The organism is Aeromonas piscicola, from assembly GCF_000820005.1.
Taxonomy (GTDB): domain Bacteria; phylum Pseudomonadota; class Gammaproteobacteria; order Enterobacterales; family Aeromonadaceae; genus Aeromonas; species Aeromonas piscicola.
This window is the reverse complement of record NZ_CDBL01000055.1, coordinates 1-48,649: the sequence shown is the minus strand read 5'-3', so window position 1 is coordinate 48,649 and position 48,649 is coordinate 1. Positions and strand designations below refer to the sequence as shown.

The 48,649-nt window shown below is 60.8% G+C and carries 37 protein-coding genes and 1 pseudogene; 18 read left to right on the top strand and 20 right to left on the bottom strand.

Going from position 1 to position 48,649, the window contains the following annotated elements:
- The 6 genes and pseudogenes from BN1128_RS25905 to gloA form a co-directional block, all read left to right on the top strand.
- Positions 1–414: pseudogene (locus BN1128_RS25905) on the top strand (electron transport complex subunit RsxC); the annotation flags it as partial.
- A gap of 3 nt (positions 415–417) precedes the next feature.
- Complete coding sequence (gene rsxD / locus BN1128_RS13540) at positions 418–1,470, top strand: electron transport complex subunit RsxD (protein WP_042869633.1); 1,053 nt, start codon at positions 418–420, stop codon at positions 1,468–1,470.
- A 34-nt stretch (positions 1,471–1,504) separates the two neighbouring features.
- Entirely contained in the window at positions 1,505–2,137 is a 633-nt protein-coding gene (rsxG, locus tag BN1128_RS13535; protein WP_042869631.1) for an electron transport complex subunit RsxG, read from the top strand.
- Positions 2,138–2,153: 16 nt separating this feature from the next.
- Complete coding sequence (locus BN1128_RS13530) at positions 2,154–2,912, top strand: electron transport complex subunit E (protein ID WP_042869629.1); 759 nt, start codon at positions 2,154–2,156, stop codon at positions 2,910–2,912.
- 14 nt (positions 2,913–2,926) lie between these two features.
- The gene (nth, locus tag BN1128_RS13525) at positions 2,927–3,568 is read left to right on the top strand and encodes an endonuclease III (protein WP_042869627.1); all 642 of its coding nucleotides are present in this window, start codon (positions 2,927–2,929) and stop codon (positions 3,566–3,568) included.
- A 106-nt stretch (positions 3,569–3,674) separates the two neighbouring features.
- Entirely contained in the window at positions 3,675–4,088 is a 414-nt protein-coding gene (gene gloA / locus BN1128_RS13520; protein ID WP_042869625.1) for a lactoylglutathione lyase, read from the top strand.
- Between the two features lie 72 nt (positions 4,089–4,160).
- On the opposite strand, the gene BN1128_RS13515 is transcribed toward gloA, so the two are convergent.
- The gene (locus BN1128_RS13515; protein ID WP_209428571.1) at positions 4,161–5,036 is read right to left on the bottom strand and encodes a flagellar protein MotY; all 876 of its coding nucleotides are present in this window, start codon (positions 5,034–5,036) and stop codon (positions 4,161–4,163) included.
- 68 nt (positions 5,037–5,104) lie between these two features.
- Positions 5,105–5,248, bottom strand: coding sequence for a hypothetical protein (locus BN1128_RS25435; RefSeq protein WP_156140333.1), 144 nt, complete (start codon positions 5,246–5,248; stop codon positions 5,105–5,107).
- A 179-nt stretch (positions 5,249–5,427) separates the two neighbouring features.
- On the opposite strand from BN1128_RS25435, the gene rnt reads away from it, so the two are divergent.
- Both rnt and BN1128_RS13505 read left to right on the top strand, forming a co-directional pair.
- Positions 5,428–6,090, top strand: coding sequence for a ribonuclease T (gene rnt, locus BN1128_RS13510; RefSeq protein WP_042869621.1), 663 nt, complete (start codon positions 5,428–5,430; stop codon positions 6,088–6,090).
- Between the two features lie 262 nt (positions 6,091–6,352).
- Positions 6,353–7,675, top strand: a complete 1,323-nt coding sequence (locus BN1128_RS13505; protein ID WP_042869619.1) for a Na+/H+ antiporter family protein — start codon at positions 6,353–6,355, stop codon at positions 7,673–7,675.
- A 417-nt stretch (positions 7,676–8,092) separates the two neighbouring features.
- On the opposite strand, the gene BN1128_RS13500 is transcribed toward BN1128_RS13505, so the two are convergent.
- The 4 genes from BN1128_RS13500 to ydiJ all read right to left on the bottom strand — a co-directional run bounded on the left by BN1128_RS13500 (position 8,093) and on the right by ydiJ (position 14,304).
- The gene (locus BN1128_RS13500; protein WP_042869617.1) at positions 8,093–9,973 is read right to left on the bottom strand and encodes a DEAD/DEAH box helicase; all 1,881 of its coding nucleotides are present in this window, start codon (positions 9,971–9,973) and stop codon (positions 8,093–8,095) included.
- A 181-nt stretch (positions 9,974–10,154) separates the two neighbouring features.
- The gene (locus tag BN1128_RS13495) at positions 10,155–10,616 is read right to left on the bottom strand and encodes a hotdog fold thioesterase (RefSeq protein ID WP_042869615.1); all 462 of its coding nucleotides are present in this window, start codon (positions 10,614–10,616) and stop codon (positions 10,155–10,157) included.
- Between the two features lie 122 nt (positions 10,617–10,738).
- A complete protein-coding gene (locus BN1128_RS13490) occupies positions 10,739–11,227 on the bottom strand; it encodes a hypothetical protein (RefSeq protein ID WP_042869613.1) in 489 nt (162 codons plus the stop codon).
- Complete coding sequence (gene ydiJ / locus BN1128_RS13485; protein WP_042869611.1) at positions 11,227–14,304, bottom strand: D-2-hydroxyglutarate dehydrogenase YdiJ; 3,078 nt, start codon at positions 14,302–14,304, stop codon at positions 11,227–11,229. Before ydiJ ends, BN1128_RS13490 begins: the two co-directional genes overlap by 1 nt.
- Before the next feature lie 169 nt (positions 14,305–14,473).
- Between ydiJ and BN1128_RS13480 the strand changes: the two genes are divergently transcribed.
- The 3 genes from BN1128_RS13480 to BN1128_RS13470 all read left to right on the top strand — a co-directional run bounded on the left by BN1128_RS13480 (position 14,474) and on the right by BN1128_RS13470 (position 18,593).
- Positions 14,474–15,400, top strand: coding sequence for a cation diffusion facilitator family transporter (locus BN1128_RS13480; RefSeq protein ID WP_042869609.1), 927 nt, complete (start codon positions 14,474–14,476; stop codon positions 15,398–15,400).
- A 288-nt stretch (positions 15,401–15,688) separates the two neighbouring features.
- Entirely contained in the window at positions 15,689–17,224 is a 1,536-nt protein-coding gene (locus BN1128_RS13475; protein ID WP_042869607.1) for a TerC family protein, read from the top strand.
- A 247-nt stretch (positions 17,225–17,471) separates the two neighbouring features.
- Complete coding sequence (locus tag BN1128_RS13470) at positions 17,472–18,593, top strand: alkene reductase (protein ID WP_042869605.1); 1,122 nt, start codon at positions 17,472–17,474, stop codon at positions 18,591–18,593.
- Between the two features lie 108 nt (positions 18,594–18,701).
- On the opposite strand, the gene BN1128_RS13465 is transcribed toward BN1128_RS13470, so the two are convergent.
- The gene (locus tag BN1128_RS13465; RefSeq protein ID WP_042869602.1) at positions 18,702–19,721 is read right to left on the bottom strand and encodes an adenosine deaminase; all 1,020 of its coding nucleotides are present in this window, start codon (positions 19,719–19,721) and stop codon (positions 18,702–18,704) included.
- Positions 19,722–19,935: 214 nt separating this feature from the next.
- Between BN1128_RS13465 and BN1128_RS13460 the strand changes: the two genes are divergently transcribed.
- From BN1128_RS13460 to asnB, 4 genes are all read left to right on the top strand, one after another.
- Positions 19,936–20,685 (top strand): HAD-IIA family hydrolase, encoded by a 750-nt coding sequence (locus BN1128_RS13460; RefSeq protein ID WP_042869600.1) that lies wholly within the window; start codon positions 19,936–19,938, stop codon positions 20,683–20,685.
- A gap of 91 nt (positions 20,686–20,776) precedes the next feature.
- On the top strand, positions 20,777–22,351 hold the full coding sequence (locus tag BN1128_RS13455) for a cation:proton antiporter family protein (RefSeq protein WP_042869598.1): 1,575 nt from the start codon (positions 20,777–20,779) through the stop codon (positions 22,349–22,351).
- 114 nt (positions 22,352–22,465) lie between these two features.
- Complete coding sequence (locus tag BN1128_RS13450; RefSeq protein WP_042869596.1) at positions 22,466–22,834, top strand: cupin domain-containing protein; 369 nt, start codon at positions 22,466–22,468, stop codon at positions 22,832–22,834.
- 193 nt (positions 22,835–23,027) lie between these two features.
- The gene (asnB, locus tag BN1128_RS13445) at positions 23,028–24,692 is read left to right on the top strand and encodes an asparagine synthase B (RefSeq protein ID WP_042869594.1); all 1,665 of its coding nucleotides are present in this window, start codon (positions 23,028–23,030) and stop codon (positions 24,690–24,692) included.
- 128 nt (positions 24,693–24,820) lie between these two features.
- Here the strand turns inward: asnB and BN1128_RS13440 are convergent, their stop codons facing one another.
- The gene (locus tag BN1128_RS13440; protein ID WP_042869593.1) at positions 24,821–26,317 is read right to left on the bottom strand and encodes a C69 family dipeptidase; all 1,497 of its coding nucleotides are present in this window, start codon (positions 26,315–26,317) and stop codon (positions 24,821–24,823) included.
- A gap of 876 nt (positions 26,318–27,193) precedes the next feature.
- On the opposite strand from BN1128_RS13440, the gene BN1128_RS13435 reads away from it, so the two are divergent.
- On the top strand, positions 27,194–27,694 hold the full coding sequence (locus BN1128_RS13435) for a thioredoxin family protein (RefSeq protein ID WP_042869591.1): 501 nt from the start codon (positions 27,194–27,196) through the stop codon (positions 27,692–27,694).
- A 98-nt stretch (positions 27,695–27,792) separates the two neighbouring features.
- Here the strand turns inward: BN1128_RS13435 and maiA are convergent, their stop codons facing one another.
- From maiA to BN1128_RS13405, 6 genes are all read right to left on the bottom strand, one after another.
- Entirely contained in the window at positions 27,793–28,431 is a 639-nt protein-coding gene (gene maiA, locus BN1128_RS13430; protein ID WP_042869589.1) for a maleylacetoacetate isomerase, read from the bottom strand.
- 73 nt (positions 28,432–28,504) lie between these two features.
- A complete protein-coding gene (locus tag BN1128_RS13425) occupies positions 28,505–29,503 on the bottom strand; it encodes a fumarylacetoacetate hydrolase family protein (protein WP_042869587.1) in 999 nt (332 codons plus the stop codon).
- Between the two features lie 8 nt (positions 29,504–29,511).
- Positions 29,512–30,669, bottom strand: coding sequence for a homogentisate 1,2-dioxygenase (locus tag BN1128_RS13420; RefSeq protein WP_042869585.1), 1,158 nt, complete (start codon positions 30,667–30,669; stop codon positions 29,512–29,514).
- A complete protein-coding gene (hppD, locus tag BN1128_RS13415) occupies positions 30,662–31,774 on the bottom strand; it encodes a 4-hydroxyphenylpyruvate dioxygenase (RefSeq protein ID WP_042869583.1) in 1,113 nt (370 codons plus the stop codon). Before hppD ends, BN1128_RS13420 begins: the two co-directional genes overlap by 8 nt.
- 258 nt (positions 31,775–32,032) lie before the next feature.
- On the bottom strand, positions 32,033–32,701 hold the full coding sequence (locus BN1128_RS13410) for an HAD family hydrolase (RefSeq protein WP_042869581.1): 669 nt from the start codon (positions 32,699–32,701) through the stop codon (positions 32,033–32,035).
- A complete protein-coding gene (locus tag BN1128_RS13405; RefSeq protein WP_042869579.1) occupies positions 32,698–33,357 on the bottom strand; it encodes a TIGR01621 family pseudouridine synthase in 660 nt (219 codons plus the stop codon). Before BN1128_RS13405 ends, BN1128_RS13410 begins: the two co-directional genes overlap by 4 nt.
- An 89-nt stretch (positions 33,358–33,446) precedes the next feature.
- Here BN1128_RS13405 and BN1128_RS13400 point away from each other — a divergent pair, with 89 nt between their 5' ends.
- Entirely contained in the window at positions 33,447–35,045 is a 1,599-nt protein-coding gene (locus BN1128_RS13400) for a GGDEF domain-containing protein (RefSeq protein WP_042869577.1), read from the top strand.
- A 79-nt stretch (positions 35,046–35,124) separates the two neighbouring features.
- Here the strand turns inward: BN1128_RS13400 and BN1128_RS13395 are convergent, their stop codons facing one another.
- The 4 genes from BN1128_RS13395 to BN1128_RS13380 form a co-directional block, all read right to left on the bottom strand.
- Entirely contained in the window at positions 35,125–36,678 is a 1,554-nt protein-coding gene (locus tag BN1128_RS13395; protein ID WP_042869575.1) for a methyl-accepting chemotaxis protein, read from the bottom strand.
- Between the two features lie 157 nt (positions 36,679–36,835).
- Positions 36,836–37,522, bottom strand: coding sequence for an AcvB/VirJ family lysyl-phosphatidylglycerol hydrolase (locus tag BN1128_RS13390; protein WP_042869574.1), 687 nt, complete (start codon positions 37,520–37,522; stop codon positions 36,836–36,838).
- Between the two features lie 9 nt (positions 37,523–37,531).
- Entirely contained in the window at positions 37,532–40,081 is a 2,550-nt protein-coding gene (mprF, locus tag BN1128_RS13385; protein ID WP_042869566.1) for a bifunctional lysylphosphatidylglycerol flippase/synthetase MprF, read from the bottom strand.
- A gap of 436 nt (positions 40,082–40,517) precedes the next feature.
- Positions 40,518–42,143 carry an MCR-3-related phosphoethanolamine--lipid A transferase gene (locus tag BN1128_RS13380; protein ID WP_042869564.1) on the bottom strand — a complete coding sequence of 542 codons (1,626 nt, stop codon included), beginning with the start codon at positions 42,141–42,143 and terminating at the stop codon, positions 40,518–40,520.
- 403 nt (positions 42,144–42,546) lie between these two features.
- On the opposite strand from BN1128_RS13380, the gene BN1128_RS13375 reads away from it, so the two are divergent.
- Positions 42,547–43,326, top strand: coding sequence for a COG4705 family protein (locus BN1128_RS13375; RefSeq protein ID WP_042869563.1), 780 nt, complete (start codon positions 42,547–42,549; stop codon positions 43,324–43,326).
- A gap of 293 nt (positions 43,327–43,619) precedes the next feature.
- Here BN1128_RS13375 and BN1128_RS24135 read toward each other — a convergent pair whose 3' ends face one another.
- Positions 43,620–47,654: an ATP-binding protein gene (locus BN1128_RS24135; protein ID WP_052445523.1), complete on the bottom strand. Its 4,035-nt coding sequence runs from the start codon at positions 47,652–47,654 to the stop codon at positions 43,620–43,622.
- Positions 47,651–48,649 (bottom strand): HD domain-containing phosphohydrolase (locus tag BN1128_RS13365; RefSeq protein WP_042869561.1); only part of this gene is annotated, 999 nt, incomplete at its 5' end. The genes BN1128_RS13365 and BN1128_RS24135, both read right to left, overlap by 4 nt.

Genomic DNA, 48,649 nt, shown 5'->3' with positions numbered 1-48,649 from the left:
GCAGCCATTGCCGCCGCCATCGCCCGTGCCAAGGCCAAAAAGGCCGCTCACGCTGCGGATGACAAAGCCGCCGAGCCCGAGACTACCGCTGTCAAAGCCGAGCCGGCCATAGGATCCGCCCCGGCTGCCGCCGAAGTCGATCCCAAAAAGGCAGCCATTGCCGCCGCCATTGCCCGGGCCAAGGCCAAAAAGGCGGCGCAAGCAACAGCGGATGAAAACGTCGCCGAACCTGATGCCAGTGTCATCGCTGACACGGATGCCCGGCAGAGCACAGAACCTGTACAAGTCGTTGCCGACGCCGACCCCAAGAAAGCAGCCATTGCCGCCGCCGTAGCCCGCGCCAAGGCCCGGAAACTGGCGGCCGAGGCGGCTGCCCAGGCTTTCCCCTCTCCATCGACTGACAAGAGCCACTGATCCATGTTCAATATCGCGAGTGCGCCGTTTGCCCATAACCGCAAACAGACCCAGACCCTGATGTTGCTGGTGATCCTGGCTTGCCTGCCCGGCCTGCTAGCCCAGACCTGGTTCTTCGGCTGGGGTTCCTTTATCCAGATCATGCTGGCGCTGGTGACGGCGCTGGGTGCAGAGGCCTTGGTACTCAAGTTGCGCCACCGTCCCATCAAGCCCGCCCTGATGGATGGCAGCGCGGCGCTGACCGCCGTGCTGATCGGCCTCTCCCTGCCTCCCCTGCTGCCCTGGTGGATGCTGGTGCTCGGCACCGCCTTTGCCATCATCATCGCCAAGCACCTCTACGGCGGGCTGGGCCAGAACTTGTTCAACCCGGCCATGGTGGCCTATGTGCTGCTGCTGGTCTCCTTCCCGGTACAGATGACCAGCTGGCTGCCGCCGTCAAGCATAGCCGCCTATGACATCGGCTTCGGCGATGCGGTGTCCGTCATCTTCACCGGCTTCAGCCTGGACGGCTACAGCATGGCGCAGCTCAAGCAGGGGGTGGATGGCCTCACCATGGCCACCCCGCTCGATACCCTGAAGACTGGGCTGACCCAGGGCCTCACCGCTGGCGAGGTGATGACCCACGCCGTGTTCGAGGGCTGGGGTGGTATCGGCTGGAGCTGGGTCAACCTCGGCTACCTGCTGGGCGGCCTGTTCATGCTGCAACAGAAGGTGATCAACTGGCGCATTCCGGGAGCCATCCTGGGCTCCTTGCTGCTGGCGGCAACCCTGGGTTATCTGATGACGCCGGATGCCACCGCCACCCCCATGTTCCATCTGTTCAGCGGTGCCACCATGCTGGGGGCCTTCTTCATCGCCACCGATCCGGTGAGCGCCAGCACCACCCCCCGTGGCCGTCTGGTCTATGGCGTGCTTATCGGCGTGCTGGTCTACCTCATCCGCCGCTTTGGCGGCTACCCGGACGCCTTCGCCTTCGCCGTGCTGCTGGCCAACTTGTGTGTGCCGCTGATCGACAGCCTGACACGTCCCAAGGTCTATGGAGCACGCCGCAAATGACCCCGGCGCAAACCTCACTCTCAGGAAAGATCCAATGTTAAAGAGCATGCGCAAAAACGGCGTCACCCTGGCGCTGTTTGCCCTGGCCTGCACCGCAGTGGTGGTGCTGACCAACGAGCTTACCCGCGACAGAATCGCCCATCAGCAGCAGCTGGAGAAGCTGCGCACCCTCTCGGCCCTGTTGCCGGAGGGGAGCTATGACAATGATCTGGTGGCCAGCTGCAAGCGAGTGCAGAGCAAGACCTATCTGGGCAGCGATCAGGCAATGCCACTCTACACCGCAACCCTGCAGGGCGAGACCACCGGCTATGCGCTGGAAACCGTGGCCCCCGACGGCTACAGTGGGGCCATCCGCCTCATCGTCGGCACAGATGCCAAGGGCAACGTCAGTGCGGTGCGGGTGCTGGCCCACAATGAGACACCGGGCCTCGGTGACAAGATAGAATTGAAGAAATCGAGCTGGATCAACAGTTTTGTCGGCAAGTTCCTCAACCACGACAACGAGGCCAGCTGGGCGGTGAAGAAGGACGGCGGTGAATTCGATGCCTTCACCGGCGCCACCATCACCCCCCGCGCAGTGGTCAAGGCGGTGAAGAACCTGCTGCTGTTGCAGCAGGAGCACCCTGAATTGCTGCGGGATGCCCCCTCCTGTGACGCCACCCCATAACGCCGGAGCACAAGCCATGGAACAAGTTGATGTGATTGACGGGCAGAGCCCGGTCAGCGAGGGCAATGGCCGTCGTGAAGAGCTCAAGGAGCTGATGCTGCAAGGGCTGTGGAAGAACAACCCCTCCCTGGTGCAGGTGCTGGGGCTCTGCCCCACCCTGGCGGTCTCCTCCACCTTTACCAATGCGCTGGGGCTGGGATTGGCTACGATGGCGGTGCTGGTCAGCTCCAACCTCGCCATCTCCCTGGTGCGCAACCTGGTGCCCAAGGATATCCGCATCCCCGTCTACGTGATGATCATCGCCGCCCTGGTGACCAGCGTGCAGCTGTTGATGAACGCCTACACCTATGGCCTCTATCAGGCGCTCGGCATCTTCATCGCCCTGATCGTCACCAACTGCGTCATCATAGGCCGGGCCGAGGCGTATGCCTCCAAGAACCCACCCCTGCTGGCGGCCCTCGACGGCTTCATGATGGGGCTGGGCTTTACCCTGGTGCTGCTGGTGCTGGGGGGGCTGCGGGAGATCATCGGTATGGGTACCCTGTTCGACGGCGCCGACCTGCTGCTGGGGGACTGGGCCAAGTCCCTGCGCATCGAGCTGTTCCACGCCGACGCCAGCCTGCTGCTGGCGATCCTGCCTCCCGGCGGCTTCATCGGCCTGGGTCTGATGATCGCCGGCAAGAACGCCATCAACGACTGGCTGGGCCGCAAGCAGAGCGCCGAGAAGGCCCACTGCAGCGTGCCGGCGGCGGGCGCCCGCGCGACCCAGCTCTGAGACAAGAGGGAGCCATGAACAACCAGAAACGCAGGCAGATCCTGGAGCGGCTGCGGGACGACAACCCCCACCCGACCACAGAGCTCAACTTCCACTCGCCATTCGAGCTGCTGATCGCCGTACTGTTGTCGGCCCAGGCCACCGACGTGAGCGTCAACAAGGCCACCGACAAGCTCTATCCGGTGGCCAATACCCCGGCCGCCATGCTGGCGCTCGGGGTGGACGGGGTGAAGCAGTACATCAAGACCATAGGCCTGTTCAACACCAAAGCCGAGAACGTCATCAAAACCTGCGCCATCTTGCTGGAGCGCCACGGTGGCGAGGTACCGGAGAATCGCGAGGCGCTCGAAGCCCTGCCGGGTGTCGGCCGCAAGACCGCCAACGTGGTGCTCAACACCGCCTTTGGCTGGCCTACCATAGCCGTCGACACCCACATCTTTCGGGTGTCGAATCGCACCGGCTTCGCGGTGGGCAAGAATGTGGATCAGGTGGAAGAGAAACTGCTGAAAGTGGTGCCCGCCGAGTTCAAGCTGGACGTGCACCACTGGTTGATCCTGCACGGTCGTTACACCTGTCTGGCTCGCAAACCGCGCTGTGGTTCCTGTATCATCGAGGACCTTTGCGAGTACAAAGAGAAGGTCTACCCGGAGAGCTAAGCGATGAGGCTCCTGCACTAGTGAGTCACATCCGCCTCCTTGCCGCGCCGCCCTTGTCGAAGGGCGGAACGAATACGAACAGAACCACTACCCGGAGAATTGAGCAATGAGAATCCTGCATACGATGTTGCGCGTCGGCGATCTGCAACGCTCCATCGACTTCTACACCCGCGTGCTGGGGATGAAACTGTTGCGCAAGAGCGAGAACAGCGAATACAAGTACACCCTGGCCTTCGTCGGTTACGGCGACGAGAAGGATGAGGCCGTCATCGAGCTCACCTACAACTGGGGTGTGAGCGAGTATGAGCTTGGGTCGGCCTACGGCCATATCGCGCTGGAAGCGGACGACATCTACGGCACCTGCGATGCGCTGCGTGCCGCCGGCGCCAAGATCACCCGCGAGCCGGGCCCGGTCAAGGGTGGCAAGACGGTCATCGCCTTCGTGGAAGATCCGGATGGTTACAAGATTGAACTGATTGCCAAGAAAGATGCAGGCACAGGCCTGGGTGACAGCTTCTAAGGCATGGTCCAGAGAAAATCCCCATAAAAAAGAGCGCCACGGCGCTCTTTTTCATTGAATGATAACCGCCCATCAGATGGCACCATTGCGGCCCATGTTGATCACCACACGCCGGTTCTTGGCTCGGCCATCTTCGGTTTCGTTGGAGGCGACGTGCTGCTTCTCGCCATGCCCCTCGACCGAGACCTTGCCGGGTTCGATACCCAAGTCCACGAACACCTTCTTGATGGCATCGGCCCGTTTCTCGGAGAGTTTCTGGTTCGGCCAGCGACCACCATAGCTGTCGCTGTAGGCGTCGATCACCACCACATCGATACTCTTGTCGACCTTCACATACTCGCCGATCATCGCCAGCCGCCGTTTGGAGGCGAGCGACAGCTCGTCGCTGTTCTTGTCATAGGTGAGCACGCTGAAGGCGATGTCGTTGAAGCTGTATGGCAGCAGGCCATTCAGGCAATCCACGAAAGCCTGATACTTGACCCGGAAGTTGACCGAGGAGAGCGATACCCGCACCGGCCGGTTCTGGCGATACCAGTCGCGGTACTGGAAGGTCGGCATGCGTCCCCCTTCCAGCTCGTCCAGCATGGTCCAGGCAGTCTGCCCCTCCACCAGACCATCGAACTGCTGGTAGAAATGCAGCTGGCTCACTTCCCGTCCGGCGATGCCGGGGCGCCAGACTGGCGGCATGATACCCAGACTGACCGTCTGGGTCTGGGCCTGCTGGCGCAGCCCCTTGAGTTCAAAATCCAGATTGATCTTGCGGCCGGCCCGGCTGACGAAAGCCCCCGTACCCCAGTTGGGAATAGGGTGTTCGAGGCGGCACTCCACCTGGGTGTCCGAGGTCAGGCGCCAGACGGATTGATCCAGGCCGGCACCAAACTCGGTGACGCCCGCCTGTAACTGCATACTCACGGATATGCTGACCAACCCTAACATCCAAGCGTTCAACTGCCTGCCCTCCACACGATCTCACGTTAGGTATCGGCAAGGGCAGGACAAGCTTTAGGGTAAACCACTCAGTGGGGTGCAGGACGCTCCATCAGCTTGAAACTGGCGATGCGACCCGCCAGCTCGCGAGCCAGCTGATCCAGCTCGGCGCTGTTCTGCTGCAAGGTTTGCGAGTGCAGGCGATGAGCCTCGTATAACTCGCGTATGGTCATCGCGTTGTACTGTATGTCGTCGGTGACCTAGCACAGCCCCCCATTCCATTGTTGAAGCGGTCAATTATAAGCCCGAGTGTCGATAATAGAATCAGACGCCTGTCTCATGGCCGCGGATGAGGGACAAGGGCCGGCTTTTTTGCCATAATGCCGCCTCATTTCACGCCGACCGAGATACCATGACCGACGCTGTTCACACCCTCAAGGGCCGTTTTCGTGGCTTTTACCCCGTCGTCATCGATGTTGAAACCGCCGGGTTCAATGCCAGAACCGACGCCTTGCTGGAAATCGCGGCCTATACCCTCAAGATGGATGAGGATGGCTGGCTCCTGCCCGACCAGATCTTTCATTTTCACGTCGAGCCATTCGAAGGCGCCAACCTGGAGAAGGCGGCGCTGGAGTTCACCGGCATAGATCCCTTCAATCCGCTGCGGGGTGCCGTCAGCGAGAGAGAAGCGCTGACCGAGATCTTCAAGGGCATTCGCAAGGGGATGAAGGAGCACGACTGTGGCCGCGCCATCATAGTGGCCCACAACGCCACCTTTGATCACGGTTTCGTGATGGCCGCCGCCGAGCGAGCTGGCCTCAAACGCAATCCATTCCATCCGTTTGCCACCTTCGATACCGCCGCCCTCTCCGGCCTGGCACTGGGACAAACCGTGCTGGCCAAAGCGTGTCAGAGCGCCCGCATCCCGTTTGACAATAAAGAGGCGCACTCCGCCCTGTATGACACAGAACGCACCACCGAGCTGTTCTGTCATATTGTCAACCGCTGGAAGAGCCTGGGTGGCTGGCCACCGGCCCATCCGGACGATGTCCCCGCCGACGACGCGAGCGAATAACCGGTTTGAGCAATGAGCAAGAAGGCTGCCCTGGCAGCCTTTTTCTATTGGGTTGGCGAGATCAAGCTGGTTTGACCAGAATGGCGAAAACAGGCCCATACAAGGCCGTTTTTCACTCCCATACCCACCTTGCCCGCTCTGGCCAACCGAGAATGCTGCAAACAGGCGTTTTACCTGATTTTTTACTCGACATTTGTCACGTTTTTCGCAAACTAACGGCCTTTCACACGACAGACAGCAACACAATCTATAAGGAAATCAAATGAATCCTGTTGTTATCGCAGTTGCGCTGATGCTGGTGCTCAGCCTGCTGCGGATCAATGTGGTGGTCTCCCTCTCCATCGGCGCCATCGTCGGCGGCCTGATCGGCGGACTCTCACTGCAGGAGACCCTCAGCACCTTTACCGGTGGTCTGGGTGGCGGCGCCGAAATCGCCCTCTCCTATGCCATGCTGGGGGCCTTTGCGGTCGCCATCTCCCGCTCCGGGATCACCGACCTGCTGGCCCGCAAGGTGATCAGCCAGTTGGGCAAGGATGCCAGCAGCTCTCGCATCCTCTGGGTCAAGAGCCTGCTGCTCACCTCAGTGCTGGCGGTCTCCATCTCCTCCCAGAACCTGATCCCGGTCCACATCGCCTTCATTCCCATCCTGATCCCGCCGCTGCTGCACGTCATGGCCCAAATGCAGATCGACCGACGTCAGGTGGCCTGCGTCATCACCTTCGGCTTGACCGCAACTTATATGCTGTTGCCGGTCGGTTTTGGCGGCATCTTCCTCAACAACATCCTGGCCAAGAACCTGATCGACAACGGCGTGCCGGTCGAGCACGGCCAGCTGCCGCTGGCGATGGCCATTCCGGTGCTGGGCATGTTCGTCGGTCTCTTGATTGCTGTCTTCATCAGCTACCGCAAGCCGCGCCAGTATGACATGGACAAGATCCTGGCCGCCGAGCCCGAGTCCGTCGAGCTCAACCTCAACCACATCTGGGTGGCCCTGCTGGCCATTGGCGTGGCCCTGGGGCTGCAGCTGATGACCAACAGCATAGTGCTGGGGGCGCTGGCAGGTTTCGTCATCTTCACTTGCGGCGGTGTCATCAAGTTTCGCGAGAGTCAGGACGCCTTCACCCAAGGCGTACGCATGATGTCCCTCATCGGCTTCATCATGATTTCGGCCGCCGGCTTCGCCGCCGTGATGAAGGCCACCCACGGGGTGGAGAGCCTGGTGCAGTCCGTCTCCGCGGTGATCGGGGATCAGAAGGGCCTCGCCGCCTTCCTGATGCTGCTGGTTGGCCTCTTGATCACCATGGGGATAGGTTCCTCTTTCTCCACAGTGCCCATCATAGCCACCATCTATGTGCCGCTGTGCATCCACCTCGGCTTTTCGCCCATGGCCACCATAGCCCTGGTGGGCGCGGCCGGTGCGCTGGGGGATGCGGGCTCTCCCGCCTCCGACTCGACGCTAGGCCCCACCTCCGGCCTCAACGCCGACGGCCAGCATGACCATATCTGGGACAGCGTGGTACCCACCTTCATCCACTACAATATCCCGCTCATCATCTTCGGCTGGATTGCCGCCATGGTGCTCTGAGCCCCGGGCAAGATAGATGCAGACACGCAAAAGGCGACCTCAGGTCGCCTTTTTGTTGTCCGTCATATGCAACGCCGCCTCCAGCCTGAACTTGACACGGGTGCCTCTGGCGGACATCACGACGCAGCACGCATAGCTCGGGAAACAACTCTAGACTCCCGCCAGGATGTCACCACCGCCTGCTGGCTTGCCCCAACACTGGCGCGGTACAGACAGGAGGACAAAGACAGGAGGCAGAGGCAGAGGCAGAGGCAGAGGCAGAGGCAGAGGCAGAGGCAGAGGCAGAGGCAATATGCTGGCTCTCCCTGGCGAACACCATACCGGCCTCTGAGCGGGGCCAGTCCAGACCCATCAACCAAATGACAGGCAACAAAAAGGCCGCTCGATGAGCGGCCTTTTTATCAAGACTATCAGGACTTAGCTGTCGCGGCGCTTGTTGCCACCGAACTTGCGATCCTTGTTGAAGCCACCTTCACGGCGCTCCCCGCTCTTGTTGAACGGACGGTCACCGCTGGGACGGCGATCCTTGTTGAAGGGGCGATCGCTGCGCGGAGGACGGGGGGCAGTGTTGCTGCCAGCCGGCACTTCGGTGTAGCGGGTGATCATCAGCGGACGCTGGCAAACACGGGCTTTCTTGATCACTTCCAGTACATCGGCTGTCATGCCCTTGGGCAGATCGACGGTGGAGAAGTCATCAGCGATGTCGATGTTGCCGATGAAACGGCTCTCGATGTTCGCTTCGTTGGCGATGGCGCCCACGATCTGGCCCGGCTTGACGCCGTGATGGGCACCCACATCTACGCGGTAACGCTCCATCTCTACATCCGGATTGTCTTTCAGCGGACGCGGCTCGAGGGACGGCATACGACGGGCAGGACGATCACCACGGTCGGCGAAGTCACGACCACCGTCACGGCGTTCGAAGTCACGGCCACCACGATCGTTGCTCGGGCTGAACTGCGGCTCTGCGATGGACTCATCCAGCAGCAGCGGTTGGTCACCCTGCACCAGCTTGGCCAGTGCGGCAGCCAGCTCCAGCGGATCAGCAGAATCCTCTTCGATCAGCTCGTTCACCAGGTTGTGGTAGATCTCAAGCTCTTCGCCCATCATGGTTTCCCGGATGCGCTCTTTGAACTTGGTCATGCGGTGCTGGTTGATGTCCTCGGTGCTCGGCATCTTCATCGGCTCGATGGCCTGACGAGTAGCGTGCTCGATGGCGCGCAGCATGCGGCGCTCACGGGGAGCAACAAACAGGATGGCCTCACCCTTGCGACCAGCACGGCCGGTACGGCCGATACGGTGTACGTAGGATTCGGTATCGTAAGGAATGTCGTAGTTCACCACGTGAGTGATGCGCTCAACGTCCAGACCACGAGCGACAACGTCGGTGGCGATCAGGATATCCAGCTGGCCTTGACGCAGCTTGTCGACAGTGCGCTCACGCAGCTTCTGCGGAATGTCACCGTGCAGCGCTTCACAGGCGTGACCACGGGCGGCCAGTTTGCCAGCCAGCTCTTCGGCCGCGTTCTTGGTGCGCACGAAGACCAGTACGGCTTCGTACGGCTCGACTTCCAGCAGACGGGTCATGGCGTCCAGCTTGTGCAGACCGGTTACCTGCCAGTAGCGCTGGCGGATGGTCGGTGCGGTGGACGTCTTGGTGATGATCTTGATCTCTTTCGGCTGCTTCAGATGCTTCTGGGCAACACGACGGATCTGGTCCGGCATGGTGGCAGAGAAGAGCGCAACCTGACGGGTGGCCGGGCACTGTTCCATGATCCAGTCCACATCGTCGATGAAGCCCATACGCAGCATTTCATCGGCTTCGTCCAGAACCAGGGCTTTCAGGCCGGAGAGGTCCAGGTTCTTGCGACGGATCAGGTCCATCACACGGCCAGGGGTACCCACGACAACCTGAGCACCACGACGCAGGGCGCGGGTCTGGGTTTCGTAGGAGGAACCACCGTAGATGGGCAGGACATGGAAGTCCGGCATGTGCTTGGCGTAACGTTGGCACGCCTCGGCAACCTGCAGCGCCAGTTCACGGGTCGGTGCCAGCACCAAAACCTGGGTATTGCGGTTACCAGCTTCCAGACGAGACAACAGAGGCAAGGCAAAAGCAGCGGTCTTCCCTGTACCGGTTTGCGCCTGCCCCAGCAGATCGTGTCCCGCCATAAGGTGGGGAATTGCTGCGGCCTGGATCGGTGACGGGCGCTCATAGCCCACGTCCTGCAGCGCTTTCAATACAGGCGCGGCCAGTCCAAGCTCACTAAAAAGGGGCAGTTGTTCGGTATCAGACATAGATTCTTCCAGATTAAGGCAGGCGGCTAAGCACCGCGGAATAGCAAAAAGGCGGCGATTATAGCGCCACTTTGTTCTGCTGTCTTGAAAAATGTGATAAGCCTCTCAAGACGTTGGCAATTATAGAGGGATCTTGCGACTATGGCTTGCTTATTTTGCACTCATGGTGCGTTATTGCAGATCACTCCTCGCTGGAGTCCTTGCCCCGCTTGTGTTTGAGCACCGCCATGGTCAATCGACTGGTGCACAGTAAACGCTCACGTTCGTCCCGAATTTCAATCTGCCACACCTGGGTCGTTGCCCCCAGATGCAGTGGCGAGCAACGCCCCGTCACCACCCCTTCCCGCTTGGCCCGCAGATGGTTGGCATTCACCTCCAGTCCCACGCAGTAGCTGTCCGGCCCGACCGCCATATTGGCGGCCAGCGACCCCAGCGTCTCCGCCAGCACCACGGACGCACCGCCGTGCAGCATGCCAAGGGGCTGATGGGTGCGGTGATCCACCGGCATGGTGGCCGCCAGCCAGTCGGGGCCAAAGGCCGTGTAGACGATGCCCAGGTGGGCCATCAGGGTGTTGCGGGAACTGGCATTGAGCCCCTCCAGGCTCATGGGCTTGCACCAGATGGCGCTGTTTTCTTGACTCATGGCGAGCAGACTCCTTGTGTGATCAACGGGTTATACATGAGCAGTGTCGGCGAAAAAGGGCTGGAAAAGAAGATGCCCCTATCAGGGGGCATCTTGCCAAGCCAGGTTCTGATGCCAGGATCTCACCAGGGATAGGTCACGCCGGGCCACTCGGCCCAGGGCTGCTCCCGCCCTGGCAGGCAGGGGTCGGGCCAGTGCCACACCTTGCCAAGCCAGAGCCGCAGCCCGGCTTCCAGCTCGGCATCGGTGAGAGGGGCCTCGACCACCTTCCAGAAGAAGAGCTCCACCGCCACCTCCGGCAACACCGAGGGGTAGAGATAGACCCCGCCCCAAAATTGCGGCTCCCGATCCGGGCTCCAGAGGCCATAGGCGAATGATCGCTTGGCGAGAAACTCGGAGCGCTGCCACTCCAAATCCCCCTCGTGCTGGCTCAGACTGAACTGGGCAGAGGGCCAGACGTCATCCGGGCGAAACAGCCGGTGCAGTTGCTCCCGCTCGCGCTGCATGGCCACAAACTCCACCACAGCCTGGCTCTGGGTGACAGGCAACAGCAGGAAGTGCGGGTGCCGAAAGGCTTGCGGCACCCGAAACCGCTTGGGCAACGTCAGCATCAGAGCAGTTCCAGCAGGGCTTGCAACGGATGCTTGAGTTTTTCCCCCTCCATCCGCTTGACCTGGCTGCGGCACGAGTAACCGGTGGCCAGACAGCGCGCTTTGGGCAAACGGGAGAGCGGCTCTGCCCAGCTAAGTCCGTAGATCCCCTTGGAATTTTCCACCTGCTTGGCGTCGTGACCATAGGTGCCGGCCATGCCGCAGCAGCCCACAGACACAGGCTGCAAGCTGGCCCCAAAACGCTGGAACAAGGTGCCCCAGTCGCCGTGAGTCGACGGCTTGGCAGTCTTCTCGGTGCAGTGAGCAAACAGATACCAGGGCTCGGGGTCGCTCCCCTCCTCGCTCTTTGCCTTGTTGGCGCTAACGGGCAGCTGATCTGCCGGCAGCGAGAGCAGCCACTCCTGGGGCAGCAGCACCTGGAAATCGCCACGGGCCGAGCCAAGGGCCTTGGCATACTCGTCGCGATAACAGAGCACCAGAGAAGGATCGACGCCCACCATGGGGATGCCAAGCGCCGCTATCTTGTTGAGAAACTGGGCACTGTTGGCCGCGGTGCGGGCAAAGGCGCGCAGGAACCCCTTCACGTGCTGGGGCTTGCCGTTGGGCTTGAATGGCAGCAGATAGGGTTGCAGCCCAAGCTTGCTGGCAAGCTTCACCAAGTCCCGCACCACGGGGGCGTCGTAATAACTGGTGAAGGGATCCTGCACGATGAGCACCACTTTGGCACGCTGCTCTGGGCTCATGGCCTCAAGGCCCGGCAGGTCGAAATAGCGCGCCTTGTTGTCGTGCAGGGATTCGGCCAGGGTCGGCACCGAGAGTAGGGGCACATCCACCATGCCGATGCTCTTCTCGGTCGCCTTCTGGGCCCACTCTTTTTCCAGGAAGAAGTTGACCAGTTTCGGCGCCCTGGCCAGCAGGGGCGCGTAAGCTTCGACGGTGCCGACGAAGTAATCCTTGGGGCCACGCAGATAGCGGCTGTGGTAGAGCTGCATGAAGCGAGCACGGAAGGTAGGCACGTCCACCTTGATGGGACACTGGCTGGTGCAGGCCTTGCACGCCAGGCACCCCTCCATCGCCTCCATCACCTCGTGGGAGAAGTCATACTGGCCGCGAGCGCGGGCCAGGGTGTTGCGAAACTTGTCGACAATGCTCTTGAAGCGCAGACCGCCGCTTTGCAGCGCTACCTCCTCGGCCAGCGGATCAAAGCCCTGCTCCGCCAGCTGACGCAGCCATTCGCGCATCAGCCCGGCCCGTCCTTTCGGCGAGTGGCGGCGGTCGCGGCTGATCTTGACCGAAGGGCACATGGGAGAGTCGGTCTCGAAGGTGAAACAGAGGCCGTTGCCGTTGCAATCCATGGCGCGGGTATAGCTTTCCCGCACCGCAATCGGGATCTGGCGGTCGAACTTGCCACGCTTGGGCCCGTCCACTGATACCAGCTCGGCACCGCTGCCATAGGGCATGCAGATCTTGCCCGGGTTGATGCGGTTGTCGGGGTCGAAGACGCCCTTGACCCGTTGCAACTCCTCCCACAACTCGCCGAAGAAGGCAGGGCTGTATTCTGAGCGAAAGCCTTTGCCGTGCTCCCCCCACATCAGGCCACCATATTTGGCGGTGAGCGCCACCACCTGATCCGAGATGCGGCGCAGCAGCACCTCCTGCTCGGGGTCACAGAGATCCAGCGCCGGGCGCACGTGCAGCACACCGGCATCGACGTGGCCGAACATGCCGTAGTCGAGGCCGTGGCCATCGAGCAGGGCGCGAAACTCCATGATGAAATCGGCCAGGGATTCCGGCGGCACGGCGGTGTCTTCGGTGAAGGCCACCGGCTTCTTGCGCCCTTCGGCGTTGCCAAGCAGCCCCACCGACTTCTTGCGCATGGCGTAGATGGTCTCGATGCTCGGCAGATGGCTGCACACCTGATAACCGATGATGCCCGCCTCGCCACGCGCCAACAGATCGTCGATGCGCCGGCACAGCTCGGCCACCTTGACTTGGTGCTCCTGCTCGTCGGTGTCGGCAAACTCGACGATGTTGAGCCCCTGCAGATCCTTGCCGGGCACGTCCTCAATGAAGGCCTTGACCGAGTGCCAGATGATGTCGGCACGGGCCAGCCCCAGCACCCGGGAGTCCACGGTTTCTACCGACAGGGCCTGCGCCTGCACCATAAAGGGAGCATTCCTGAGGGCTGACGGGAAGCTGTCGTACTTGACGTTGACCAGGGTGCGGTAGCGCGGGATGGCCGTGATGTTGAGTCTGGCTTCGGTGATAAAGCCAAGGGATCCTTCCGAGCCGCACAGCACCCGACTCACATCCAGAGTGTCTGTACCGGGCTGGTAGAGGTGCTTGAGATCGTAACCGGTCAGAAAGCGGTTGAGCTTGGGGAAGGTCGCCTCTATGTCAGCGCGCCGCTCGCGGCCTATGCGATAGAGGGTGCGATAGATCTCCCCCTCGCGGCTCTCGAGGGTCAGCTTGTCCGCCAGGCGCTGGCCGTTCACCGGCTCGGTCGCCATGATGTCACCGTTCTCCAGCACGGCTTTGAGGCCCAGCACGTGATCCGAGGTCTTGCCGTAGACCAGCGACCCCTGCCCCGAGGCATCGGTGTTGACCATGCCGCCCAGGGTGGCGCGGTTGGAGGTGGAGAGATCCGGCGAGAAGAAGTAGCCGTGGGGTTTGAGATAGGCGTTGAGCTGGTCCTTCACCACCCCGGCCTGGGCCCGCACCCAGCCCTCTTCCAGATTAATTTCCATGATCTGGTTCATATGACGAGAGAGATCGACGATAATGCCGCCGCCCAAGGATTGACCATTGGTGCCGGTACCGCCGCCACGAGGGAAGAAACTCAAGGCAGCGAACGCCGGCTCCCGGGCCAGCTTGAGCATCACCGCTATGTCATCCGCGCTGCGCGGATAGAGAACCGCCTGAGGTACGACCTGATAGACGCTGTTATCCGTCGCCATCGCCAATCGGCTTGCATAAGACTTTTCGATATCACCACGAAATGCGCTGCGCTCGAGCAACTCAAGAAACTGCAGGGTTGCGGGTGACAAACTGTCCTGGTAATCGAGTCTCGGGATCATGAATCCTTGTTCCCATCCTTTGCTTGATGCCGGCATGCCGGCGACAACGACCGCCCTGGTTCGCCTCTTTGCGGGCGCCAAGGCCAATCCGCTCACATGTGAGCGGGCAGTATATCAGCTAGAAAACCGCTTGCGCGCGCAATCTTCACCATTTGAAAGGAGGACTTTTATGGCTCATTACAGCCATGTTATCAGTACGCTTATCCGCACCGAAAAACAGGCGCTGACCCTGTCGCTGTTCGGTTGCATCACCTTTGCCATCTTCGGCATCGGCTATGGCCTCTTCGTCGGCTCCAACGCCATCATGCTCGATGGCATCTTCACCCTGTTCAGCATGGGCATGACGGGGCTCGGGCTCATCACCGCCTATCTCGTTACCCGCCCCTCCGATGATCGCTTCCAGTACGGCTACGCCCACTTCGAGCCCATCACCAACGTCATCAACGGCGCCATCATTCTGCTGCTCTGCCTCGGCGCCTTCTACAGCGGCATCACCTCCCTGCTGGCGGGAGGCCGGGAGATCGATCTCGGCCACGCCCTCATCTACGCCGCCGTCTGCACCTTCTTCTGCGCCATCATCTATCGCATCGAAGCCCGGGTCGCCGAGCAGATTGACTCCGAGCTGGTGCGGGTCGACTCCAAGGAGTGGCTGGTGGATACCCTGCTCAGCGCCACCCTGCTCATCGGTTTCGTGGTGGCCATCGGGCTCGATGCCCTCGGCTACGGCCACTACAACCGCTACATAGATCCCGTGCTGGTCACCCTGCTGGCCCTGTGCGCCACCCTGATCCCCATCAAGGTGCTGGGGCGCAACCTGCGGGAAGTGCTGAAGATAGCCCCCAAGGGCGATGTGCCACAACGGGTGGCGAGCGAGATCGAAGCCCTGCGCCAGCGCCATGGCATCGAGTGCTACAGCCATCTGGCGAAAAGCGGCCGCCGCTTCGATCTGGAATTGAACATTCTGGTGGCACCGGGGCAAGAGTGGCCCATAGAGCGTCAGGATGCGCTGCGCCAGGAGCTCTGGTCCCGCCTCGGCGATACCCTGGGGGATGCCTGGCTCTCGGTCTGCTTCACCCGTGAGAAGCGCTGGTTGTAAAGACCGGTCGGGGGAGTGCGACCCGGTCGCCTCCCCCTGCGTCCTCACATCTTGATCGCCCCGCTCTTGCCAACGCGCCGATTCCCGCTATCATCATGGCTCATTTTTAACCCGAGGTTTTATTGCCCATCATGGACAATCCCCGAAGTTGCCCTTCGTTTCTCCCTGTCAAAATGTATCTGTTATTGCTCCACCAGCGCCTCTGAATACACTCAAGTTTCGTGCTCCCACGGCCATTTTTTGCCGTCATTGACACCCGCTCTGTCTGTTTTTTATTGAGGTTATTACATGGAATTGCTGCTGGATCCCCACATCTGGGTGGGTCTGTTTACCCTGATCATTCTGGAAATCGTGCTGGGGATCGACAACCTGGTCTTCATCGCCATCCTGGTGAAAAAACTGCCCCCCGCCCAGCGGGACAAGGCCCGCATCATAGGCCTGTCGCTGGCCCTGCTGATGCGTCTTGGCCTGCTGGCGGTGATGTCGTGGCTGGTGACCCTGACCGCCCCCATTCTTCAGCTCGGTGAGCTCGTCTTCTCCGGTCGGGATCTCATCCTGATGGGCGGCGGCCTGTTCCTGCTGTTCAAGGCCACCACAGAGCTGCACGAGCGGCTGGAGGCCAACCCCGAGTCCAGCGGCCACAGTGGCGTCTACGCCAGTTTCGGTGTTGTGGTGGCGCAGATCCTGGTGCTGGATGCAGTCTTCTCGCTGGACTCCATCATCACGGCGGTGGGCATGGTGGAACACCTCGGCGTCATGATGGCGGCCGTGACCATCGCCATGCTGGTGATGGTGCTCGCCTCCAAGCCCCTGACCCAATTCGTCAACGCCCACCCGACCGTGGTGGTGCTCTGCCTGAGCTTCCTGTTGATGATCGGCTTCAGCCTGGTGGCGGAAGGGTTTGGCTTCCACATTCCCAAGGGCTACCTCTACGCGGCCATCGGCTTCTCGGTGCTGATCGAGTTCTTCAACCAGCTCTCCCAGCGCAGCGCCGAGCGCCACGAGGCCAAGCAGCCTCTGCGCGAGCGCACCACGGCCGCCATCTTCAAGCTGATGGGCAGCAAGGCGTATCAGGACAGACCGGACGATGATCTGGATGCGCCGGCGCCTGCGCCGCTGAGCTTTGGTGAAGAGGAGCGTTACATGGTGACCGGTGTCTTGTCGCTGGCCGAGCGATCCATCCGCACCATCATGACCCCCCGCTCCGACATGGCGTGGATCGACGTCAACGACTCGGTCGAAGAGATCCGTGCTGTGTTGCAACGGGAGCCCCACAGCCTGTTCCCTGTCTGTGACGGTGACTTGGATGAGGTCATAGGTGTACTCAAGGCGCGGGATCTGCTGTTTGCCCTCAACGAAGGGCAACCGCTAAGCGAGCTGGCCAAGCAGAACGACCCCATTATCGTGCCGCAGACCATCAACGTGATCCGGCTGCTGGCGGAGCTGCGCAAGGCGAAAGGCAGCCTGATCCTGGTCTCCGACGAGTTTGGCGTCATTCAGGGGCTGGTCACCACCCACGACCTGCTGGAGGCCATCGTCGGCGAACTGCCGGACGAGGACGAGACCCCGGACATGGTGCGCGACGGAGAAGGCTGGCTCATCAACGGCAGCACCAACATCCATCATGTGGAGCAGGTGCTGGAACACGAGGGGCTGGTGAGCGAGAGCGATGAATACGTGACCCTGGCGGGCATGTTGCTCTCCCACTTCGGCTCCTTGCCCACCCCGGGCCAGCAGCTGCAACTGCAGCAGCTCTGCTTCGAGGTGGTCGAGGTGAGCGAGCGCCGCATCGAACGGGTACGGGTCATGCCACTGGGGATCTGAGCCCCGCTGCGTGAACAAGGAGGGCCGAGCCGGCCCTCTTTTTTATTGCGCTTTTTGTTGTACGACACTGCCGCCAGATCTCCCCCTCCCTGTCCTTCAGCTACCCGCTGGCGCGCCAGCGAGCGCCATCCAGACCCTGTGCTGATAGATTGATGCCATCAATGCAATTCTTTTCTGCAATTACCCCTCTTTTTCACAACAAGCCGCAGGGATAGAGTGGCCTCACTCCCACCATGAGGAACTCAAGATGAGCCACGATCACCTGTTCTGCCCGCTGCGTCTGGGCCAGTTGCACCTTAACAACCGTATCGTCATGCCCCCCATGACCCGCTCCCGCGCCAGCCAGCCCGGTGATGTGGCCAATGCCATGATGGCCACCTATTACGCCCAGCGCGCCGAGGCGGGCCTCATCATCAGCGAGGGCACCCAGGTAGACCCCATGGGCAAGGGCTACGCCTGGACGCCGGGGATCCACAGCGCCGAGCAAGTGGCCGGCTGGAAGGGAGTGACCGATGCCGTCCATGCCAAGGGGGGCACCATGTTTGCCCAGCTCTGGCATGTGGGCCGGGTTACCCATCCCGACAACCTGGGTGGCGCCCAGCCCATCTCCTCGTCGGCCATCAAGGCCGTGGGCGTCAAGGTATTCGTCGATAACGGCAGCGATGCACCCGGCTTTGTGGAGACGGTCACCCCGCGTGCCATGACCCAGAGCGATATCGACCAGGTGATCGGCCAGTTCCGCCAGGCGGCCCGCAACGCCATGCTGGCCGGCTTCGACGGCATAGAGCTGCACGCCGCCAACGGCTACCTCATCAATCAGTTCCTCGACTCCGAGTCCAACACCCGCACCGACAACTACGGCGGCTCGCTGGAAAATCGCCTGCGCTTCCTGAAAGAGGTGACAGAGGCGGTCAGTGCCGAAATCGGAGCAGACCGCGTCGGCGTGCGCCTCGCGCCGCTCACCACCCTCAACGGCACCGTCGATGCCAACCCGCAGCAGACCTATCTGGCCGCCGCCCGCTTGCTGGGGGAGCTTGATGTCGTCTACCTGCACATCGCCGAGGCGGACTGGGACGATGCCCCCCTGATGCCGGAAAACTTCAAGCAGGGGCTGCGGGACGCCTTCCCCAACACCCTCATCTATGCGGGCAAATATGATGGCGAGCGAGCACGGGCCGCCCTCCAGGCCGGTTGGGCCGACATGATTGGCTTTGGTCGCCCCTTCGTGGCGAACCCGGATCTGCCGAACCGGCTGCGCCACGGCTACCCGTTCGCTCCCCACGATCCGGCCACCCTGTTTGGTGGTGGCGCACAGGGGCTGACCGACTACCCGACCTATCAAGAGGCCACCGAGCCGCAATCGGCCTGATACCGGCCAGCGGCCCCTGTCGGCACGCCAGCCCATCGAAATGCAGCAGGCCCGCCATCACTGGCGGGCCTGCTGTTTTGTGTCGCCGACGCAGCCGGCCGCACGAGGCTAGTAGAGGGCAACCCCGTAACAGGCGGCGTAGCTCCTGATCTCCCGGGTGATCCGTGCCTTGTCCGCCAGGCTCAGCCAGCTCGCCTCGACGGCATTGAGCGACAGGCGGCAGAGCTGATTCATGCTGGCGCCAAGGTCATGGGCCAGGGCGTGGAAGTTGGCCGCCATGTAACCGCCGAAGTAAGCGGGATCGTCGGAGTTGATGGTGACGCAGAGCCCCTGCTCCAGCAGGGTGAGCACATTGTGATGGGCCATGCGGTCAAACACCTTGAGCCGGGTGTTGGAGAGGGGGCAGACAGTGAGCGGCAGCCGGGTATCAGCCAGATAGCGCAGCAGTTCTGGATCGTCTGCCGAGCGTACCCCGTGATCGATGCGCCGCACCTGCAACTCATTGATGGCCTGCCAGATGTACTCGGCGGGCCCTTCTTCACCCGCGTGAGCCACCACCGGCAGCCCCAGCTCGCGGCAACGGGCAAACACCCGGGCAAACTTGCTGGGCGGGTTGCCCTTCTCCCCCGAGTCAAGACCGATGCCGTGAATGCGCGACAGGGAGGGCTCGGCTTCCGCCAACGTAGCAAACGCATCCTCCTCGCTCAGATGGCGCAAGAAGCTCATGATAAGGCGCCAGCTGATGCCCAACTCCCGCTCCCCCGCCTGCAGCGCGCGCTCTATGCCATCCAGGACGGTAACAAAGGGGATGCCGCGGGCGGTATGAGTCTGGGGGTCGAAGAAGATCTCCACGTGCACCACCTTGTCGGCGGCGCAGCGTTCCAGATAGGCCCAGGTGAGGTCGAAGAAATCCTGCTCGGAGACGAGCACGCTGGCGCCAAGGTAGTAGAGATCGAGAAAGGTTTGCAGGCAGTCAAAATCATAGGCGGCGCGCACGCTCTCCACGTCGGGCCAGGGCAGGGCCACCCCGTTGCGTTTGGCCAGGGCAAACATCAGCTCAGGCTCGAGCGTTCCTTCGATATGCAGGTGCAACTCCAGCTTGGGCAAACCGGCAATAAAGTTATCCATGATGACGGCTCCATCAACACACAGACCGCGGGATCTGCCACTCGCAGAGCGGATCCCTCCCCTCTTCTGCTCATTGTGCACCTATCTCTGTTTGTGGGGGAGACTTGTCATCAAACAGACTTATAATGGCGTCACAAAAACAACATAACTGATTGAAGATATTAAGAGTTGGCGCAACTTCCCGCCGCCTCTTGCGCCTACACAAGGAGTCCCCATGAAGAAAAACGTCATCTGTGACATCGACGGCGTCATACTGCACAACAACGATCTGGTGCCCGGTGCCGACCGCTTCGTCCATCGCCTGCTGGAGCAGGGCAGCAAGCTGTTGTTCCTCACCAACTACCCGGCCCAGACCCAGAAAGATCTGCAAAACCGCTTCCGCTCCGCCGGGATAGAGGTGCCGGAAGAGTGCTTCTACACCTCCGCCATGGGCACCGCCGACTTTCTCAAACGCCAGGATGGCAAGAAGGCCTATGTGATTGGCGAGGGGGCCCTGACCCACGAGCTCTACAAGGCCGGTTTCACCATCACCGACATAGACCCCGACTTCGTGGTGGTGGGCGAGACCCGCAACTACAACTGGACCATGATGCAGCTGGGCGCCAAGTTCGTCGATCAGGGGGCCCGCTTCATCGCCACCAACCCGGATACTCACGGCCCCATGATGCACCCGGCCTGCGGCGCCCTCTGCGCGCCCATAGAGCGGATGACCGGCAAGAAGCCCTTCTATGTCGGCAAGCCAAGTGCCTGGATCATACGGGCGGCGCTCAACCGGATGGAGGCCCACTCCGATGATACCGTCATCATAGGCGACAACCTGCGCACCGATATTCTGGCGGGCTTCCAGGCCGGTCTCGAAACCGTGCTGGTGCTCTCCGGGGTAAGCAAGGTGGCGGATATCGACCGCATGCCGTTTCGCCCAAACCACATCTTCGACTCGGTCGTGGACATAGACATCGTCTGATCGCCGGCCCGGGCATGGCGCCTTCATGCCCGTGGTCCGGCCGTCACCGGCATCTAGCCGGAGCTGACCCGCAGCCCCCGAAGGACGCGAAATGGAACCAATGATGATCGCCGTGGCCTTCGGGTGCGGCATGCTGGTCAACCTCATAGGGTTGCCACCCCTGCTGGGCTTTCTGGCCGCCGGCTTCCTCCTCAACGGCATGGGCTATCACAACACCCTGGCACTGAACGAGGTCGCCGATCTCGGGGTCACCCTGCTGCTGTTCACCATAGGTCTCAAGCTCAACGTCAAGACCCTGATGCGGCGCGATGTGTGGGGCACCACCAGCGTTCACCTGCTCTTCTCCACCCTGCTGTTTACCGTGGTTCTGCTGGTCTGCAAGGGGCTGGGGCTCGCGCTGGCCCTGTCGCTGGACTGGAAGCTGGCGCTGCTGCTCGGCTTTGCCCTCTCCTTCTCCAGCACGGTTTTTGCGGTCAAGGTGCTGGAGGATCGCAGCGACATGAATGCCCTCTACGCCCGGATCGCCATCGGGGTACTGGTCATGCAGGATGTGTTCGCGGTGGCCTTTCTGGCGTTTTCCAGCGGCCAGTGGCCCAGCATCTGGGCGCTCTGGGTGCTCGGCTTGCCGCTGCTGCGCCCCTTGCTGTTCAAGCTCTTGGAGCGGGCCGGCCACGGCGAGCTGCAGGTGCTGTTCGGGATCTTTCTGGCGCTGGTGGTGGGCGCTGCCGGTTTTGAGGTGGTGGGGCTCAAGCCCGATCTGGGGGCACTCATCATCGGCATGATGCTGGCCTCGCACCCGGCCGCCGCCGGGCTGGCCAAGGCGCTCTTCAACCTCAAAGACCTCTTCCTCGTCTGCTTCTTCCTGACCATAGGTCTCAACGGCCTGCCGACCCACGATACCATGCTGCTGGCGCTGGCACTGGTGCTGGCGCTGCCGCTCAAGAGCGCGCTCTACTACCTAGTCTACAGCGGCGCTCACCTGCGGGTGCGCACCGCCCTGCTCTCCACCCTGGCGCTCACCAACTTCTCGGAGTTTGGCCTGATCGTGGCCGCCATCGCCGCCAAAGCGGGGTGGATCTCCCACGAGTGGCTGGTCGCCCTTTCACTGGCGCTGGCGGCAAGCTTCATGATCTCGGCGCCGCTCAACAGCCAGAGCGAGCGGATCTACCACAGACTCGGTGGCTGGCTGCGCGGGATCCAGGCCAACACTCTGCACCCGGAGGACAGGCCCATCGAGCTCGGCGATGCCGAGGTGATCATCCTCGGCATGGGGCGCATCGGCCAGGGGGCCTACTTCGAGCTGGAGAACAAGTGCGGCAACGTCATACTAGGGGTGGAGAACGACAGCGAGAAGCTGCCCACCCTGCGCGCCCAGGGGATGAACGTCATCGAAGGAGACGCCACCGATACCGACTTCTGGGACAAGGTGCTGCTCTCCAACCAGGTCAACCTGGTGCTGCTGGCCATGCCCCACCATTCGGGCAACCTCTACGCCATCGAGAAGCTGCGCAGCCACGGCTTTGCCGGCAAGATAGCGGCCATAGTCCGCTTCGAGGATGACATCGCCTCCCTGCGCGAACAGGGGGTGGATGCGGTGTTCAACGTCTACGACGAGGCGGGCAGCGGCTTCGCCCGCCATGTCATCAAGCGGCTGCAGCCACGCTGACGGCGCTTGGCAAGGCGAGGTGCATCGTTTAAGTTATGCACAACTGCGTTTAATAAAACGAACAAATGCGGGACCAGGATGGTCCCGCTTTTATATCCTTGCCAAGGAGGCACCATGAAGACCCTCAACGACTGGATCCTGCTAAGCAGCCACCAAGCCGCCCCTACCCCGCTGATGCCCGCTGCCGAGCGCATTAAAGCGGGCAACCCTGAGCAAACTGTCTGGAATCACTACTCGGATCCGAGCCAGCAGTTTCACGTGGGCTTCTGGGCCTGTGAACCCGGCCGCTGGGCCATCCACTACACAGAGCACGAGTATTGCCAGCTATTGGAAGGAGATGTGGTGATCCACGACAGTCAGGGCGGCCAGCTTGCCCTCAAACCGGGGGATCAGTTCGTTATTCCTGCAGGCTTTGTCGGGCAGTGGGAGACACTCACCCCCTGTCGCAAGCTCTATGTGATCTTCGAGCCCGCCACCGCTTGACGTGCGCGTCAAGTCGCCCCTCTGCACCAGCCGCTTGATGCCCCCGTCGGCTTGACGTTTGCGGCATGATTTTGTGCGGTTTTCCCGCTTGCAAAAGGTTTTTGCGCTAGGCATTGTGATTGACGAGGAATGTAAATGGAATTTCGAGCCCGTATGTGGGGGGCTCCTATAAAAATCAAGAGGATTACCGCCAATGTGTTCTATTTTCGGCATTCTGGACATCAAATCCGATGCAGCAGCCTTGCGCAAATCGGCGCTGGAGATGTCCAAGCGATTGCGTCACCGCGGGCCTGACTGGTCCGGCGTCTACAGCACAGACAAAGCCATACTGGTGCACGAGCGCCTGGCCATCGTCGATCCGGGCAATGGCGCCCAGCCGCTCTACAACCCGGAGCGCACTCACGTATTGGCCGTCAACGGCGAGATCTACAACCACAAGGAACTCGAGAAGAACCTCAAGGTCGACTTCCAGTTCCAGACCCACTCCGACTGCGAGGTGCTGCTGGCACTCTACAAGGAGAAGGGCCCCGCCTTTTTGGACGATCTCAACGGCATCTTCGCCTTCATCCTCTATGACGCAGAACAGGATGCCTACCTGATTGGTCGTGACCACATGGGGATCATCCCCCTCTATACCGGCCGCGACGAGCACGGCAACTTCTATGTCGCCTCCGAGATGAAAGCCCTGGTGCCTGTGTGCAAGAGCGTCGAAACCTTCCCGCCGGGACATTACCTGTGGAGCAAGGATGGCGAGCTTAAACAGTGGTACAAGCGTGACTGGATGGAGTACGGTGCGGTCGAGCACAAGGTCAGCGACCGGGCTGAACTGAAAGCCGCGCTGGAAGCGGCCGTCAAACGCCAGCTGATGTGTGACGTGCCCTATGGCGTGCTGCTCTCCGGCGGACTGGATTCGTCCGTCATCTCCGCCATCACCAAGATCTATGCCGCCCGCCGGGTGGAAGATAATGGCAAGAGCGAGGCCTGGTGGCCCCAGCTGCACTCCTTCGCAGTCGGCCTGGAAGGCTCGCCGGATCTCGCCGCCGCCCGCAAGGTGGCCGATCACCTCGGCACCATCCACCATCAGATCCACTTCACAGTGCAAGAGGGGCTGGATGCCCTGCGGGACGTCATCTATCACCTCGAGACCTATGACGTCACCACCATCCGCGCCTCTACCCCCATGTACCTGATGGCCCGTTACATCAAGGCGATGGGCATCAAGATGGTGCTCTCCGGTGAAGGTTCCGACGAGCTGTTCGGTGGCTACCTCTACTTCCACAAGGCGCCCAACGCCAAAGAGTTCCACGAAGAGAACGTGCGCAAGCTCGCTTCCCTGCACCTCTATGACTGCCTGCGGGCCAACAAGTCCATGGCCGCCTGGGGCGTGGAAGGCCGCGTGCCCTTCCTCGACAAGGAGTTCATGGACGTGGCGATGCGCCTCAACCCCGCCGACAAGATGTGCGGCAACGGCAAGATCGAGAAACACATTCTACGCGAAGCATTCGAGGAGCTGTTGCCCCACGAAGTGGCCTGGCGCCAGAAGGAGCAGTTCTCCGACGGCGTGGGTTACTCTTGGATTGACAGCCTCAAAGCCATGGTCGAGACCGAAGTGACGGACCAGATGTTCGAGGCGGCGGAGTTCCGCTTCCCCGTCAACACCCCGCTCACCAAGGAGGCCTATTTTTATCGCGCCATCTTCGACGAGCACTTCCCGCTGGAGTCAGCCGCCCGCACCGTGCCCTACGGCAAGTCGGTCGCCTGCTCTACTCCGACCGCATTGGAGTGGGATGCCAAGTTCAAAGAGATGGCCGACCCCTCCGGTCGCGCCGTGATGGACGTCCACCAGCAGAGTTACTGACAGGCTGACGGACAGCCTGTAGGCCTAGCTGCCAACATCATAAAAGCCCCTCACGAGGGGCTTTTATTTTTGGCCATTCCGATGGCGCTCGTCAGCTCAGCTGGCCGATGTTGCCATGTTGAGCGGCATCAATCCTTTTTCGCCTTGTTGGCGAAGAAGATATCGGCCTGAATATCCTGGGTGCGTACCGTGAAGATCTGGTTGGTCAGATCGTCGGTCAGCGTTTCGGCCTCCTTCATCACCCGCAGATTGAAGTCGTTGAGCATGCTGTTGGCGGCGGCCTTGTCACTCTTCACCGTTTTCAGATACTTGGCCTCCATCTCTTTCTGCTCGTTGGCGATCTTCGCCTCCCAGCTCTGGTATGCCTGCTTCACCATGGGAGCCAATTTGGGGTAATCGGTCATCACCAGGGTCTGCAGCTTGCGATATTTCCAGTAGATGGAGTCGCTGTCGGCCTTGTCGCTGCCCAGAGCATAGTGCGCCGGATAGGCCTCCAGACCGCTGTAGTAGGGAACGAAAGCGGTCAAATCCGCCATGCCGAGGCCCACATAGGTCACCTCCCCCACTTCACGCGGCATCCAGGGGCGTACCTGCATCACGTGGGACTCGTAGGTGCGAAACACGCTGATGGGGCGCCACGGCTCCTGACCGTTCAACCCCTTGCTGTAGGGATCGTGCTCGGTGCCGTCATAGTGATTGCGCAGCACTGCCTTGACCTCCTCCAGCGTCATCTTCTTCTCGGGGGTCAAGGTGACCGGGAACTGGCGACCGGCATCCACCGCCTGCTTGAGCGAGGGGTTGAACATCTGCTGGATGGTCCAGACTCGCGGATCGTTATAGCTGCGATCCCGCTCGTCATCGCGGGTATAGGCTTTCGAGAAGTTGAATGCCCCCTCCTTTTGCGGATGGTAGAGCCCCTTCTCGGTGGCAAATTCGATCAGATTTTTCGAGCCCATCATGTCGGCACTGGCAGGATCGTACTGCTGCAGGCGACCCTGATTGCCAGAAGCAAAATACTGGTCCTTGGGCAGACGCTGCGCCATCCAGTGGTGGCCGGTGGCTGTCTCCAGATACCAGAGCTCGTTGTCATCCACCACGGCGACGCCAAATCCCTCCCCCGCGCCGATAGTCTCGATGATGTTGCCAAGCAGGACGACCGCCTCGCGGGCCGAGGTGGCGCGCGACAGCAGCACATCGGGAATATCATCCTCGGTGATCCCCTTATCCTCGACATAGGGATCGAAGGCGAGCGCCTCGGGCGAAGCAAAGATAGACTCGGTGCCGCTCACCCCCACCCCTTTCTCATTGAAACCTGTGGCGCCGTGCAGCTGGGTCTTCCAGTTCGGTACCGTGGTATAGCGCAGGGAGTTTTTCGGCAAGGGATAGCTGAAATCATTGGCGCCGTTGTGGGCCTTGGAACTATGAACGCCGCTCTGCCCCTGCTTCGCCGGATGGATCACAAAATGCTGAGCTTTCAGGGCATCGCTGTCGGCGCTGCGGGCCACCATCATGGAGCCATCGGCGCTGGCCTCGCTGCCAACCAGCAGGGTGGTACAGGCGAATGCCGATGAGAAGAGAGCAAAGTTGATGGAGAGTGCGACGACGCACTTCTTGAAGGAATGCATGATATCTCCTTGTTGCAAAATTAACGTGCAATGCCCCTTCCCATCTAGTGATGAATATAGCTGACAGGGTGACACGCTCGATAAACCTGAATGCCATGAGACACGTCGACGGGTTATCAATACCGCTAACTGTTTATGCCCATGACAATTTCCAAAGGAAGGTAAGTTCTCGATACGCAACCGATTCGAATCTGTTATTAATGAGAGGATACTAGGTTTTATCGACTAACATAAACGTGATAACAGGCTCAAAACTCCAATAATATATAAACTATCAATTTAAAATATCCGTACAAGCAACCAACACAGCGCAAGCATGACACTTCCCGGCACTCGCCAAGGAGTGAACTGAACCACACCTGCATCACCAACACAGATGGAACCTCAGCAAAACAATATTTTATATATGGGTTCGGTCACATATACAGAGATATGAAATCCACCTTTATCGCCAGCGTGACGGGTATTATTTCCCATGGCGCTGAATACAAGCATGCACATGACGGCCGCTTATTATTCGCCGTTTTCCCGCATCAATATCTCAGGGGGCGGATTCTGTATTCCACTCTCCCCATTTCACTCCCTGAAACAGCCAGCGGATAACTCGCAGCCAGCCGACTGGATGCAAACCTGCGATCGCCCCACGTTGACGAAAATGACCGGCATAGCATCGTAGCGACAGCCTTTATGGCTTCCTGACCCGTCTCGTCAAACCGCCCGGGTTGCCAACACAGTCACACCGGCAAAGATCCTTTTCTGACCCATCATTCCCATTTTTCGCATATGCCCTGCCACTCTTGCCGCTTGGCGAAGGGGCTCGCTCATGTCACATTGTTCCGGCTTGGAAGCAACGAATGACAACACAAGGAGAAAAGGATGAAACGACTGCTATTGCCGCTGCTGCTTGGCACGGCCCTGTTCCATGGCGAGGCGTACAGCGCCGGCCATCTCTGGGCCAAGGCTCTGCCCGATTACAGTCAGGGGTATGACGAGCAGCGGGATCCGGCGCAGGATCTGGCCTCCGCCACCGCCAAAGCCAGTGCCGAGGGCAAGAAGGTCCTGCTGCTGGTGGGCGGAGAATGGTGCAGCTGGTGCAAGGAGATGAACCACTTCCTGGACCGGGAGCCAACCCTTGCCAGTCAGTTCAACCAGACCTTCGTGGTGGTCAAGGTGAACGTCAGCAAGGCGAACAAGAACGAGCCCTTCCTGAAACGCTACCCCGAGTACCTGGGGGTGCCCCACTTCTACGTGCTGGATGCCAAAGGCAAGCTGCTGGAGTCTTTCAACACCGGGCTGCTTGAGAAGGGAAAGAGCTACGACGAGGTGAAATTCGGCAAGTTTATCGCCTTCTTCCAGCCACCATCTGAACGCAGCTGAGTTGCCTCGACTCATACCATACCGTCATCGCCCCGCACTGTTGGAGACAAGGGGGCGGGGCGATGGGTTTCAAAAAACGCTTTCGAGTCAGTCAAATATCAAGGCTGCGCATCCGGCTGATTGGCGGGGGCGGCCTTGATAAAGGCCTGCAGCTGCTCGCAGTTGGCGACGATGCGGGCGATGGTGGGGTACTCATCCAGGGTCATGTCGTAGCGGCGGGCGTTGTAGACCTGGGGCACCAGCATGCAGTCGGCCAGGGTCACCTCGTTGCCGACGCAATAGACGCCTGCCGTGGTCATCAACAAGGGTTCGAGTACCCTGAAGGTCTCGTCAATCCAGTGGCGATACCAGGAATCGCGCTGCGCCTTGCCCAGCCCCAGCTCCTGCTCCAGATAGTTGAGCACCCGCAGGTTGTCGAGCGGGTGCGTGTCGCAGGCGATCATGTTGACTATCTGGCGCACCCTGGCTCGCGCCTGGGCGGCCGAGGGCATCAGCGGATAGGCGGGATAGGTCTCGTCGAGGTACTCCATGATGGCAACCGACTGACCGAACTGCACATCCCCGTCGATGAGGAAGGGCACCAGCCCCTGGGGGTTGATGCGATGATAGGCCTTCTCGCGCTGCTCGCCCTGCCGCAGGTTGACCGGGTGATACTCATAATCGAGCCCCTTGAGCTGCATGACTATCCGTACCCGATAACTTGCCGATGAACGCCAATATCCAAACAACTGCAACATAATCTGTCCCTGTGTTGGCAGGTGCAAGGGCACCTGCCGCTCACCAGTCGGCCCTGTGCCCGCACTGGCTCCTTCACGTCATCTGGCTGACATCCTGTTGCGTGACTTTTTGCAAAATGGTGCCAAACAGACTCATCCCGTTGCGATCCTGCATCGCGATGGACACTGTATCACCAAAGCGCAGAAAGGGTGTAGTGGCTTGACCTGCCTCGATAATTTCCAACATGCGCAGCTCGGCGAGGCAGGAGGACCCGGCACTGCGGTCATAGTTGGAGACAGTCCCCGAGCCTATGATGCAGCCCGCCCCGAGCGGCCGGGTTTTGGCTGCGTGGGCGACCAGCTCATGGAAGTTGAAGGTCATGTCCACCCCGGCATTGGGCGCGCCGAACAGGGCACCGTTGAGATGGGTTTCCAGCGGCAGATGCACCTTGCCATCCTGCCAGTCGCAGCCCAGCTCGTCCGGGGTGATGGCCACCGGCGAGAAGGCGCTCGACGGTTTGGACTGGAAGAAGCCAAAACCCTTGGCCAGCTCGCCCGGGATGAGGTTGCGCAAACTCACGTCGTTCACCAGCATCAGCAGCTTGACGTGGGCGGCGGCTGCCTGCGGGCTCGTCCCCATGGGTACGTCATCCGTAATGATGGCCACTTCCGACTCGAAATCGATACCCCACTCCTCCGAGCCCATCACGATGGGGCCACGGGGGGCCAGAAAGCAATCCGAGCCGCCCTGGTAGATCAGGGGATCGTGCCAGAAGCTTTCCGGCATCTCGGCGCCGCGGGCCTTGCGCACCAGCTCCACATGGTTGACGTAGGCGCTGCCGTCGGCCCACTGGTAGGCACGGGGCAAGGGCGAGAGACACTCGCTCTCATCAAACGGGAAGGCATCGGCACAGGTGCCATCGTTGAGGGTCTGATAGACGGCGGCAAGGTGCGGGGCCGTTTGTGCCCACTCATCCAGCGCCGCCTGCAGGGTGGGGGCGATGGATGGCACCCGCACTGCACGGCTCAAATCCCGGCTGACCACCACCAGGGCGCCATCGCGCTTGCCATTGTTCAAGGTTGCAAGTTTCATAAAAATCCTTATTTGCCAGTGGCAGTCGAAAGTTCGGGACGCTGCCAGCTGCTGACGTAGCGCGGGTTTTCCACCCCTTCGCACAGGCCGCCAACATTGAGCGCATCGCGGGTATCCAGCATCACGGCCACCTCGTCGGTGAACTTCTTGGCATAGGCCTGCCCCGCCGCAAACGCCTTGGGATGGGGGCCGTGGGTGAAACCGGCGGGGTGGAAAGTGACCATGCCCCGCTCAATATTGTCCCGGCTGAAGAAGTCCCCGGCATGGTAGAAGAGCACTTCGTCGTAGTCGTCATTGCTGTGATAGAAGGGCACCTTGAGGGCGCCGGGGTCGCTCTCTATGGGGCGCGGCACGAAAGTGCAGATCACAAACCGGCTCGCCACGAAGGTGGAGTGGGCCGAGGGCGGCAAGTGGTAGCGGTGGCTCATCAACGGGCGAATGTCGCGCCAGTTGAGGCGCACCACGCACAAATCCCCGTGCCAGCCCTGGGCATCCAGCGGATTGAAGGGCCAGGTGATGACGGAGACCTGGTTGTGGCGCTTGACCTGCAGCGACCAGGGATTCTCATCCTGCTGGGCCAGAAAGCGTTCATTGATGGCAGGCACATCCAGCGCCGCCGGATCGAAGATGGCGTGATTGCCCACCAGCCCCTTGTCCGGCAGCTGATAGCTGTCGTTAGTCGCCTCTATCATCAAAATGAACATGGGCGCCGTGGGCTCGATGCGCCACATGGTGCCACGGGGGATCACCACATAGTCACCGTCCCGCAAGGTCAGGTGGCCGTAGTCGCAATAAAACTCGCCACTGCCCTCGTGGATGAACAGCAGCTCGTCGCCGTCGGCGTTGCGCACCAGAAACGGCATAGGCTCGTGCAAACGCCACATCCGGTAGCGGCAGTGAGCATTGTGCAGAATATCCGGCATCACCCAGGGGGAGAGGGAACTAACCTCCTCCTGCAGACCGTTCAAGTCAAACGCCCTCGGCCGCAGCGGCCCTTCCCAGTTGGTCCAGTCAGTGGGAGCATGCTTGTGGTGCATATGGGTGGCGGGGCCGAAGAAGCCGGCCCGCCCCAGTTCGCGCTCATAGATGGCCTGCTCTGGCAGATCGGCATGAGCCTGACGGGAGTGGGTCCCCTCCCGATGGGGAAAGCTTATCCAGTTACGCATCGCTGGGTTCTCCATGCAGCACACCACGGCGGATCTGGTCCAGTTCAATGGATTCGAACAGTGCCTGGAAATTGCCCTCGCCAAACCCTTCATTGCCCTTGCGCTGAATGATCTCGAAGAACACCGGGCCTATGACGGTGTCGGTGAAGATCTGCAGCAGTATGCCGTCCTTGGTGGGAGAACCATCGATGAGGATCTGCAGATCCTTGAGGGAGGCCAGATTTTCCTGATGGCCCTCGACCCGGCTGTTGACCTTCTCGTAGTAGGTGTCCGGGGTCGGCATAAAACCGGTACCACGGCCACGCAGGGTGCGTATGGTCTGGTAGATGTCACTGGAAGCGAGCGCTATGTGCTGGATCCCCTCCCCCTTGTACTGACGCAGGTACTCCTCAATCTGGGACTTGTCATCGGAGGATTCGTTGATGGGGATGCGAATTTTGCCGCAGGGGGCCGTCATGGCACGGGAGTGCAGGCCGGTGAGCTTGCCTTCGATGTCGAAGTAGCGAATCTCCCGGAAGTTGCCGATCCGCTCATAGAAGTTCGACCAGACATCCATGTTGCCGCGCTGGACGTTGTGGGTCAGGTGATCTATCTCGTAGAGCCCCGCATCCACCTCGGCCATTCGCGCCTGCCAGTCGGGGTAAAATACAAAATCCACCTCATAGATGGAGCCCTTGTCGCCGTAGCGGTCGACAAACGACAGCGTGCTCTCACCTATGCCATAGATGGCGGGAATGTTGAGCTCCATGGGCCCTATCTTGCCGACGAAGGGCTTGGCTCCCTTGGTGATGGCGTATTGCTGGGCCTTGCCCGCATCCGCCACCCGAAATGCCATGCCGCACACGCTGGGCCCATGCAGGCTGGCGAACTGCTCCGCCTGGGAGTGGGGCTCGGCATTGACCACGAAGTTGATGTCGCCCTGGCGGTAGAGCCAGCACTGCTTGTGCTTGTGCTCTGCCACTTCGGCAAAGCCCAGCGAGACAAACAACGCCTTGAGGGCGGCTATGCCTTTGGCATCCGGCGCCGTGTACTCGACGAATTCGAAACCATCGGTGCCAAGGGGATTGATGGTATGGGAACGGGAAGAGGAGGAAGTGGTCGTCATGATGCGCTCCTTGCAATGTGCTGATGACTGAAAGTGGTTAAAGCGGTTTGACCTGGGGCGACGGCCTGACCGTCGATCCCGTCAAACAGGCCTTGTTAACAACTTGTTTCATTAGATGCAGGTGTGCGGCAGAAGAGAAGAGGCGGGTTTCAGATAGTTTCTCGGGGTCCGCCACCAAAAGATGTAAATAGATTGTGACATTCAAGCCGTAGCCTTGCGGATCGCCCCATGGCGACCCGCAGGGCTGTCAGCTTTGCCTTACAGTCGCCACTGTTTGGGCACTATGTGGGGCAAGCGCGCCTGCGCCTTTTGCAGACGAAGTGGGGTGGGATTGATGAGCCAGGCCTCTGCGCCCTGCGCCAGCAGCGGCAGATCGTGCAGGCTGTCACTCAGGGCCAGCGTCACAGTGAGGGCGCGGACCTCGGGCAGTATCTTGTGCTGACCGTGGCAGTAAAAGCGCGGCATCAAGCCGCCCAAGCGGTAGTGCATCCGCGAGCCCAGGGTGCGATGGGGCAGCGTGCCGGGCAGTTGCTGATAGAGCTGACCGCGCACCAGGGCGCGGGGGCTGGCGGAGATCACCCAGCAGCGCTCGTGCACGTCCGCCAGCAAGGCGCGCGCCTCGCGAAACAGGCCGGGCCGGGTGCGGCAATAGGCCCGCACCAGTTTGCGCCAGCCCAGGGGCGAAAGCCCCAGGGTGATGGCCCACCAGATCAGCGAAATCCCCCGCCTGCGCTGGCTTGGCACAAGGTAGACCAGGCCACCCAGCGCGATCACCGGCAGCAGCAACAGCGGCCAGAGCCGGCGACGCAATATGTAACGCAGCAGGCCGGCGTGGCTGTCGCCCGGGGCCAGGGTGTCGTCAAAATCCGCCAGGATCCAGCCGCTGACGGGCACCGGGTTCTCCGGCAGCGCCTTAGCGCCGCTCATTCGCTCAATCCTGCGATGGCGGCATTCAGCTCGGGGCTGAGAAACATCTCACCCTCATCGGGAGGACAGATAAAATCAAACGCTTCGTCTGCCAGGGTGAAACTCAGGCGCCAGGCGTGCAGGTAGCCGCGATCGGCTGCCGTGCCGCCGTAGCGCTCATCCCCCAGAATGGGTGCCCCTATGCTTTTGAGGGCAACCCGGATCTGGTGGGTCTTGCCGGTCTGGGGTTTGATGCGGTAGAGCCGCAAGCCCTCGCGTACCGGCACAGAGTCGAACCAGCTGATGGCGGGGTTGTCCAGGCTGCGCGCCAGCATCCAGCTACCACCACGCCCTTTCTGCATGTCCCCCTTGACCCAGCCCTGCTTTTTCTTGGGCTTGCGATCGGAGAGGGCCAGATACTGCTTGCTCACCTGCCGATCCGCAAACGCCATGCTGAGCGCCCGGTTCGCCGTCGTGGTGCGTGCCAGCAACACCAGCCCGGAGGTCATTTTGTCGAGCCGATGGACGGGATAGAGGGCAAACCCTGTGTCGGCCTTGACCCGATTGACCAGGCCCGGATTGACCAGACCGGACTCGTCGGTTTCGTCATGCATGCCAAGGCCGGGTCCCTTGTTGATCACCATGAAATCTTTGTGCTGCGCTAGTATCCGGTACATCAATAACCCTTTAGAATGTGTTTCATTACAAGAATATGACCCTCTCAAGGGGTCGCACCCCATGAACACTCAGAACAAGACTCGCACGGATGAAGAGATACTTGCTTTGGTTGCTGCTGATTGGCGTCAGTCATGCCATTCCCCTACGGGCCAGCGAATCCCCGCTTGAAGCGCCGGAACGCGTGGTGCTCCAGCTGCGATGGCTGCACCAACCCCAGTTTGTGGGCTACCACATGGCCAAGGCCAAGGGCTTCTATGCCAAGGCAGGACTGGACGTGGAGATAAGGCCGGGTGGCAAGGGGATCAGCCCGGTGGAGGAGGTACAAAGCGGTCGCGCCGACTTTGGCGTGGGCAACACCGAGGTGCTGACCTCCTATGCCAAGGGCACGCCCTTGCTGGCGCTCGCCTGCGTCTTTCAGCACTCCCCGTCCATCTTCCTGGCCCGCCGTGACAGCGGCATTCTCACCGTTGATGGCATGCGTGGCAAACGGATCATGATGTTTTCCGCCCATCAGGACGCCGAGTTGCTGGCAACCCTTTACTATCAGGGCCTCAATGAGAACCAGCTCACCCCGCTCCAGACTTCGGTCAATATCGAGGATCTCATCGAGGGCCGGGTCGATATCTTCAACGCCTATCTCAGCAACGAGCCCTTCTATCTGGAAGAACGCGGCATCCCCGTCTCCGTCATCAACCCGCGCAATTACGGCATCGACTTCTACAGCGACATACTGTTCACCACTCAGGCGCAGGAGCAGGCCCACCCGGACCGGGTCGCGCGTTTTCGCGCCGCCAGTCTCGAGGGGTGGCGCTATGCCCTCGCCCACCCCCAGGAGGCCATCGCCCTGCTGCGCAAGAAGTACGGCGTCAACCGCAGTCAGGCCCACATGGAGTACGAGCTGCAGGTGAGCAAGGAGATGATCCAGCCGCTCTATGTGGAGATCGGGTATATGAACCCGGATCGCGTCACCCACATCATGCAGCAGCTGGCCGAGATCGGCCTCATTCCGAAGCCGGTGCCGCTGACCGGCTTTCTCTACCAGGCCCCCTCCGAGCAATGGGTCTTCTGGCGCCCCTGGTTTTTGCTGAGTCTGGCGGCCTGCGCGCTGATCCTGCTGCTGGCTGTCTACCTGCTGGTGTGCAACAAGCGCCTCAATCGCGAGATTGCCCTGCGCCAGCAGCGGGAAGAGGAGATATTGCAGCTGGCACGGCGAGATCCCCTCACCGGCCTGCCCAACCGCCTGAGCCTGATGGAGCGGCTGGAGGCGCAGATCATGAGCCCCAACCCCGGCTGTCTGCTGTTTTGCGATCTCAACAACTTCAAGCAGGTCAATGACGGCTTTGGCCACAGCCACGGGGACGCCATCCTCTGCCAGCTGGCAGAGCGGATCACCCGCAGCCTCGACCACCAGCACTTCTTCGCCAGGCTGGCCGGTGACGAGTTCGTGCTCTTGCTGCCCGATCAGGATCTGGGCGAAGCCGAGACCATAGCCGAGGTGATCAGGATGGCCATGGCTCAGCCTTTTCAGGTCAACGAGCATCTGCTGGCGGTCGGCATCAGCGTCGGGATCAGTCAATACCAGCCGGGGTGGCGCGCCGAGCAGTGGCTGATCCACGCCGATCGCGCCATGTACAACGACAAGGGGATCGAGCTGGCCCCCGCCAGATATCAAGCTCTGCCTGACTGACGCGTCAGACGCGCTCCAACGCCACAAGGCCACCCCGCGGGGTGGCCTTGTGGTTACAGCACCAAGGGCGCAGGCAGACTTAGCCGAAGGTCTGCCCCAAGGATTTGAGCTGTCTGGCCTTGGTCAGCAGGATCTCGCTCGACTCATCCACATCCTGCATCTTGTTGCTGTTGGCGTGGGAGTGCTGGGAGATGAGGTTGACGTTCTGGCTGATGTTTTCGACTACCGCCTGTTGCTGTTCCGCCGCCGCCGAAATCTGGGCCGAGAAATCCATCACCAGCTCAATCTCGGCCAGCACCTGATGCAGGCTGCCGGAGCCCTGCCGGGTCATTTCCACGCAGGCCTGGGTCTGTTGCAGGTTGTTCTGCATCATGCCCTTCCAGCCATTCAGGGTGCGCTGGATCTGCCCTATGCTGCTCTGGATCTGCTCGGTCGCCTTGTGGGTCCGGGTCGACAGGGTACGCACCTCGTCCGCCACCACCGCAAAGCCTCGCCCCTGTTCACCCGCCCTGGCCGCTTCGATGGCGGCGTTGAGCGCCAGCAGGTTGGTCTGATCGGCGATGCCCTGGATCTCCCCCATCAAGACCCCGATACGATCCGATTCACTGGCCAACGCCACCGCCGAGGCAAACGCATGCTCAGCCTCCTTCGCCAGCTCGGTTATCTTGCCCTCTGTGTCGAGCAGCTGCTTGTCAGTGTGCTGGCAGTGAGCCTTGGCCTGGGCGATCTGGCTGTTGGTATCCTGGATGTTGCGAGCTATCTCCTGCGCCGTGCTCGCCATCTCGGTAATAGCCGCTGCCATCTGCTGGGTCTGGGCATCCTGCTCGGCAATGTCCGAGCTGGCCTCGCTGGAGGCGCTCTTCAGGTGCACCGCCAGATCCTGCAGGGCGTGGGTGGCATCATCCACCCGCCCCAGCACGGTCCGGATGCGGGCCTGCAACAGCTTGATGTGAAAATCGGCGATGGCGCTCGGCTCCTGCCCCGAATAGATGAGCCGGGTCAGGCTGTCATACTCCTCGGCCAGCTGCTGCAAGTAGCGCGGGGTGGTGATGAGCTCGTGGCGATAGAGCAGGCCCAGCAGCACCAGCGGCAGCGCCATATAGAGCGGCGCCCAGGAGCCAAGCTGCACGGCCCCCAGCCAGGCCAGCGCCAGCAGCCCAGCCCCTGCGACCCCGTGGCGCAGCCGTGACAGGGAGAGACGAGGCTTGCGACCCCCTTGTTCGGCGGCGAGCAGGCGGACATAAGTCCTGGCGGCAATGTCCTTCATCTGCGGATCGGCGCGGCAGCGTACCGACTGATAGCCACTTATCTTGCCCTGCTCGAAGATGGGGGTGACATAGGCATCGACCCAATAGTAGCGGCCATCCTGGCAACGGTTCTTCACCATGCCGCGCCATGGCTGGCCCTGCTTGAGCTTGCCCCACAGATCGGCAAAGGCGGCCTTGGGCATGTCGGGGTGGCGCACCATGTTGTGGTGCTGGCCCACCAGTTCGGCGCGGCTGTAACCGGCCACCTGGCAGAAATGATCGTTGGCATAGGTGATCACCCCCTGCAGATCCGTGGTGGAGACCAGCTGTTCATCGGCAGGGAAATCCACTTCCTGATCAACAAGATGGGTCTTTTGTTCACGCATATCGCACTCCCTTCTGAGCCATTGCTCAACAAAGTGTTGGGAAGTGGTCAGACCCTGTAAAGGGCGGCGTGAGCAGAGTGTGACAAGGGATACCTAAACAACATTTAGCAGGAAGAGTGGCCAAACTTGAGCTAGCGCTCCCCGCCGGGTCCGACCATCACGGCAAGGAGAGGTGACTGGTGATGGCCTTGAACAGCACCGGATAATCATCCTCGAAATGGTGCGAGCCGGGCAGGGTCACAGTGGTCACGTTGGGCTGCTGCAACCGGGGGCAGAGCCGCACCGGAGAGTCGTCATCCGCCCCCTGCATGCAGAGCATGGGCAGGGTGTGGATGGCATTGACCTCGGGCTGGGTGGGGTAACTGCCCGCCTTGTCGTGCGCCACCATGTCGCTGACATGGATCTCGAAATCGGAGGCAGTCGAGGGGGAGAGCATCACGGCCCCCACCAGGCTCTTGCGGTAGGGCTCGGGCAACCGATTGATGACGAAGGGTACTATCTCGGCCCCGAAGGAGAAGCCCACCAGCAGCCAGCGCTGACGCCCCCAGCGGGACTGGTAATCCGCCAGCACGCGCACCAGATCGGCGGTGACCTGCTGCGGATCCTTCTTCTTCCAGTAGTAGGTAAGCGAGCTCCAGCCCACCACCGGCATGCCGTGTTGCTGAAACTGGGCGCTCAACCCCTTGTCGAGCGCCGCCCAGCCACCATCCCCGCTGAGAAACACCACCATGGGCGCCGCCGAGGCTTGTGCCACCGGCAGCTCCACCAGACCCAGATCCTCTTTCACCGACGCGGCAAAGAGCGGAAATGCACAGCACGCCAGCAGCAATAACAGGGCTCTCATGGCCGACTCCTATTTCTTTATCAGCCCGAACGGGCCTCGGCTTATCAGGGGAATCAAGTTGGTCAGGGTTCTGGGCAGCACCAATTTGCCGGTGCAGAGCAGATAACGGGGCTCCCAGCGCGGGGAGAACTTCTCCTTGTAGCGTCTGAGCCCCTGGAAATTGTAGAAACGGCTGCCACGGGTAAAGATGGTGTTGCCAAGCCGGGTCCAGTAACCGCTCAAGGGATGGTCGTTGAAGCCGGACATGGGCGCCATGCCGAGGTTGAAACTGGCATAGCCCTCGGCCTTGCCCCACAGCAGCAGCTCGACAAACAGGAAGTCCATGATGGGCGCCGTGCCCGTATCCAGGCTGTAGCGCATCAGATCGATGGAGAGGCTCTCCTTGTTGTCGCTGACCCAGAGGTTGGCGAAACCGACTATCTGCCCACTGTGTCGCACCAGCGCCGCCGGGCTCAGGCTGAGGTAGTCTGGCTCGAAACTGCCGACCGAGAAGCCCTTCTCCTTGCCCTGCTTGCTCTGCAGCCAGGTATCGGAGACCTCCTTCAACCTGGGCAGCAGCGCCGGTACCTGATCTGCCGCCACCACCTCGAACGACAGTCCCTCCCGCTTGCCCTTGGCATGGCTCTGGCGCAGGTTGCGCAGCCGGCTGCCGGCTAAGTCGAAGCCCGGCAGATCGACGATGGCCTCCTCCCCCAGCTTGAACGGGATCAGCCCCAGTTCGAGATAGAGCGGCAGGTAGCGGGCCGACACCTGGTAGAACACCGGGCTGGCATCGTGCTGATCGCACAACTCCCGAAACTGCCACAGCAGCTCCTCGATAAGCTCGGGCTGACCGATAGGATCCCCCATCACGATCCAGCCATTCCCCTCGACGCCATACATGAGAAACGCCTCGCCGCCGGGGTGAAACAGCAGCGACTTGTCGCCAAGCTGAGCCAGGTAGCCATGGCCGCCCCCTTCGCGCACCACCAGCGCCTGGGCCCGGGCCAACTCCTCCGGCTCCGGCTTGCGACCCGAGACCCGCAGCGGCGCCAGCAGTTGCGCCACCCCGACCACGGCCAGCACAGCCACCACGCTGCCCATGGCCCGTAAACCACGGGAGGCGGCACCATGGGGCGAGAAATGGAACCAGAGGGCGTGGTCATACTCCACCTGGCGGTAGGAGAAGAGCAGCAGCCACAGCGCCCCCAGCAGCACGGCTCCCACCGAGATGAGCCAACCCGGGGTGAACTGGGCGTGGAGCAGGGAGCCCTTGCGATAGAACAGGGCGCGACAGGGGGTGATGATGAGCAAAAACAGCCCGAGCAGCAGGGCCGACTCCCAGTCAAACCCCTTGAGCAGGGAGAAGACCATCCCCAGCGCCAGCAGCAGCTGGGTAATGCGAAACGCGGCATCGTGGCGCCGGTAGAGGCTGCGCGCCAGCAGGATCAGCAACACGCCGCTGACGCTGCCAAGCACATGGGAGAGCTCCAGCAGGTGCAGCGGCAATACCTGCAAGAGGATCTCGATGCGCCCGCGCATGGTGGGGATCATGCCCGAACAGAGCAGCAGGCTGCCCGCCGCAAAGGCGCCCAGGCTGATCAGCGCCGGCAGGAACTCGCGCACCGCCGCCATTATGCCCTGCAGGCGGCTCCAACGGGCCCGCTGCTGCAACAGCTCCTGGCTGGTAAACAGCAGCAGGGCACAGAGGAAGGGCAGCACGTAATAGATGCAGCGATAGAGCAGCAGGGAAGCCAGCAGCTTGTCCACTGGCAGATACTTGGCGAGCAGCAGGCTCATGCTCGCCTCGAACACCCCGATCCCGCCAGGCACATGGGCCAGCACCCCGAGGAAACTGGCCAGCACGAAGGCGCTGAGCAGCACGGGATAGGGGACGCTGTCCGTCGGCAGCAGCACATAGAGCACGGCGGCGGCCGCCATCCAGTCCAGCAGCGCCACCAGCAGTTGCAGCAGTCGCGTCCTGAACACCGGCAGCACCAGTTGGTGGCCGCGCCAGGCCAGCGCAGGTTTTGGCCAGAACAGGTAGGTCAGCACGACCAGCAGCCCCATCCCCCCCGTCAGATTGAGCAGCCGATCGGCCCACAGCGGCCAGCTCGGCAACAGGGTGGAGGCCTGCCCCACCAGCAGGGCGCTGCCCCCCCAGGCCAGTAGGCCGAGGAAGAAGGTGACGGAGCAGAAGACGATGACCCGAGCCACCTCCCCGGTGCCGAGCCCGAGCGAGGAGTAGATGCGATAGCGCACCGACGAACCGGTCAGCAGGGCAAACCCCAGGGTATTGGAGAAGGTGTAGGCGATGAAGGAGGTGACCCCGACCTGCTGCCAGGGCAGGCGCTTGCCGAGGGCATGCACCGCCAGCATGTCATAACAGCAGAGACAGGCATAGCTGAGCAGCGTCAGCAACAGGGCCCCGCCCAACAGCGGCATCGGCAAGGACCAGATGGCCAGCCGGATATCGTGCCAGTGCCAGAGGTGAGTTAGACGATAGAGGACGGCCAGTGCCGCCCCCAACAACAACAAGCTACATAACGGGCCTAACCAGGTGAACAGATGACGCCGCATTGCCAATTCCTACCGACGCGGATCATGGCTGCCCGCATCATGTTGCTGAAAACTGCCGCCAACGACGGGGAATGCCCCGTGCCTTGACCTTTGATTGACCACGCTGCGAGCCCGCGACCGGCATATGGCACATGCAATATGTGCCCAGCCCCATCACGCGAACCCGGTTTGTCATGGCATCCCACTTTATATCGACTTTTTTGGAAAAGACGAGCCTTGGCAAAAGAATAAATTACTCAGGCGCGGGCAGATTAATTCGCCTGCAATGAGATGGCTTGCTCCCCGTGAACAGCCCCGCTTTCACTGGCGAATAAACGGCCAACAGGCTCATCATACACGCGGCCGAAAAAACGACCAGCAGGTACACACAGCAACCATGGTCTGGCCGCACCCAAATAAAAAAGGGAGCCAGGCTCCCCTTTTTATCGTTGGTTCATTATTGAACCGTTCGACACTGGCTGAACATGTCCAGCTGCTTGTCATATACCACCGTATCGACATCCCATATGCCCAGCACGGACGAGAATAAATTATCGTGAGAGTAGCGAGTGCTGGCCGCATTTTGCTGCAGGCAATCGAGATTGACCCCCTTGTCCCGGGAAAAACCGGGCGACATCCACACCTGCATGGGCACCCTGGTCTGATCGTCCGGGGCAAATTTATAGGGCGTGCCGTGCAGATAAAGACCCAGGGCCCCCAATGATTCACCATGGTCCGAAATATAAACCAGCACAGTATTGTATTTGTCTTCGTATTTCTTCAGCTTGTCGATCATGCTGGCGACCACGTAATCGGTATAACGTATGGTGTTGTCGTAGGTATTTTCCAGCTCCTGATCGGTGCAATTCTCGATATCGCTGCGCTGGCAGTCCGGCAGGAAATGGCGATGGGAACCTGGATAGCGTTTGTAATAGGTAGGCCCATGGCTGCCAATCAGATGGAAACCCACCAGCTTGTCCCCTTTCATGGCGGCCAGTTCATCATCCAGCCCTTCCAGCACCACTTCGTCATAGCAGGTGTTCTTGTCGCAGAATTTGGGGTGATCCTGCGGTTTCACCACCATGTTGGGCACCCGATCACAGACCCCCTTGCAACCGCCGTCGTTCTCTTTCCAGAAGATGGAAATGCCGCTCTTTTGCAGCACATCCAGCAAGCCTTCGCTGTTGCGCGCCACATTGCCATCAAACTCGTTGCGCCCCATGTTGGAGAACATGCAGGGCACAGAGACAGCCGTCGCCGTGCCGCAGGAGCGCACATCGTTGAAGGAGATGATCCCCGCCTGCTTGCTGGTGAAGGGATTGGTCTCCTTGTGATAGCCGTTCATGGAGAAGTTCTTGCCGCGGGCCGTCTCCCCCACCACCAGGAACATCATGGTCGGTTTGCCGGCCTTGCTCACCCGTTTGGCATCATCCCCCATGCGCTTGAAGGGGATGGGTTCGGCCAGATAGCGTTTGTAGAGATATTTGGTGGTGCTGTACATGTAGTTGGCCGGGACTATCTCCCGATTCAGGGTCTGGTTGTTGCGACCGACCGAAGCGTAATCCTGATAATAAGCGGCGGCTATCAGCCCCAATACCAGCAGTGATGCCAGCATGGAGAGCCCCCGTTGCAGCAGACCCTGATACCATTTCGCCGGATACTCGATCTTGATGAAAAACAGCAGCACGGCGGGCAAGACCCCGGCCAGCAGCACCCAGCTGACAAGAGGTATGCTCAGGTAGGAGTGAGCCTCGCTCTGGTTGGTTTCAAAGATGTTCTGGATCATGTCGCCATCAAACAACACCCGATATTTCATCATGGTGTAGCTGGCGATGGCCCCCGTGATAAACAGGAAGGCAAAGAAAGGCTTGATGAAATAACGTACGGAAAAGGGCATGAATACAAAGTTCAGGGCCGCAATCAATACGATGGGAATGGAAATGGCAAACCCAATCTTGACGTGTTCAAGTTGGCTCAATATTTCATAGAAATGCAGCAAAACTGACCAGTTGAGCAGAAAGGCAAAGAGGAATGCCAACAGAAAAACAAACGGAACAATTCTTATTTTAAGAAAAGAAGGCATATATATCTCCCTATTACACTTCTTTATTACACCGTTAAAATACTTATTTATGTGGGTGTTTAAATATTTGGCGCCGAATGGTAACAGAGCCATGAAGACACCGGGCAGGATATTTTCAGACACCCCTGATAATGTGAGTCATGTCAATAATCACCACAAAAGATGCAGGCTACCCCACAATACTTAAGGGAAAATTAAGCAGATCATGATAAATGACCGCTCAAAAAAAGAGCACCCCATCGCCATGGATATGCAAAAAGGCACCCTGCCATTAGTGAGGGCTGCGCCGCCCGTGATAAAAAGAGTGATGAGCCCCCTGCGTCTTAACACTTGCTTAAGACTTCTCGGCGACGCTGTGCCCTGACGAGTCCTCGTCGAACGGCATCAGCGAGAGAGGGTTAACATGCATAGCAACAGCAACGCAGCCATCAGCAAGGTGCCAGAGATCACCCTGGCATTCTGGGTCATCAAAATTCTGGCAACCACCCTGGGAGAGACCGGTGGCGACGCCGTCTCCATGTCGATGGATCTCGGTTATCTGGTGGGAACGGCGATCTTTGCCGTCATTTTCTTTGTGTCGGTCAGCGCCCAAATCGCGGCGACCTCCTATAAACCCGTGCTTTACTGGACCACCATCATAGCCACCACCACGGTCGGTACCACGCTCGCAGACTTTGCCGATCGCTCGCTTGGGCTCGGTTATGCCGGCGGCTCCACCCTGCTGTTCCTGCTGCTGATAGGTTCCTTCTTCACCTGGTACAAGTTTCAGGGCAACATCTCCACCGGCAGCGTCACCACACCCGGCACCGAGATGTTCTACTGGATCACCATCATGTTCTCCCAAACCCTGGGAACGGCGCTGGGTGACTGGACCGCGGATGAAGCCGGCTTTGGCTATGCAGGCAGTGCCGTGCTGTTTGGCGGCATGCTGTTAGCCATAGTGGCAACCTACTACCTGACCCGGGCATCGCGTACCCTGCTGTTCTGGGCCGCTTTCATCCTGACCAGGCCGCTGGGCGCAGTCATCGGCGACTTCCTGGACAAGCCGCTGAGCAAGGGAGGGCTGGAGCTGAGCCGTTATTCCGCCTCCTTCACCCTGCTGGCAGCCATCGCCGTACTGGTGCTGATCTCGACCATCCAGCACAGGCGCCTGGCCAATGCCGAGATCGATATAGAGCAATAACCCCTGCCACCGGCTGGCGGTGGGATTGGTACTGCTCTGGCGGACAGGTTCGCCCCCGGCACCTGACAACGGATGAAAAGCCAAATCACAGGCAGCAAAAAGCCCCAGACAACGCGGTTGACTGGGGTTTCTCTGAAGATAATTCCCAAGGGGGTTACCTGATGGCAATTCTCACCGATACCTGGACCCGTCACATCAAAGCCCCTTGCTCATGCTGGAATCACTGGTTTGACGCTACACATGCATGAGGTACACCGAGGTCATGTGAAAACGCTACTGGCTCGCCGCCATCTTCACCAGCTGGATGGCAAAGATTGCAACAAGTGCAAGGCATGATCAAACTCGAACTCGTTGACCGCCTGGCTGACCTCTTGAAACGCAGTCCACTGCGGCGATGAACTAGCGGCCAGGTCAGCCTGTATCTGCTGACAGAGCGCCAACGCCTGCGCATCACTCTGTGCCAACAACTCGCCCAGTTGCCGCAGTTGCACAGCCAGGGTCTCAGCATCGATGACATAAGCGTGCTCGCTGGCGAGCGTCACTGGCTGCGACACCCGCTCGGCATGCAAGGCGGTAAGCAGTGGCACCAGTTCTGCCATCAGGGCTGGCAGGCTGGTTGCGACCCCTGAGTCATTCCCCTCTTCACAGGCTCGCTCGAGCAGCGCCGCCTGCTCCGCCACACCGGTCGCCCCTATGGTGCTGGCACTGCCCTTGAGGGTGTGAGCCAGACGCCGGGCCGTGACCTTGTCATCCGACGCCCACGCCGAGTGGAAACTGGCTGAAAACCCCTGCTGCCCCTGCCAGAAGCGCTGCAACATATTGCGGTAGAGCGCACTGTCGCCCCCCATAACGGCCATGCCCCGCAGCACGTCAAGGCCGGGCACGCCCTGCCAAGGGGTCGCATCGTCTGGCACCTGCGACTTGGTGGCGACAGCCAGCGGTCTGGCTGGCTTGATCCAGTGCGAGAGAGTCGCCAGCAACAGCGGCATATTCAGGGGTTTGGCGATGTGGTCGTTCATGCCTGCCGCCAGCGCCTTCTCTTTATCCCCGGCCATGGTGCTGGCGGTCATGGCGATTATGGGGATCCCGGCCAGCGCCGGATCGGCACGGATCAACCGGGTCGCGGCATACCCGTCCATCACCGGCATCTGGCAATCCATCAGGATGCCGTCAAACCCGCGATCTTGCGCCAGCAGAGCGAGCGCCTGCGCACCATCACAGGCACAGACCAGCGAGATCTGCTCCTTGCCCAGCAGTGCCAGCGCCACCTCCCGGTTCATGTCGTTATCATCCACCAGCAGCAGGCGGGCTCCTGCCAACCCATGGCCGGGCAGCGCCGCCTGATGATGGGGGCAGGCATCAGATAACGCCTCCCGCCCCACGGCATCGCCGCCAAGCGCCTGATACAGTGACTGCGGTGTAAACGGATGGGCCAGCACACCGGTCAGCGCCAGCCCCTGCACGCGGGCATGGCTGGCAACCAGTGCGGGATCACCCGCAGTGATCACCAATATCGCGGGCGGCACTGCCAGCGTGGCAATCTCCTGCAGCACCTCTGGCAACCAGCCATCCCCCTCCTGCCAGCCCAGCACCAATCGATCACAGGGTTTGCCCGCCGCGATGCCTTGATGCAGCAGTGCCAGCGCCGCTGCGGGAGCGTCCGCGCTGACAAGCTCAAGTGGCTGCGCCGCCAGCTGGTGAAGGATGGCCGCTCGCGAGGCTGGGTGAGGTTCCAGCAACAAAAGACGCTGCGGCGCCAGCGGCATGTCCACACGTTGATCTTTCTCATTACCCTTATCCGCCACGGTGGCGAGACGGATACGGAAGTGGAACCCGCTACCCTGCCCCGGTTTGCTCTCCACCCGAATCTCCCCGTCCATCAGCTGCACCAGATTGTGCGTGATGGCCAGGCCAAGGCCGGTGCCGCCATATTTGCGGGTGGTCGAGCTGTCAGCCTGCTCAAACGAGTGAAACAGACGCTGGCACTGCTCCGCCGTCATGCCGATACCGCTATCCTGCACGCTGCCCTGCAGCCAGATCTCGCCATCCCCCTCCTCACTTCGCGCCAGCCGGACGATCACCTCTCCCTGCTCGGTAAACTTGATGGCATTGCTGGTCAGGTTGAGCAGGACCTGGCCGAGCCGCAGGGGATCACCGCGCAAACGCTCAGGCAGATCACCGGCCAGATCGAACAGCAGCGCCAGCCCCTTTTCCCGCGCCCGAAACGCCGTCAGATCAGCCAGCCACTCGAATACCTCGTTGAGCCGGAAATCCACTTGTTCCAGTTGCAGCTTGCCCGCCTCCATCTTGGAGAAGTCGAGGATGTCGTTGAGGATCCCGAGCAGGTTGTTCGCCGCCCTGTCTATCTTGCTCACATAGTTGTGCTGCTCGGGAGAGAGGCTGGTTTGCAGTGCCAGATGGGCCATGCCGATGATGGCATTCATCGGCGTGCGGATCTCATGGCTCATGTTGGCCAAGAATTCGCTCTTGGTTCGGGTCGCATCCTCGGCGATCTGCCGGGCTTCGAGCATGACGGCCTCCGCCTGCTTGCGGTCGCTGAAGTCGAAAATGATCCCGTCCAGATAGGCGGCCTTGCCCTGGGCATCATAGGTGGCGAGCCCGATGGAGTAGACCCAGCGGATCTGGCCCCAGCAATCGAAGATACGGTACTCGTTGATATATTGCCGGTGCCCGGCAATGGCATCAATGGTGTTGCGGTTGCTCAGTTCGAGGTCGTCGGGATGGATCAAGTCACCAAAATCGCGGCTGTTGCCAACGCCGATAAAATCGCTGGCGGGATAGCCGGTCAATTTTTCCGCCTCGTCGCTGACGAACAACATGGTCCAGGGGTGATGAGGGAGGCAGCGATAGACCATGCCCGGCACGTTGCGTACCATGGACTGGATCCGCTGCTCGCTCTCATGCAGTCGTTGGCGATCTGCCGCTATCCGATCATGGGCCTCCCGCATGGCCTGCTCGGCAGCACGGATCGGGGTGATGTCGACCAGGCTGCCGACCGCGCCGCTACGCTCGCTCTCGGCAAGCTCGATCCCCGAGAGAAAATAGAGCATGTCCAGAGGACGGCCATCCGGCAAGAGCAGACGCACTTCATGCTGTGTTCTGGCCTGACTGCCAGCCACCCTCTGCAAGGTGTTGTCCTCATCCACCGCATCCAACCCGGCCAGTTGTGGCAACTCCGCCAGCCGCTTGCCCTCGACTGGCCGGGCGCCACCAAATGCGCTGGTAAAGGCACGATTTACCCCCAGCAAGCGACCCTGATTGTCGGTGTAGAAGAGGGGATGTGGCAGGGTATCGATCAACGCCTGCTGAAAGGCAAACTGCTCGTTGCGCTCGCGAATGCTGCGGCGACGCAACATCCGTCCCTGCCAGAGCAGGGCCGAGACCAGACAGATCAACAGGGCTGTGCCGAACAAGGCCACTCGCCGCCATCCTGACACGGCCTGCTCCACATTGCCCAGCAACAGCAGCGTCCACTGCCCTTTGGTATCGTGCCACTCGATGGGCAAGCGGCTCACCAGATAGCTATCCTTTCCGATCCTCACCTCACTGCCATCGAGTGCAGGCAGGATCACCGGCTGGCGATCCGGTGCAAAGTAGTGTCCATAGAGATGAGAGGCAAAGAGCTGCTGTTGCCTGACGGCAGAGTTCGGCCCCACCACCGCCATTTGCCAGTCGCTCTTGTTGCTGGCCATCACCACCCCATCGGGCGAGACCAGCAAGCCGATGGCATTGCCCCACCCAGCCAGAAAGGTATCGAGCAGCGTCATCTCGTAGCGCGCCACCACCACCCCGGAAATCTCGCTTCCTTGCGCCCGATCGTGAGAGACCGGCGCCGCCACATAGATCATCCGCTTGCCGGTATTGAGGCTGACCCCGGCATCCACCGTTTCCAGCCCCTGGATCCCTTGCCTGAAGTAGGAACGAAACGACACATCCTGCCCGACGACATGCCGGCCGAGCGCATCCCAGTCTCGGACAATCACCCCAGCTTTATTGGTCACAAAGGCATGATTGGCCTTCACCCCTTGCGCCAGCACCTGCAGTGCCTCGCTGGGGCTCAGGTCCCCCCGCTCGAGCAGTGACGACTGCTGGATCTCGCGATTAAGTCGGCCGGCCAGCTGCACCGCCCCCATCCCTTTGCTTGAGAGGGTCAATTGCTGCAGATTATCGCCCTCGCGCTGAATGCGGGTATCCAGCGACTGGCGATAGTCCTGCCGCTCCAGTTCCAAATAGAAAGCATCAACCAGCGTAGCCACCATCAAGGAGAGCAATAGCACGGCGGCAATGTGCCAGAAACGGGATCTCATGGGTTGCGGTATGCTCCGCCGTCCCGCCCGGCGCGCGGTTGCAATATCGGCGCCAGTGCGGCAAAGCCATCCAGCAGGCGGGGATCAAACTGACTGCCTCGCCCTGCCATCATCAGCGCCAGCGCCTCTTCGTGTGAGAAGGGCGGACGATGGGGTCGCTCACTGAGCAGGGCGCCATACACATCGACGATGGCCATCAGGCGCGCAGCCAGCGGGATCGCCTCTCCCGCCAGCCCATCGGGATAACCGGTGCCATCCCAGCGCTCGTGATGATGACGAGCCAGCACCCTGGCGAGGGCAAACCCGGCATGTGGCTCATCGGCACTCTTATCGGTACTGCTGTCTGCTCCCCGGCTCTCTGCGGCGACAGATCCCTCAACCTCCCTCGCAAGCCGGGCGATAGCCGCCTCCCCCCACTCGGGATGGCGGACGATCTGCGCACGCTCTGACGCAGTCAGCGGCGCAGACTTGCACTGGACGGCTTCCGGTACACTCAGCATCCCCACATCCCGCAGCAAAGCGGCCTGACAGAGCAGCTCGACATCGAGCCCGGCCAACGCATCCCGATAGTGCGACTGGTTCGCCAGCTGGCAAACCAGCGCCCTGAGTCTGGATTGGGTGTACAAGGCATGAGATTGAACATCAAGCGCACGCTGCTCGGCAAACGTGGCAAGCAACAAGGCGGCACCCTGTGCGAGGGTGTGGTGAGGCGTTGGTTGCCCGGCATGCTGACACGCCAGCGGATAACGAGATGCCCGCAGTTGATCCGCAGCTCGCTTGAGCATCAGGTGAGTGTCGATGCGTGCCAACAGGATCGGCGGGCTGATGGGTTTGGTGATGTAGTCGGCGGCGCCCAGTGCAAATCCCTGCCGCTCATCCTCGGTTTGCGCCATGGCGGTAAGAAATATCACCGGGATCTCGCTGGTCTGCGGATCGGCTTTCAGCTGACGACACACCTCATGGCCATCCAGATCAGGCATCATGATATCGAGCAG

Excerpts from the sequence above, each read along its gene's own strand:
- BN1128_RS13400 (WP_042869577.1), top strand. The coding sequence starts at position 33,447 with ATGAAGAGATACTTGCTTTGGTTGCTGCTGATTGGCGTCAGTCATGCC.
- asnB (WP_042869594.1), top strand. The coding sequence starts at position 23,028 with ATGTGTTCTATTTTCGGCATTCTGGACATCAAATCCGATGCAGCAGCC.
- BN1128_RS13425 (WP_042869587.1), bottom strand. The coding sequence starts at position 29,503 with ATGAAACTTGCAACCTTGAACAATGGCAAGCGCGATGGCGCCCTGGTG.
- BN1128_RS13450 (WP_042869596.1), top strand. The coding sequence starts at position 22,466 with ATGAAGACCCTCAACGACTGGATCCTGCTAAGCAGCCACCAAGCCGCC.
- hppD (WP_042869583.1), bottom strand. The coding sequence starts at position 31,774 with ATGACGACCACTTCCTCCTCTTCCCGTTCCCATACCATCAATCCCCTT.
- BN1128_RS13475 (WP_042869607.1), top strand. The coding sequence starts at position 15,689 with ATGGAATTGCTGCTGGATCCCCACATCTGGGTGGGTCTGTTTACCCTG.
- BN1128_RS13395 (WP_042869575.1), bottom strand. The coding sequence starts at position 36,678 with ATGCGTGAACAAAAGACCCATCTTGTTGATCAGGAAGTGGATTTCCCT.
- BN1128_RS13465 (WP_042869602.1), bottom strand. The coding sequence starts at position 19,721 with ATGGATAACTTTATTGCCGGTTTGCCCAAGCTGGAGTTGCACCTGCAT.
- nth (WP_042869627.1), top strand. The coding sequence starts at position 2,927 with ATGAACAACCAGAAACGCAGGCAGATCCTGGAGCGGCTGCGGGACGAC.
- BN1128_RS13460 (WP_042869600.1), top strand. The coding sequence starts at position 19,936 with ATGAAGAAAAACGTCATCTGTGACATCGACGGCGTCATACTGCACAAC.
- BN1128_RS13435 (WP_042869591.1), top strand. The coding sequence starts at position 27,194 with ATGAAACGACTGCTATTGCCGCTGCTGCTTGGCACGGCCCTGTTCCAT.
- ydiJ (WP_042869611.1), bottom strand. The coding sequence starts at position 14,304 with ATGATCCCGAGACTCGATTACCAGGACAGTTTGTCACCCGCAACCCTG.
- rnt (WP_042869621.1), top strand. The coding sequence starts at position 5,428 with ATGACCGACGCTGTTCACACCCTCAAGGGCCGTTTTCGTGGCTTTTAC.
- BN1128_RS25435 (WP_156140333.1), bottom strand. The coding sequence starts at position 5,248 with ATGACCATACGCGAGTTATACGAGGCTCATCGCCTGCACTCGCAAACC.
- BN1128_RS13455 (WP_042869598.1), top strand. The coding sequence starts at position 20,777 with ATGGAACCAATGATGATCGCCGTGGCCTTCGGGTGCGGCATGCTGGTC.
- BN1128_RS13495 (WP_042869615.1), bottom strand. The coding sequence starts at position 10,616 with ATGAGTCAAGAAAACAGCGCCATCTGGTGCAAGCCCATGAGCCTGGAG.
- BN1128_RS13490 (WP_042869613.1), bottom strand. The coding sequence starts at position 11,227 with ATGCTGACGTTGCCCAAGCGGTTTCGGGTGCCGCAAGCCTTTCGGCAC.
- BN1128_RS13390 (WP_042869574.1), bottom strand. The coding sequence starts at position 37,522 with ATGAGAGCCCTGTTATTGCTGCTGGCGTGCTGTGCATTTCCGCTCTTT.
- BN1128_RS24135 (WP_052445523.1), bottom strand. The coding sequence starts at position 47,654 with ATGAGATCCCGTTTCTGGCACATTGCCGCCGTGCTATTGCTCTCCTTG.
- mprF (WP_042869566.1), bottom strand. The coding sequence starts at position 40,081 with ATGCGGCGTCATCTGTTCACCTGGTTAGGCCCGTTATGTAGCTTGTTG.
- BN1128_RS13380 (WP_042869564.1), bottom strand. The coding sequence starts at position 42,143 with ATGCCTTCTTTTCTTAAAATAAGAATTGTTCCGTTTGTTTTTCTGTTG.
- BN1128_RS13480 (WP_042869609.1), top strand. The coding sequence starts at position 14,474 with ATGGCTCATTACAGCCATGTTATCAGTACGCTTATCCGCACCGAAAAA.
- BN1128_RS13530 (WP_042869629.1), top strand. The coding sequence starts at position 2,154 with ATGGAACAAGTTGATGTGATTGACGGGCAGAGCCCGGTCAGCGAGGGC.
- rsxG (WP_042869631.1), top strand. The coding sequence starts at position 1,505 with ATGTTAAAGAGCATGCGCAAAAACGGCGTCACCCTGGCGCTGTTTGCC.
- BN1128_RS13505 (WP_042869619.1), top strand. The coding sequence starts at position 6,353 with ATGAATCCTGTTGTTATCGCAGTTGCGCTGATGCTGGTGCTCAGCCTG.
- BN1128_RS13500 (WP_042869617.1), bottom strand. The coding sequence starts at position 9,973 with ATGTCTGATACCGAACAACTGCCCCTTTTTAGTGAGCTTGGACTGGCC.
- BN1128_RS13440 (WP_042869593.1), bottom strand. The coding sequence starts at position 26,317 with ATGCATTCCTTCAAGAAGTGCGTCGTCGCACTCTCCATCAACTTTGCT.
- BN1128_RS13470 (WP_042869605.1), top strand. The coding sequence starts at position 17,472 with ATGAGCCACGATCACCTGTTCTGCCCGCTGCGTCTGGGCCAGTTGCAC.
- BN1128_RS13405 (WP_042869579.1), bottom strand. The coding sequence starts at position 33,357 with ATGTACCGGATACTAGCGCAGCACAAAGATTTCATGGTGATCAACAAG.
- gloA (WP_042869625.1), top strand. The coding sequence starts at position 3,675 with ATGAGAATCCTGCATACGATGTTGCGCGTCGGCGATCTGCAACGCTCC.
- BN1128_RS13420 (WP_042869585.1), bottom strand. The coding sequence starts at position 30,669 with ATGCGTAACTGGATAAGCTTTCCCCATCGGGAGGGGACCCACTCCCGT.
- BN1128_RS13375 (WP_042869563.1), top strand. The coding sequence starts at position 42,547 with ATGCATAGCAACAGCAACGCAGCCATCAGCAAGGTGCCAGAGATCACC.
- rsxD (WP_042869633.1), top strand. The coding sequence starts at position 418 with ATGTTCAATATCGCGAGTGCGCCGTTTGCCCATAACCGCAAACAGACC.
- BN1128_RS13410 (WP_042869581.1), bottom strand. The coding sequence starts at position 32,701 with ATGAGCGGCGCTAAGGCGCTGCCGGAGAACCCGGTGCCCGTCAGCGGC.
- maiA (WP_042869589.1), bottom strand. The coding sequence starts at position 28,431 with ATGTTGCAGTTGTTTGGATATTGGCGTTCATCGGCAAGTTATCGGGTA.